Here is a 56,765-nt window from a genome sequence, read left to right as displayed (position 1 = left end):
TTCGTATCAGCGAGGACGGCGACAACCGTCTATTGTTCGTCAACCGGCGTCTCAACGCGTACCGCCAGGGCCGAATGATTCGACGCCTGCTCGAAATCGAGACCTACCGGATGATGGCCTCGTTATCCCTGACCATGGCCAAGACCCTGAGCGCGCAGCTCGATGTGTTCGACAAGACCTTGGTCACGCTCTCGGAGCGCAACGCCGATCCCCATGGCAGTAACGCAAAGGCGCTGCTGGCGGATATTTCCAACCTGTCGGCGCAAGTGGTCAGCAGTACCGCGAAGACCCGTCACCGCTTCAGCGCCACGCAGGCCTATGCGCAACTGGTGTTCGAGCGCCTGGGTGAGTTGCGCGAAACTCACGTCGGCGACTGCCAGCGTCTTGGTGTGTTTATCGATCGCCGCTTCAAACCCACCGTCAGGTACTGCACCGCCACTGAACAGCGCTTGGAGCACTTGGCCGAAAGCGTGGCCAACCTGGGTGATCTGCTTCAGGCACGGGTCCAGGTCGAAATGGAAGAACAGAATTCGGAAATTCTCAAAAGCCTCAACGCCCGAGCCGATGCGCAGATCAAGATCCAGCGCGCCGTGGAAGGCCTGTCGATCATCGCCATTACCTACTACTTGCTGAATCTGCTCAAGTTGGGCTACTCGGGGCTGCACCTGCTCGGTGTCGCCGTGGCGCCGCGCGAGGCCATGCTGGCCATGACACCGCTGGCAATCGGCATCCTTGCGTTGATCGTGCTTCGTATCAGGAAAGTCAAAGGTCATTGAGGCGATCAGGCTCGCTGCATGCTGTTACGGGTGCTCATGCGGGAGAGGGCAGGGCGTTGACTTGGTCGGGGGCTTTGCGTGAAGGTGGGCGACGGTCGGCAGGCATCCCCTCGGGGTGTGCCTGGCGCATAGGGATCAACCGCAAAACGACCGCTCTCAAGTCTGGAGGCGCTGGGCATTCTTGTGCGCTTTCGGCCTGGGGCACAGGAGAAGGGCTTGAGGAAATCATTCACCGTTCGCGAGCTGAAAAGTACGGACACTGAGGCATTGCTGGCATTTGAAATGCGCAACCGTGCCTGGTTCGAATCTCAAATTGATGCGCGTGACCCTTCGTTTTATTCATTGCAAGGCGTCGCCGAGCACATCGAGAGCTATTTGTCCGACTTTGCTATGGGCGCCTGGCACCCGTTTGTGATCGAGGATTCCAGCGAATGCATCGTGGGCCGGGCCAATTTGAAATGCATCGACTTGTCGCAGCGTTCTGCCCAGGTAGGCTACCGGATCGATCAACAGGCCTGCGGAAAGGGGCTGGCGACCCTGGCGCTGAGGCATCTGATCGAGCAAGCAAAGGTGCGTTGGGATCTCAACCAGTTGATTGCTTATGTGTACGAAGAGAACCTGGGCTCCCGAAAAGTCCTGGATCGCTGCGGGTTCTTGCCTGATCAATCAGGGCCTGACGACCAGGCCGGGGACGAATGTCGGTTCGTTCTTTCGATTTAACTGGCTCAATGAAATGACCCAAAGCGGACCGACACATCGGTCATGGCGCCCCTTGACCGGGGCGTTTGCATGTCATGGCGGCCATTTGAATTCAGGCGCAAAGCGATTAATATACGATCCATATGCATTTCATATAGTGAATATCATGGGTATCGTAAAAATTTCAGAAGACATGCACGAGAACTTGCGCGTCGCCAGCAATGCGCTGAGTCGCTCGATCAATGCTCAAGCCGAGCACTGGATGCGCATCGGAATGCTCTCGGAGTTACATCCAAATCTTGACCACAGCGAAATCTCGCGCCTGCTGATTCGTGCCGAACTGGCCGGCGGCCTGAATTTGCAACAACTCTGTGCGCTGGCGGATATCTCGCAAGGCTCGCCATCCCTTGCAGCCTGCGGAGCCAAGCCATGAAGGCGAACGTCAAGATCAACACGCCCGCCGACATCGCCAAGTCACGCGCTGCAGGTGCGCTGGCCGCCGAGGTTCTGGCCATGATTACCCCCCATGTGAAAGCGGGAGTGACCACCGACGAACTCGATCGGATCTGCCACGACTACATCGTCAACGTGCAACAGGCCATACCGGGCAATGTCGGCTATCACGGCTTCCCGAAAACCGTGTGCGCCTCCGTCAACGAAGTGGTTTGCCACGGCATCCCTTCGAACAAGCCGTTGAAGGATGGCGACATCGTCAATATCGACATCGCGGTCATCAAGGACGATTGGTATGGCGACACCAGCCGCATGTACTTCGTCGGCGAGCCCAGCGCGCAGGCTCGACGCTTGGTCAAGACCACCTACGAAGCCATGTGCGCCGGCATTCGAGTCGTGCGCCCCGGGGCAACGCTGGGCGATATCGGGCATGCGATTCAGGCGGTCGCGGAAAAGGATGGCTTCAGTGTTGTTCGTGAATACTGCGGGCACGGTATCGGCAAGGTCTACCACGATGAACCGCAAGTCCTGCATTACGGCTATCCGGGCCAGGGGCTGAAGTTGAAGGCCGGGATGATTTTCACCATCGAGCCAATGCTGAACGCCGGAAAGCGCCATGTGAAAACCCTGGCGGACGGCTGGACGGTGATCACCAAGGATTACTCGCTATCGGCCCAGTGGGAGCACATGGTGGCGGTCACCGACGATGGCTTCCAAGTGTTGTCGGCCTGGCCTGATCGCAGCGATGAATACCCGGCCATCGGTATCTAGCCATCCAGTCAATGGAAGACAGCAGCTGTCTTCCATTGGATCTTGGCTGTGAGCGCAATGCTTACAGACCGGGCAGCCCATCAGGCGGCACGATCGCGCCGCCTTTCATCACCACTCTCCGCCTGACCAAATCGAACGATGTTTTGGCCAAAACGGCACTCATAAAAAATCCAACCCATTGATAATCAATACAAATTTTTACAAATAAGCTCAACTTATATTTGAAATACAACAAATCGATTTTGATTATTTGTTGGAAGTTGTTTTCATTGGCTCATGAATCATTCCCTTACAAAAACAACGCAGGAGAAGATCATGACCAAAGCCGAATTTCCCTCCCAACATCAACCATTGGCCGTTCCGGCTTTGGGTGAACCCTACCTGCTGACACCAGGCCCCCTGACCACTTCAAAGGCCACCAAAGAAGCCATGCTCCGGGACTGGGGCTCATGGGATGGCGCCTTCAATACGCTCACGGCGCAAGTTCGCAAGCAACTGCTGAGCATGGCTGGCGTCGAGGACGACAGTTTCGCCTGCGTGCCTTTACAGGGCAGCGGCAGTTATTCGGTAGAGGCTGCCCTGGCGAGCGCCATTCCCCGTGACGGTAAAGCCCTGGTGTTGATGAATGGTGCTTACGGCCAACGGGCGACCAAGACGCTTGAGTACCTGGGGCGCGACTACATCACCCTGGACAAGGGCGATTATCTGCCGCCGCAGCCAGAAGAAGTGGATGCACTGCTCAATGCCAACCCCGACGTCACCAACGTGTTCATCGTCCATTGCGAAACCAGCTCCGGCATCCTCAATCCCCTGCGCGAAATCGCTGAAGTGGTCGAAGCGCATGGCAAGAGTCTGATCATTGATGCGATGAGTTCGTTTGGCGCAGTCCCCCTGAGCGTCGACGACATACGCTTTGACGTGCTGGTGTCCTCGGCGAACAAGTGCATCGAGGGCATTCCCGGCTTCGGCTTCGTGATCATCCGCCGCGCTGTGCTGGAGGCCGCCAAAGGCCGCGCCAATTCGCTGAGCCTCGATCTCTACGAGCAATGGGTCTACATGGAGCGTACCGGTCAATGGCGTTTCACCCCACCGACCCACAGTGTCGTTGCCTTTCACAAAGCCCTGGAGCAACACCAGGCCGAAGGTGGCGTGCAGGGTCGTCTCGCACGCTACACCCGCAACCGCGACGTGCTGGTCGCCGGGATGCGCAAGCTGGGCTTCAAGACCTTGCTGGAAGATCGCTGGCTGTCGCCGATCATCACCACCTTCTTCAGCCCGGAGCATGTCAACTTTGAATTCAAGCGCTTCTACGAAGAGTTGAAAGCGCGTCAATTCATCATCTACCCAGGCAAGTTGACCGTGGCTGACAGTTTCCGCATCGGCTGCATCGGTCAGGTCGATGAACACATCGTCCACCAGCTCCTGCGCGCCATCGCTGACAGCCTTCTCGCGATGGGCGTGGAACTGGAAGCGGCTTAACCCACTTCCCCCTTTCGGGTCGCCGCCACTCTGGGTGTGTCGGGGCGGGTGTTGGGATCGCACCTTCTTTACGGCGACCTCTTTTTTCCATGGATCTGGTCATTCACAGCCGGCAGTGCCGAGCAGGAGCCAGCGATATCGCCTACCCATAATCTGACGTCTGAAGCCAGAAGCCACCAACCCTGAACCTCGCCTGCTGCCCTTCAAGCAGTTCGCCGGGACGGGTTGCGGCACCCAAAACAAAAACAAAAACAACTTTTTGCGCTGTACGGCAACCCATACGGGATCAGAAGACCATGAACAACATCACAGGCGCTTCAGCGAGCGGCTGGAAATCAATCCAGCGCTGGCGTGTACAGATTTTCCTCATTACCTGGGTGGCCTACGCCGCCTTCTACTTCACGCGTAAAGCCTTTTCCGTCGCCAAGCTCGGCATCGGCGAAGACCCGACTTTCATGCTGGAAAAGGCCACCATGGCCAACCTCGATGCGCTGTACCTGGCGGCTTATGCCGTGGGGCAGTTCCTCTGGGGCAACTTCTCCGACCGCTTCGGTCCACGGGTCGTCGTCTGCGGCGGCCTGGTGATATCGGCCCTGGCGGCCCTGGTCATGGGGACCTACGCCACCATCCCGATCTTCGTCACCTGCACCCTGATCCAGGGTCTTGCCCAGTCCACCGGATGGTCAGGCCTTTGCAAGAATATCGGCAGCTTCTTCACCACCACTGAACGTGGTCGCGTGCTGGGCTACTGGTCGACTTGCTACGCATTCGGTGGCCTGGTCGCAACGCCCTTTGCAGGCTGGTGGGCCTATTCATACTCCCACGACTGGCGTATGGCGTTCATCAGCAGCGCTGCCGTAGTCATGGTCGTGGCCGTGCTGTTCTTCCTGCTGCAACGCAACACGCCACAAGACGTCGGTTTGCCGCCCGTTGAAATCGTGCCTGACAGCGGTGCCGACGTGCCCCGTGAAAGCCTTCTGGCAGGGCTTCGCAGTGCAGTGAAGAACCGTACGGTGCTGGTGCTGGGCGTTGCTTACTTCCTGCTTAAACCCGCGCGCTACGCCATCCTGCTCTGGGGACCGGTGATTATCTACGATCGCATGCCAGCGATCGGCAAAGTGGCCTCCGCCATCGTGCCAACAGCCTTTGAGTTGGCCGGTCTGGTCGGTCCGATCCTCATTGGTTATGCCTCGGACAAACTGTTCGGCGCCCGTCGCATGCCGGCCTGTGTCATCAGTCTCGCGCTGCTCACGGTGTGCCTGGCGCTGTTCGTGCCTTCGATGCAAAGCGGCAGCCTGTACATGGTGGTCGGCCTGCTGTTCATGATGGGCATGACGCTTTATGGGCCCGACTCGATGATCAGCGGCTCGGCGGCGATCGATTTCGGCAGCAAGGACGGTGCGGCTTCCGCGGCCGGCTTCGTCAACGGTTGTGGCTCGGTGGGCGCCATTCTCGGCGGTCTGCTGCCGGGTTATTTCGACACCATCACGGTGTTCCTGGTGTTCACCGGCGCGGCGCTGGTGGCCAGCGTGATGCTGATTCCGTTCTGGAACAGCCGCCCGAAAACCCTGGAAGTCCTGGACAGCTTTCAATCGGTCGGGCAACCGGCGGTCGTCGGCGCCAAGGCTTGATTCCAGCGCCTCATTTTCAATGTTCCACCTACTGGAGACATCGCCATGAACTACAAGAAACCTACCAAGCTGCAAGCCGTCGTACTCGACTGGGCCGGTACCGTCGTTGACTTCGGCTCCTTCGCACCCACCCAGATTTTCGTTGAAGCCTTTGCCGAGTTCGGCGTGAAGGTTTCCCTGGAAGAAGCGCGGGGCCCGATGGGCATGGGCAAGTGGGATCACATCCGCACGCTGTGTAATGAGCCGCAGATTGCCGAGCGTTTCCATACCGCCTTCGGCCGCCTGCCGACCGATGATGACGTGACGGCCCTGTACGAGCGATTCATGCCGCTGCAAATCGAGAAGATCGCCTTGCACTCGGCGCTGATTCCGGGTGCGCTGGAAGCCATCGAGATCTTGCGCCACGAGGGCCTGAAGATCGGTTCCTGCTCGGGTTATCCGGCCGTGGTGATGGAAAAGGTCGTGGAGCTGGCCCGGGAAAATGGCTACGTGACCGATCACGTCGTGGCCACCGATGAAGTGCCCAACGGGCGCCCGCATCCTGCGCAGGCATTGGCCAACGTCATCGCCCTGGGCATTGATGACGTCGCGGCCTGCGTCAAGGTCGATGACACCTGGCCGGGCATCCTCGAAGGCCGCAGCGCAGGGATGTGGACGGTCGCGTTGACCTGCTCCGGCAATGCCCTGGGACTGACCTACGACGAGTTCGTGGCGTTGCCATCGGACAAGCTGGCCACCGAGCGCGCACGCATCATCGCGATGTTCGAAGGCTCACGCCCGCATTACTTCATCGACACCATCACCGACCTTCCCTGGGTGGTTGAAGACATCAACGCGCGCCTGGCGCGTGGCGAGTCGCCACAAACGTTCTGATCGCACCTGACTGTGACCGGTCGCCGCCACGCGGCCGGTTATAGCGGCGCACATGAGCAGCCAACTGATAACAACAAGTGAGACCCATCATGATATACGCCCAACCTGGCACCCCCGGTGCTGTCGTGTCGTTCAAGCCTCGTTACGGTAACTTCATCGGCGGCGAGTTCGTCGCGCCGGTCAATGGTCAGTACTTCACCACGACCTCGCCGGTCAACGGCCAGGTCATCGCCGAATTCCCGCGTTCCTCGGCCGAGGATATCGACAAGGCGCTGGACGCCGCCCATGCCGCTGCAGCCGGGTGGGGCGCCACCTCGGTGCAGGCGCGCTCACTGATCCTGTTGAAAATCGCTGACCGGATCGAACAGAACCTGGAAGCCCTGGCACTCACCGAAACCTGGGACAACGGCAAGGCCATCCGCGAAACCCTCAATGCCGACATCCCCCTGGCCGCCGACCACTTCCGCTACTTCGCCGGTTGCCTGCGCGCCCAGGAGGGCAGCGCTGCCGAAATCGACGGCAACACCGTGGCCTATCACATCCATGAACCGCTGGGCGTGGTCGGTCAGATCATCCCGTGGAACTTCCCGATCCTGATGGCCGCCTGGAAACTCGCCCCGGCCCTGGCCGCCGGCAACTGCGTGGTGCTCAAGCCTGCCGAACAAACCCCGCTGGGCATCACCGTGCTGGTCGAGCTGATTGGCGACCTGCTGCCACCGGGCGTGCTCAACGTGGTGCAAGGTTTTGGCCGCGAAGCCGGCGAAGCCCTGGCCACCAGCAAACGCATCGCCAAGATTGCGTTCACCGGCTCGACCCCGGTCGGCTCGCACATCATGAAATGCGCCGCCGAAAACATCATCCCAAGCACCGTGGAACTGGGCGGCAAGTCGCCGAACATCTTCTTCGAAGACATCATGCAGGCCGAACCAAGCTTCATCGAAAAGGCCGCCGAAGGCCTGGTCCTGGCGTTCTTCAACCAGGGCGAAGTCTGCACCTGTCCGTCCCGCGCGCTGGTACAAGAGTCGATCTACGACGAATTCATGCAGGTGGTGATGAAGAAGGTGGCGCAAATCAAACGCGGCGACCCACTGGACACCGACACCATGGTCGGCGCCCAGGCGTCCGAGCAGCAGTTCGACAAGATACTTTCGTACCTGGAAATCGCCCAGCAGGAAGGTGCGCAAGTCCTTACCGGCGGCGCGGCGGAGAAGCTGGAGGGTGGCCTCGCCAGCGGCTACTACATTCAACCGACCCTGCTCAAAGGCCATAACAAGATGCGGGTGTTCCAGGAAGAAATCTTCGGGCCCGTGGTGGGCGTCACCACCTTCAAGGATGAGGCCGAAGCCCTGGCCATCGCCAACGACACCGAGTTCGGCCTGGGGGCCGGCCTCTGGACCCGCGACATCAACCGCGCCTACCGCATGGGACGCGGCATCCAGGCCGGTCGCGTGTGGACCAACTGCTACCACCTGTACCCGGCCCATGCCGCGTTCGGTGGTTACAAGAAATCCGGCGTCGGCCGCGAAACCCACAAGATGATGCTCGACCATTACCAGCAGACCAAAAACCTGCTGGTGAGCTACGACATCAATCCGCTGGGCTTCTTCTAACCCCTCTTGAAATGAGGTGAGTCCTTCGCTGCGATGCAGCGAAGGCATCCGCCAGGGCTGGATGCTCCGGTACTTGCGCTGTTGGCCTTGATCGATCCTTTGGAGTCTTCGATGAAAATCCGTTACAAGGTGAGCCTTGTGGCTGCCTGTGTGCTGTTGGTGACGACAAGCCTTCTATCGCTGGTTCAAGTCAGGCAGATACGTACGATTTTGCGTCACCAGGTCGAGGCGAGCATTTCGGAATCGAGTAATGCGGTGGCACGTCAGATCGAAAACTGGCTGAACGGCAAACTGCGTCTGATGGATCTGGCGTCCCAGGCGATCGACCGCCAGTACAGTGTGCAAACGACCCAACGAATCATCGATTCGCCCATTCTGAAAGACGAATTCAAGCTGGTGTTCGGTGCCCTGGAGGCGGATGGCAAACCCATCAAGAACACGGCGGCCTGGAATCCAAAACCTGATTATGACGGTCGCATCCGCCCTTGGTACGCGACTGGAAAGTCCAGTAGCCAAGCCGTTTTAACCGAACCCTACAAGGATTCCACCACAGGTGAAATCCTGATCTCGGCTGTCGCGCGGATCAGCGACGCGGGGCAATTGCTCGGGGTGTTTGGCGGTGACATTCGCCTGACTACGGTTGCCGACGCCATCAATACCCTGGATTTCGGCGGGGCCGGTTACGCGTTCCTGCTCAGTAAAAGTGGCAACATCATTTCGCACCCGAACGCGGAACTGAACGGCAAGCCCTATAGCCAGCTTTTCGCAGGCAACGTCCTGCCCCTCGACAGTCAGCTTCAGGAGGTCAGCAGCGATGGAAAGTCGCTGCTGGTGTCCTTCATTCCGCTGTCCGATCTCAAGGGCATGGATTGGTACATCGGTGTGGTACTGGATCAGGACATCGTCATGGCTGCGGCCCATACCCTGAGTTGGCGTGCCGTTATCGGTACAGGCCTGGGCGTGCTGCTTAGCCTGTTGGTGTTGGGCCTGTTGGTAAGGCAGCTGCTGCGGCCTCTGGATCAACTCAAGGATTCGTTGGCAGACATCAATCGCGGCGAGGGTGACCTGACCCGTCAACTGCCCGTGGTTGGCGATGATGAAATTGCGCTGGTCGCCGGGGAGTTCAACCAGTTCCTGCAGAACCTGAAAGCGCTCATCGGCGATGTGAAAAACAGCTCGCGACACGTTCGTGAGAGCACTGCCGCGACGTCCTGCGAAGCCGATCAGGCCGCCAATCGCGTGCAAGTTCAACTGCAAGAACTGGATCAATTGGCCACCGCCATGACCGAGATGGCCTCGACCGCCGAAGATGTCGCGCGTAACGCGCAAACCGCTGCCGAAGCGGCCATCGCGGCTAACGAAGAAACAGCAGGCGGGGTCGCTCTGGTTTCCAGGTCTACGGGGGCCATCAAGCGTCTGGCCGAAGAGATGGACGCCACGGGTCATGCGATCAATGAGTTGTCCACGCTCAGTCAAAGCATTGGGTCCATTGTCGCGGTCATCACCAGCATCGCCGACCAGACCAACCTTCTCGCACTCAATGCGGCCATCGAGGCGGCACGGGCCGGCGAATCGGGACGCGGGTTTGCGGTGGTGGCTGATGAGGTGCGCTCACTGGCCTCGCGAACCCAGCAATCGACCCAGGAAATACGCGAGATGATCGACCAGTTGCAGACGGGCGTAAGGCACGCCCAGGTGCGAATGCAGCAGAGCCGCGACACGGCCAGCAAGACTGCCGGGGATGCCGATGCAGCCAATGACACCCTCGAACGCATACGCGCGGCCATCTATCGCATCAATGACATGAACCTGCAGATTGCCGCGGCGGCTGAAGAGCAAAGCGTCACGACCGAGGAAATCAATCGCAACACCACGAACATCCGCGATATCAGTATTGAAGTCTCCGGCAATGCGGACAAACAGGTTCGCCAATGCTCAGCGATGGTGGACCACGTCGGCCAGCAAGACGAGCTGCTCGGTCGTTTCCGGATTTGAGTTTTGCCATCGCCCGAATGCTTGGGTTGCAACCCTGCGACAGACCACAAAAACAACTATTCCACCGAGGTAAGAAAGATGAGTGCGGCTTCCCTGTATCCCGTTCGTCCCGAGGTTCTGGCCAACACGCTGACCGATGAGGCGACCTACAAGGCCATGTACCAGCAGTCGGTCGTCAACCCCGACGGCTTCTGGCGCGAGCAAGCCAAGCGCCTCGACTGGATCAAGCCGTTCACCACGGTGAAGCAGACGTCCTTCGACGATCACCATGTCGACATCAAATGGTTCGCCGACGGCACCCTCAACGTTTCCTACAACTGCCTCGACCGTCATCTGGCCGAGCGCGGCGATCAAGTCGCGATCATCTGGGAAGGCGATGACCCGGCGGAAAGCCGCCACATCACCTACCGCGAACTGCACGAACAAGTGTGCAAATTCGCCAACGCCCTGCGCGGCCAGGACGTGCACCGCAGCGACGTGGTGACGATCTACATGCCGATGATCCCCGAAGCCGTGGTCGCCATGCTGGCCTGCACCCGGATCGGCGCGATTCACTCGGTGGTGTTTGGCGGTTTCTCGCCCGAAGCCCTGGCCGGGCGCATCATCGACTGCAAGTCGAAAGTGGTGATCACCGCCGACGAAGGCATTCGTGCCGGCAAGAAGATCCCGCTCAAGGCCAACGTCGACGACGCGCTGACCAACCCGGAAACCAGCAGCATCCAGAAAGTCATCGTGTGCCAGCGCACCGGCGGCAACATCAAGTGGAACCAGCACCGCGACATCTGGTACGAAGACCTGATGAAAGTGGCGGGCACCGTGTGCGCGCCGAAGGAAATGGGCGCCGAAGAAGCGCTGTTCATCCTCTACACCTCCGGCTCCACCGGCAAGCCCAAGGGTGTGCAGCACACCACCGGCGGCTACCTGTTGTACGCGGCCATGACCCACGAGCGCGTGTTCGACTACCGCCCGGGCGAGGTCTACTGGTGCACCGCCGACGTCGGCTGGGTCACCGGTCACTCCTATATCGTCTACGGCCCGCTGGCCAACGGCGCGACCACGCTGCTGTTCGAAGGCGTGCCGAACTACCCGGACATCACCCGGGTGGCGAAGATCGTCGACAAGCACAAGGTCAACATCCTCTACACCGCCCCGACCGCCATTCGCGCGATGATGGCCTCGGGCACCGCCGCCGTGGAAGGCGCCGACGGCAGCAGCCTGCGCCTGCTCGGTTCGGTCGGCGAGCCGATCAACCCGGAAGCCTGGGACTGGTACTACAAGAACGTCGGCAAGTCGCGCTGCCCGATCGTCGACACCTGGTGGCAGACCGAAACCGGCGGCAACATGATGAGCCCGCTGCCGGGCGCCCACGCCCTCAAGCCGGGTTCGGCGGCCCGTCCGTTCTTCGGCGTGGTGCCGGCGCTGGTGGACAACCTGGGCAACATCATCGAAGGCGAGGCCGAGGGCAACCTGGTGATCCTCGATTCGTGGCCAGGCCAGGCACGTACGCTGTACGGCGATCACGACCGCTTCGTCGACACCTACTTCAAGACCTTCCGTGGCATGTACTTCACCGGTGACGGTGCCCGTCGCGATGCCGACGGTTACTACTGGATCACCGGTCGCGTGGACGACGTACTCAACGTCTCCGGCCACCGCATGGGCACCGCCGAGATCGAAAGCGCCATGGTCGCCCACCCGAAAGTCGCCGAGGCGGCGGTGGTTGGTGTGCCGCACGACATCAAGGGGCAGGGGATTTATGTCTACGTCACGATCAATCGCGGCGAAGAGGCGGACGACAAACTGCTGGTTGAACTGAAGAACTGGGTGCGTAAAGAGATCGGTCCGATTGCCTCGCCGGACGTCATCCAATGGGCGCCGGGTCTGCCGAAAACCCGTTCGGGCAAGATCATGCGGCGGATCCTGCGCAAGATTGCGGCGGCCGAATACGAGGGATTGGGGGACATCTCCACCCTGGCCGATCCGAGTGTGGTGCAGCACCTGATCGATACCCACAAAACCATGAACGCTTCATAAGCAAAAAAAGGCATGTAGAGCATGAAGCGGCGCCCGGTCAGTGATCGGGCGCCGTTTCCTGGTGCATCGCGCCGTCGGGCGGCGACACACCTGAAATAACCCCGCCCAGACTAGTGGCATGTCCTTTAGCCGACACAGGCTGGCTTGTTAGCGTTAGTCGGTAATCCATCAGCGGGTTAGAGTCGCCGATACCTTCCTGGCAAAACCGGATGATCCTGATGACGCGCCCGCGCTTTTTACCCGACAACTTCACCCTGACCCTGGTCGGCGTGGTCCTGCTCGCCAGCTTGCTGCCTGCCAGTGGCCAGGTGGCGGTGGGCTTTGGCTGGTTGACCAATATCGCCATTGCCCTGCTGTTTTTCCTGCATGGCGCCAAATTGTCCCGCGAATCGATCATCGCCGGTGCCGGTCACTGGCGCTTGCATTTGCTGGTGTTCGGCCTGACCTTCGTGCTGTTTCCGCTGCTCGGCCTGGCGCTCAAGCCTGTCCTGTCGCCGTTGATCGGTGACGACCTGTACATGGGCATGCTCTACCTCTGCGCGCTGCCGGCCACGGTGCAGTCGGCGATTGCCTTTACTTCCCTGGCACGCGGCAACATTCCGGCGGCGATTTGCAGCGCGGCGGCGTCCAGCCTGTTCGGGATATTCCTCACGCCGCTGCTGGTGACGCTGCTGTTGAACGTGCACGGCGACGGTGGCTCGACCGTCGATGCGATCGTGAAGATCAGCGTGCAACTGTTGCTGCCGTTCGTTGCCGGACAGATCGCACGACGCTGGATCGGTGCCTGGGTCGGGCGCAACAAGAGCTGGTTGAAGTTCGTCGATCAGGGCTCGATTCTGCTGGTGGTCTACGGGGCGTTCAGTGAAGCGGTAAACGAAGGCATCTGGCACCAGATTCCTTTGCGGGACCTGGCCGGGTTGGTGGTCGCCTGCTGCGTGGTGCTGGGGCTGGTACTGGCCGCGTCAACCGTGCTGGGCAAGGCCTTTGGCTTCAATCAGGAAGACCGCATCACCATTCTCTTCTGCGGCTCGAAAAAGAGCCTGGCCACCGGGGTGCCAATGGCTCAGGTGCTGTTCGCCGGCAGCACCATTGGTGTGTTGATCCTGCCGCTGATGTTGTTCCATCAGATTCAACTGATGGTGTGTGCGGTCCTGGCGCAGCGCTACGCTAATCGCCAGGAATCGGTGGCTGAACTGATGGGGCAGGTCGATCCTTGAATGACACAGGCCGGGATTTGAATCCCGGCTCAGACATTCGACGTCGATGCACCCGGCGTCCGCGCGGCACCGCTGCGCACTTCCCTGGCGGTGCAGCCGAAGTGCTGGCGGAAGCTTCGGGTGAATTGCGCCTGATCACTGAATCCCCAACGCATGGCCAGTTCACCGATCGACAGGTGGCAATTGGGGTCGTGCAGGCCTCGGTTGACCGCTTCTAGACGGCGCAGACGAATCCATTCCCCGAGGCTGTAGGGCGTGCTGTTGAAGAGTTTGTGCAAGTAGCGCACGGACAGGCCGCAAGCATCCGCGATGACTTGTGGCGCCAGGTCCGGGTTGCCCAGCTGCTTCTCGACGTATTGCTCGATGCGTTGCAAATGCATGGCCGCCAGGTTCGAACTTTCACTGTTGAGCACTCGCTCATCGTCGCGCAAGGCCATTAACAAGGTTGAAAGTGCCTGCTCCAGCAGCATGTGGCGGGCGGGTTCGTCGCATTCGTCGAAGCGGGCGGCGCACATCGCCAGTTGATCGACGAAGATTCGCCCGAGTGCGCGCTTGGCATCGAAGCAGAAGCGGGTGTAGCGCTCGGCCCCGCGCAGTTGCCCATGCAACGCGCGCTCGGGGAGTTTGAACACCCAGAGGTCGTTGTCGCTGGCGTAATGAAAGCGGTAGGGCGCATCGCCCCGTTCGAAGATAAACCCACCGGGCTGGCAATGCAGGGCGCGGCCGTCCTGTTCGAAATGCACTTCGCTGCGACGCGGTACGGTGACCAGGTAGCAGGCTTCGCGATCTTCACTGACCTGGGCTTTGCTGCGTGAATAGCCCAGCTGACTGGAGCGCAAGCGTGACAGGGTCAGCGGGGTGCTGCCGGTTTCCCAGATCTGCAGGCTGCCACTGAAGGTGCTGCTGGGGGCGAACTCCAGCGACAAAGGGAAATAAGCGTTGCCGATGGCCTCGGACCAGAGCGGCTGGCGTTGACTGTCGGGCCAGGAACGGGTGGAAAGTTTGTACGCCATGGCGGCCCTCGTATCTTTTTATTATGAGGACGGTGCCGAGGTAACGAACCCTCGGCACCGCTGGTTTGCCATCATTTGCCAATGCTTACGGGCGGTCAATCACCAGGTGTCAGCCGGTAGGTGGCCGAGGGTGCCAGCGTCGCCTGCCAGCCCGGGGGGACGACGATGTTGGTGGTCGTCTCCTCGATCACACAAGGGCCTTGCACGGTTTGCCCCGATTGCAGGCGATCGCCGTTGTACACCGGGGTTTCCTGCCAGCTCGACTGGGCGCTGAACAGCATCGGGCGGTAGCCGCTTGCCTGGGGCGCGACGTTTTCGCCGGGCGGCGGCAACTCCGGCATCGGTGGGCGTTGCAGGCGCGCAATCACCGAGCATTCGAGGTTGACCAGCTCGGCGGGACTTTCAGGCTCACTGTAGGAAAACAGCGCTTTGTGCCGCGTATGAAACGCTTCCCGTAAGGCCACCAGACTCGACGGATCCAGCTGATCGCAGGTCAGCTCGACGCTGCATTCGTGAATCTGGCCGAGGTAGCGGATCTCCAGGTTATACAGGCACTCCACGTTGTCGTCGGCGCCGAAACCATCGTCTCGCAGGTCGGTCATGCCGCGCTCGCGCAGGTCGCGCAGCGTCTGATTGAGTAACGGCAGGTCAACCAGATCGTCGTCCAGGCGCATCGGCAGGGTGGCCAACTGGTCGTATCGGATGTCGGAGAGAATCTGACCGTAAGCGCACAGCCCCGAAGCCACTTTCGGAATCAGCACCACCTGGCTGCCGATTTCCTCGGCCAGACGCATGACGTGCATGCCCGCCGCACCGCCGGCGCCAATCAGGGCGAAGTCCCGCGGGTCGTAACCGCGCTCTACCGAGACCCGGCGAATGCCGCTGACCATGTTCAGATTGACCAGAGTGATGATGCCGATGGCCGCACGTTCGACGCTGATGCCCAAAGGCTCGGCGATTTTGCTGCGGATCGCGTCGATGGCCGCCTTGCGATTGAGGCGGATACTGCCGCCCAACAGCGCGCCGTCGGCCAGGTAGCCCAGGGCGAGGTTGGCGTCGGTCACGGTGGGCTCGGTGCCGCCCTTGCCGTAGCACACCGGTCCGGGGTTGGCACCCGCACTGCGCGGGCCGACCTGGAGCATGCCGAAGTCATCGAGGTAGGCAATCGAGCCACCACCGGCGCCGAGGGTTTCCACTTGGATCATTGGCACACCGATGCGATAGCGCAGGAAATCGGTGTCCTTGCTGAAGTTGGTGCGCCCGGATTTGCTCAGGGTGATGTCGAACGACGTGCCACCCATGTCCACGGTGATCACGTTATCGATGCCGAATGGCTGCGCGACACACAACCCCGCTTGCGGCGCGGAGGCCGGGCCGGAGTTGATGGCATTCACCGCACGCTCTCGCATCACCACGCCCGGCGCCAGGCCGCCGTTGGACTGGAAGTAGCGCGTTGGTTGTTGCGCGCCAAGCTCTTCGAACAGCGCGTCGATCCGTTCGATGTAGCGGCCCATGACCGGGCTCAGGTAGGCGTTGACCACCGCGGTCGAGGTGCGGGTGTATTCGCGGATCTGCGGGAACACTTCGCTGCCGGTGCAGACGAATACCCCCGGCAATGCCGCGCGCACCATTGCGGCGGCGCGCAATTCATGGTCCGGGTTGCGCACTGACCAGACGAAGGAAATGGCTACCGCTTTCACGTCTTGTTCGCGGAAATACTCGATGGCCTGGCGAATCGCGTCTTCATCGAGCGCGGCGTGTTCGCTGCCATCGCTGAGCATTCGCCCGCCGATGGGCCGGCGCAGGTGGCGCGGCACCAGCATGAACGCTGGCGGGTAGCTGGCGTCGTAGCGATGCCCGTCTTCCTTGTGGCCCAGGCGGATTTCCAGGCTGTCTTCATGGCCGTCGGTGCACAGCAGGCCAACCTTCACTCCGGTCTTTTCGATCAGTGCGTTGAGGGCCACGGTGGTGCCGTTGATGCACAGGTCACAATCGCCAATGATCTCGGCCGGCGTACGGCCGATGGCGTCGGCGATCTGCGCCAGGCCGTTGCGGATGGCGATGGTGCCGTCCTGGGGCGTGGAGGGCGCCTTGAACAGCTGCACGTTGCCGCCGCGGTCGGCGAGGATGAAGTCGGTGAAGGTGCCGCCGGCGTCGATGCCCAGACGATATTGTTGCTTGCTCATGATGAGGGATTCCAGATTGCTCAAAGGGGCCGGGCTCGATTAGTTCGCCGCACGGCAGGCGCTGGTCGCGGCGTCATCGACCTGGCCGTTGCTGTCGATCACCACGCCGTATTCCAGACGGGCGCCGTCGCGGGACACCAGGCCGTTGCGCACATCGTTGACCACGCTGGCCACCGGGCGGCGCAGCGGATTGCCGTAGCCACCGCCGCCGGGGTTGACGTTGATCACCCGTTCGCCCGGCTGCGCGGTGAGTTGCGCGTTGTAGATGAAGGACTGTTCCTCACCGTCGGCCTTGCGGTGGATCAGCCGCCCCAATTTCGGTTCGAGCAGGACGTTGTTCGCGCCCGCAGCACCCGACGTCGGCAGTTGCCGACCCTCGCCAAAGCCCACCACCGTCATCGCATGGTTCAGCGGTTCGATTTCGATGCGCGTGCCCGAGCCACCGCGAAATTCGCCGGCACCGCCGCTGTCGGTCATCAGGCTGTAGCGATGGATGAGGATCGGGTAGGCGTACTCCAGCAACTCGATGTCACCGGACATCAGTGCGCCGAAACAGCACAGCGGACCGCACGCCGGCCAACCGTCCATGGCCTTGTTCGCACCGGCACCGGAGATGATCGAAGCGAGCACCATGGTCACGTACTCGTCGTTGCCATTGCGCGGGTCGTGGCCGGCGATGTTGATCCCGCTGGCGTGGCCCCAGGAGGCGGTCACACGGTCGGGCGCGGCTTGCTCCAGGGCCTGGCGCACCGCATCGGCCAGGGTTTCCATCGGCGTGGTGGTGCTGTTGACGTGGGGCGCCGGTTCCCGGGCGTTGCACAGGGTGCCCGGTGGGCCCAGATCAACGGACACGCAGCGGTACAACCCTTCGTTGTAGGGCGGCGGCACCTGAGCGAACATCATCAGCCCCAGGTAAACCCCGGACACCGAGTTGCCGGCGTACGAGTTGATGAAGTAGGGCACCTGGGGCGGGCTTTCGATGAGGATGTGCGCCTCGTCGCCGCGAATCTCCACCTGCGCGGTGATCGACAATTCACCCAGCCCATGGCCCGAGTCTTCCAGAACTGTGGTGCCGGTGTAAAAGCCGTCCGGCACATCACGCAGCAAGGCACGCATGTGCCGGTCCGCCATGTCTTTCAACTCGGCGATGCACGCGCGCACCTGCTCCACGCCGTAGCGATCGAGCAGTTCGAGCAAGTGCCGTTCGCCGACGTTGCAGGCGCCGTATTGGGCATTGAGATCGCCTTCCTGATAGGCACGGGCGCGCATGTTGGTCAGCAGCAGGTTGATTACGTCCTCGCGGCGCTTGCCCCGCGACCACAGTTTCACCGGCGGGATGCGCAAGCCTTCGGCGTAGATTTCCCTGGCGTCGGGGTTGTAGCCGGCGGGCACCGGGCCGCCGATGTCGGTCAGATGACCTTTGCAGACGGCCCAGAACACCAGCTCGCCCTGGTAGAACACCGGTTTGTACATGCAGCAGTCGAGGATGTGGCTGCCCATGTAGGCGGGATCGTTGTGGTAGATCACATCGCCTTCTTCGACCTCGTCACCGAAGAAACCGGCGACGCATTTCATCGCCGGAATCAGCGAACCGAGGTGAATCGGGATGTCCTGGCCTTGCAGGATCATTTCCGGAAGGTGGTCGAACAGTGCGTTCGAATAGTCGTGAGCCAGGTTGAAAACGCTCGAACGACCGGTTTTCTCAAGGGTGATGGTCATTTCGCGCTGCGCGGTTTCCAGCGCGCCTCGCACGACGGCCAGGGTGATCGGATCTACTGTACTCATGGGTCACCAGAAATCTTGTTGTTATCCAGGTGAAGGTCAGGACGAATGTCTAACCCACGACATCAAACTACGCGCTCGAACCGGTGGTCGGCTTGGCGCAAAGTGCACTGGAAATTGATTGCCTGTGCACTGTTGGTTGGTTTGTGTTCGCCTGAAGATGGTTATCAGTGAACGTAGGGATCAGCCACAACTGGCGCGCACGAACCAGCTGCGCCGGGCGTTGTTGAGCAATAACCAGTAAGTACTGAAGGCACTGATGAAGGTCACGGGGGCCGACCAGGTAGCCAGTGTCGGAGGGCCATAATTGAGCAGCGCAATGCCCAGGGCGGCGGCAAGAAACCACGCCCCGAGACCGCAGGGATTGAAGGCGCTGACCCGGTCCACCTGGTATTCGATCCGCTCCTGGAACAGCTGGCTGTAGCGTGGCGAGAAAATGTGCGCCAGGGCGATCGCCACCCAGGCCACCACGAAGATGCTCTGGTACGACAGGGCCTGCAGGATGTAGTCGAAAACGTTCAGGCGCATCAGTGTGTAAACCAGAGCCCCGACGGCAATCGTCCAGGCGATGTAAGGCACTTTCGCCAGACCGATGCCGCCAAAGAAGGCCTGCATGTTGGTGGCCGCGAGGTAGAAATTTGCCGAGTTGATGCGCGTCTGGCTGACCCAGACGAAGATCAGGCCCCAGATCCCCATCAGCTCGATGATCGCCATCACCACCGACACCTCGCTCAGGCCACCGGGGGTGGGAATGGTCCCGGTGAGGAAGATCCCGACCAGGCCATTGATCAAAAAGGTAAAGGTGTAGAAGGGCAGGCCGAAGTTGAAGCGGCCATGGTAGGTGGCGTCTTCCTTGCGGCCGAAACGTGCGTAGTCCCAGGTGTACATCATCAGGATCCACACGCCCATGAAATAGCAGAAGCAGTCCCACCAGCCGTTCACTACCGGACCGCTCGCCGGGCCCATTTGCAACCAGGCCGCGCTGTAGCCGTATTGCCCGATGGTCACCCCCACCAGCGCGACCAGACCGATCAGATAGAAGGGCAGCAGTACGCCGTTGAGCTTGTCCATCCAGTTTTGCACGCTGCCGACAATCAACGGCACGCTGTACAGCACCACCAACAGGTACGCCTGATTGATCGACAGCGAGGGCACATACTGGTGGATCGCAATGGCAATCACCGAGCCTTCAAACACGCTGTAATAGGTCGCGGTGGCGAAGAAGATCAAGGTGGCGAGGACTGCGCCCTTGCGCCCGAACAGCACCCGCGAAAACAGCGCGACTGACAGTCCGGTCTTGATCGCATAGCGCGAAATCACGCCGTTGATGGCCGCGTAGGTGACGACCGACAACAGCAGGCCGACGATCGCGTTTTGAGTGCCGAAGGTCATTGCCAGCGTGGCAGAAACGACAAGCCAGAACATCGCGCTGCAAATGCCCCACCAGGCCATCGTCAGCGAGCGTTTACTCATGCGGTGTGTGTCGGCAACGGCGGTGACCGAAAAGTCGTTGCTGTTGCCCTGTTTCGGGAGGATGGCGGCCATGGTTCTTCTCTTGTTTTTGGATGAAGAACCCGGATGGTAAGAGGCCTGTGGCGCCGGATGATTGCGGTTGGCGGCCCTGTCTTTTGTCATGGAGTGAAGTGGTGGGGACGATGATCCTGCGTCACCGATCCGACAGTTGCCGGGCCAGTGACGAGGATCGATCCGGATGAAGCCGGTTATCGATTGAAGCGCTCGACCAGTGAGTATTGGGTGGACGCGGTCCGGGTCAGTTCCTTGCTCAGGTCCGTCGATTGATGCGCTTGCCCCGAGGTCTGATCGGCCAATTGGGCGATGGTGCTGATGTTGCGACTGATCTCTTCGGCGACGGCCGATTGTTCTTCCGTGGCGGCGGCAATCTGGCTGGCCATGTCGGTGATATGGGCGACCGCTTCGCTGATTCCGACCAGGGCCTGGTCGGCCTCAAGCACCCTGGCCACGCCTTCCTCGGCCTGCCGGTGACCGGACTCCATGATCTGCACGGCATTGTTGGACGAGGTCTGGAGCTTGGTGATCAGGTCATGGATCTGGGTTGTCGATTGCGAGGTGCGCTGTGCCAGCTGGCGCACCTCATCGGCCACGACCGCGAAGCCCCGGCCCATGTCGCCGGCCCGTGCCGCTTCGATGGCGGCGTTGAGTGCCAGCAGGTTGGTCTGGTCGGCAATGCCTTTGATCACGTCGACCACGGTGCCGATTTCGTTGCTGTCCCTGGCCAGTTGCGCCACGGTCTGCCCGGTTTCGCCGACGACAGCGGAAAGGCGTTCGATGGCTTCGCGGGTGTCCCTGGCGACTTCGCGGCCGCGGCTGGTCAGCAAGTTGGCTTGTTGGGTGGCATCGGCCGTGCGCTGGACGTGGCTGGCGACTTCCTGGGTGGTCGCGGCCATCTGGTTGATCGCGGTCGACACCTGCTCGGTTTCGACACGTTGGCGGTCGAGGCCCCTTGAGCTGTCAGTGGCCAGCAGGTCGGATTGTCCGGCCAGCGCACTGAGTTGCTCGGCTGAATCCTGCAGGCGCGTCAGACAGGTCTTCAGGCGAGCCGTCTGGCTGACGAAAGCGGTTTCCAGGCGCGCCTGGAGCCCACGCTCGCCGCTGTACATCTGGGCGATCAAGGCATCGGAGGTCGACGGCTCAACCATCTGCAACAGACGCTGTGCTCCTTGCTTGTGCCGGTGTGCGGCGAGCAGGCTGATGGGCACGGCCAGGCCTGCGGTCAGCGCAATCGCCACGGGTGCACTGAAGAACAGGCCGCCCAGGGTGCTCGCCAGTCCCATGGCCAGGAACGGCAGGTAATCCACTAGCAGCGGTTGCCAGGTGTCCCGGTGTGCGATGGCCGGTTTGCCCTGGCTGATGCGCTTGTACAAGGCTTCGGCGCGACGGATCTGATCCGCTGTGGGTTTGACCCTGACCGACTCGAAGCCGGTCACTTCGTTGCCCTCGAAAATGGGCGTGACGTACGCGTTAACCCAATAGTGATCGCCATTTCTGGAGCGGTTCTTGACGATCCCCATCCAGGGCTGGCCTTGCTTGATAGTGCCCCACATGTGAGCGAAGACGGCGGGGGGCACATCGGGGTGGCGGACGATGTTCTGCGGCGCGCCGATCAGGTCGGCTCGATCAAAGCCACTGATTTCGACGAAGGCGTCATTGCAGTAGGTGATGACCCCGCGAACATTGGTCGTCGAGATCAGTTTTTGCTGAGGCGCGAGGGGGATCTCGCGTTGCGTGACCGGCTGATTATTTCTCATTCCGATGACTCCTTGGTTCCTGTAGACAGGCCATCGGCAGTCAGTCGCAAAAATTGAGTCAATAAACTGCATAAAACTAATATATAACAATGAGTTGCATTTGACTTTTAATCTGATTTGTCATGAGTTGCGGCCGAACGTGGCGCGACGCCATTCCAGCCAGTGGAAAGCGTAGACGCAGGGCGGGGGAAAAACAAAAAAGCCCGCTGGGGGGCGGGCTCTCTTTTTGGGGTCAAATCCTTTTGTGAACTCAATTTGCGCTCGCTGATGTGAGCGTTTCGTGAAAAGCATGTCAGCGGATTGGAAAGCGCGCGCGCCATGCCAGGGAGGCGACGAGAGGCTTCGTTTGTCCCGCGAACCTTGCCATTGCCCCTGAACCGGCAGCGGACTGGCTTGCTCCTTCAGGGCAGCAAGCAGGCCGCTGCGCGATCAAATGGCCCGCTGATTCACTCGCTGAGTCAGTTCTTGTGCCGACTCCTTGCGCTCCGAGTAGCGATCGACCAGCTCCGGGCGATTGCGCAGCAGCAGGGTGAACTTCATCAGTTCCTCCATGACATCTACCACCCGGTCATACAGCGCCGACGGTTTCATGCGGTTGTCTGCGTCGAACTCCAGAAAGGCCTTGGGCACGGAGGATTGATTGGGAATGGTGAACATCCGCATCCAGCGCCCCAGCACGCGCAACTGGTTGACCACGTTGAAGGATTGCGAGCCGCCAGAGACCTGCATGACGGCCAGGGTTTTGCCCTGAGTCGGACGAATGGCGCCCATTGCCAGCGGCACCCAGTCAATCTGTGCCTTGAACACCGCCGACATCGCGCCATGGCGCTCCGGCGAGCACCACACCTGGCCTTCCGACCACGTCATCAAGTCGCGCAACTCCTGCACCTTGGGATGATCGGAGGGCGCATCGTCGGGCAGCGGCAGGCCGGAGGGATTGAAGATGATGGTCTCTGCGCCCATGAGTGTCAGGATGCGTGCCGCCTCTTGCGTCAGCAAGCGGCTGAAGGAGCGTTCGCGGGTCGATCCGTACAGCAGCAGGATGCGTGGCCTGTGCCCGGGTTGCTCGTGCTGTGCTAGCTTCGCGGCGCTCGGTGTGTCGAACAGCGACAGGTCCAGACTGGGAAAGTCGTCCGGGGTTTGCGGGAGGTATTCGTTCATTGCATTTCTCCGATGCGGTCCAGCGCCGGCTTGAGTTCCGTTGGGGCGAGGGTGTCGAAATCGAGGGCGAAGAAGGCGGCAAAGCGACGGCGGATTTGCGCGACCGTCGCGTCAAATGCGGCCTGGATTTGTTCGTCGCTGCCTTCTACTTCAGAGGGGTCGGCCAGGCCCCAATGGCTCTTGACCGATGGCCCGAAGTACACCGGGCAGGGCTCGCCGGCGGCCTTGTCGCAGACCGTGATCACGATGTCGGGCGGACTGTCGGTGAAGCTGGAAGAGTCTTTGCTGTAGAGCGCCGAGGTGTCCACGCCCAGACCTTGCAAGGTGCTCACCGCGCGTGGGTTAAGGCGCCCGCTCGGGAAGCTTCCGGCGCTCACGGCCGTCATCCCGTCCGGAGCCAGGTGATTGAACAGGCCTTCGCTGAGCACGCTGCGGCAGCTATTGGCGGTACACATGAACAGGACTTTCATTATTTCTCCCAGGCGTGGACGCTCAGTCACGGGGCCTTTGCGGTTAGGTTCAGCAGCAGGCCTGGCGAACCGGCCGGCCTTCCATGGAAGCGAGTCGCTCGGTGTCGCGCCCGGCCCAGGCCGGATTGGCCTTGAGGGTCACTTGGAGAACGTCCTGAACCCACTGAGGCAATTGCGGGTGCAGGCGGTAGTAAACCCACTGGCCCTGGCGGCGATCCTCAAGCAGGCCGCAGGCGCGCAACTGCGCGAGATGGCGGGACACCTTGGGCTGACTGTCATCCAGGGCCCAGATGAGTTCACACACGCACAGCTCACCCTCGGCGCACAGCATCAGCATGATCCGGGCGCGGGTCTCATCGCCCAGGCACTTGAAGACAGCAGGGGGAGACAGGCTCATGGAATGTCACGCCTATATGTAAATATGAATATACGAATATACGTATGTGTCGAGCCTGAGTACAGACGCACGTACGGACAAGATCCAGCGCGTAACGTCGATGATGGCCGAAAAGGCGTATTGCCGAACCGCGCGGGTGCGCGCCAAGACTGGCGTTCCCGGCCCCTGCATTCGGACAGGCCGGGATCGACAGAGGGATCGGTTTTTCAGTCAGCCAGTTCTTCGGGTGAAATCACCCACACGCTGCAAGGCATTTTGTACAGAAGCTCTTCCACCGTGCTGCCGATCAACCGGCCGAGGCCATGGTGACCCACTCGGCCCATGACGATCACGTCGATGTCATAGGCATCGGCGAAGCTGGCAAGCACCTTCGCCGGGTTCCCCATGATCATGTGTTGATTCTCTGGCGGGATGCCGTTGCGTTCGCTCAGCTCGCGGAAGGCTTCGCCTTGCGCGTCGTACAGGGTCTTGGCCTTGCGTGAAGAGAAGAACCCCGAGCCATCGGCAAAACCCAGTTCATCCGCGCTGATGGTGGACAGGTCGTGGGCATAAATCACATCGAGCTGGGCATTGCAGGTGCTCGCCAGTTTTGCTGCCTCGCGCAGAATCCGGTCGTTGAAATCCTTGTATTGGCCATCGCGGTGGAAAGGGTCGACCGCCGCGACAATCTTGCGTGGCAATGCATGAAGCATATGACTGACAAAATGCAAAGGCACCGGGCACTCGCGCAGCAGGTGGACATCTAGGGGCGTGAACAGCAGGCGTGACAGCCGCGATTCGTGATGCAGGGCCTTGATCAAGGCCGCCATGGGTTGCTCCTTGAGGTGAACAAGGATTTCCTGCAAGGGTTTTTCGACCCAGACCACTTCGGTGGTGACGTGCACCCCGATCTTGCGCAGGGGGCGGGCCTGGTCTTCGAGCCATTGGCGATGGCGCTCGACATAGCCGATGCGCATTTGCTCCCGCGCCTGTTCGTTGACCATGCCGGCGGTCGCCAGGCCTTCCAGGTAATCGAAGGCCACGATGTGCAGTGCCGCGTCCGAAGCCTTGGCCAATGCTGCCGCCCGGTCGAAAGCAGGACTGTTTTCCATCAGGGGTGAAACGACCAGCATGAAACGTGATTGTTCAGACATGACAAATCTCCCAAGCGGACGAGCAGAACCCTGTGCCCTCACCGGCGGTGGTGCGCTTGTACGGTGAAGCCTTGTGCTTATCCTGCGCGTGGTCCCGAGGCCCGGGTTGATCTTTGTCAAACGCTTGCGCGGCGCGAAAAGGCTGTCCGACGCCCGGTCGGTCCGCCACGGTTTCCATAGAGCAAAAGTTGACCCTGATCAATCTTTAACCCCTCCCGGCGGCGCAGTCTTGGGAGCAAGCCAAATGCAGCGGGACGGCGTCATGAAGGTGGTAACGGCACCTTGATGGCACGCCGGACGCGCTCAAGATTGACGGAGGAGACCATGATCATTGAAGTGTCCGAAAAGCCGGTAAACCGCGGCTGGGCTGTGCAACTGGACGCCCTGGAAGTGAATTTCAACAGCCTGGAAGAGGCGCAGGCGTTCGTCGCCCAACTGAAGGCCCGCATCGATGCGCCGCATGTCTGGCCCAGTACCACCGGGCACAAGACATTCACTGCATCGACCCAGGGTAGCCGGGCTGTCTGTGCGGTTGAGTGAATCCCGAACATTGAATCGCCCCGTGATGAACTGTTGGCCGGTCCATCACGGGGCGATTTTTTTACAGGTGAAGACGATGAATGACCTGACGGCTGTCATCAGGATCATTTTGCGTCTCGAAACCCAGTGCCTTGGCCAGGTCGCGCATCGGCGTATTGCTGGCACTGTCCACCGAATACATCTGGTGATATCCGTTCCTGCGCGCGGCCTTGATCAGGTGTTCCATCAGTAAGGTCCCCAGGCCCAGGTGCGTCCATTCATCGGCGACGGTTACCGCGCATTCGCATTCATGTTCGCCCGTGGCGCAATAGCGGCTGACGCCGATCTCGATCAATTTACCGTTGTCGTGGACCATGGCGATGTACGCCACGCGATGCTTGTTATCGGTGTCCATCAGTTGATCAAGCATGGCGGCCCCGGGCTCGTTGACCTGCGCAAGAAAACGCATGTGTCGGGACTCGGGCGACAAGCGTTTGATAAATTCGTATTCACGGTCGCGGTCCTTTTCCGCCAGCGGCCGGATCAGCACGTGGCGCCCGTCCTTGAGGGCTTCGATCCAGTATTTTCCAGTGACTGCGGCGTAGGCGGCCGCCGCCCGATCATTGTGGTCTTTGACCGTAAGCATGGTGGGATCCTCCAGCGGGTTGGCGAGATTGGCGCGCCGTGGCGAACCAAGCGGTTGATTCCTTTGTACGCCGCTGATGGTGTGTGGAACTGATCTGGATCAGAGACTTGTGTCGGCAGGCCTTCTTTGATCGGTGTCTGATGTAGATCAAGCACAGGCAGGCGACAACGAGCAGTCTTGGACTGTGCCGGCGTATTGCGACCGGTGTCGAGCCGAGGTGTGTGATGGGTCAATATCAACGTTTGCTGCTGATCGCCGACCAAACCCTGCATTCGTCTCCCGCCTTGTTGCGCGCCGTGGCGTTGGCCAAGGCGAGCGGCGCCGCGCTGGATGTCCGGGCCTTTGTCGAACCGGCGCCGGTGGTCCATTTGTGGGAAGAGAAAGTCGACGATGCCAGCTATCAGCGCTATTTGCGCCGGGTGCGCCGCTGGATAGCCGACGAAGTCGAGCGGCTCAGTGGCCAGGGCCTGGAAGCGACGGTCGAAGTGGTCTTCACCACCCATCCGTTGCCAGACATCTTGAGGGCCGTCGAGGAGCTCAAGCCGGACATGTTAATCAAGGATGTCAGCCTGGAACCGGTACTCAAGCGAGTGTTCATCACACCGCTCGATTGTCACCTGCTGCGCGATTGCCCGGTCCCTGTGCACCTGGTCAATCAGATCCGTTACGGGTTGCCGCACCGGGTGCTGGCAGCAGTGGACCCATTCGATCCTTCCACGCAAATCAATGGCCTGAACGACACGATCATTCAAACCGCCCATGCACTGGCCCTGGCGTGCGACGCGCCACTGCACCTGCTTTACGCCTATGACCTGACGCCGGCCTTCAATGGCGATGCGCCGCTGGTCAGTGGTGGCTGGGGCGTGGATTTCGTCGAGGAGTTGCGCGAATCCCTGCACCTGGCCTTTGTCACCCTGGCGGATCGCTACGGTATCCCGCCCGAACGGCGGCATTTCGTGATGGGCCTGCCGGTGCCGGTGATCAGCGAGTTTGTCGAGGAGTACCTGGTCGATGTGGTCGTCATGGGGACGGTGCATCGAGTGGGAATCGACCGGCTGATCGGCAGCAACACCGAGCGCGCCCTGTATTCGGTGCCGGGCAGCATTCTGGCGGTCAGGCAGTCAGTCAAGGCGTAAGCACGATGGCGCCATTGAATTGACCGGCCCTGAGGAACGCCAGTGCCTGATTGGCATCGTCCAGGGCAAAACAGGTGACATCACTGTGCACCGGCGTGTGCTGCAATTCCTTGAAGAACGCCAGGCCGTCCTCGCGGGTCAGGTTGGCCACCGAGCGAATGCTGCGTTCGCCCCACAACAACCGATAGGGGAACGCCGGAATGTCGCTCATGTGAATGCCGGCGCATATCACGCAGCCACCCTTGGTGGTGACGGACAGTGCCATGGGCACCAGCGCACCGACGGGAGCGAAAATCAGGCTGGCATCGAGCAAATGCGGGGGAGGCTGGTCTGAAGGACCGGCCCACTCGGCGCCCAGCGATCGTGCATAGGCCTGGCCACTGCTGTCGTCCGGGCGAGTGAAGGCATACACCTGCTGCCCGCGCCCGCGCGCCACTTGAATGGCCAGGTGGGCGGCGGCGCCGAAGCCATAAAGGCCCAGGTGCCGGGCGCCCCTGGCCATCTGCAAGGCCCGAAAGCCGATCAGCCCGGCACACAGGAGCGGGGCGGCCTGGGTGTCGGAGAGCGCCTTCGGGATGGGGAAGCAGAAGCGCTGGTCGGCCACGGTGTATTCGGCGTAGCCGCCGTCCAGATGACAACCGGTGAAGCGGGCCTGGTCGCAAAGGTTCTCCTGGCCCGCGCGGCAGAAGTCGCATTCACCGCATGTCCAGCCCAGCCAGGGCACGCCCACTCGCTGGCCGATCCACTCGGGTGCGACGTCCGGGCCCAGCGCCACCACTTCACCGACGATTTCATGGCCCGGGACCCGGGGCAACACCGCTTGCGGCAATTCGCCATCGACCAGGTGCAGATCGGTGCGGCACACGCCGCACGCCAGCACTTTGATTAACAGCTGGCATGCAGCGGGGGTCGGAATCGGGCGCTCTTCCCGTTGCAGCGGCTGGCCGGGCGTATGCAGAACCATGGCGCGCATGATGACTTTCCCGGTGTGCGGTGCTATTGCAGCGGGCGATGACAGCCCACGACCAGTTGTTTGAGTCCATCCAGGTTTTGAATCCTGACCTCGCGCCCGTTGATTTCCGCCAGGCCCTGATCACGCAGATGGGCGATGCCTCGGCAGATGGTTTCCAGCCGCAACCCCAGGTAGGAGCCGATTTCCTCGCGGCGCATTTTCAGGACGAAGTTCCTGGGCGAGAAACCTCGCATACTCAAGCGTTGCGACAGGTTCAGCAGAAAGGCCGCCAGGCGCTCATCCGAGTTCATGTTGCCGAGAACCATCAGCATGTCGTGATCACGCACGATTTCCCGGCTGAGGATTTTGTTCAGGTTGTGCTGCAGCGACGGCAGTTCCCCGGCCAGTTTCTCGAGATGCGCGAAATGGATGGGGCAGACTTCGCTGTCCTCCAGCGCGATCGCGTTGCAGGCATGCAAGTCGGTGCTGATCGCGTCCAGACCAAGCATCTCGCCGGGCATCTGGAATCCGGTGACCTGTTCCCGGCCATCGACCGAGAGCACGCTGGTCTTGAAGGAACCGATGCGCACCGCGTACAGCGAACGCAAGGGGTCACCGGCACGGTAGAGGGCTGCGCCTTTTTTGACCTTGAAACGTTGCGCAATCAGCGTATCGAGACGTTCGACTTCCGAGCCCGTCAAACCAATGGGCAGGCACAACTCGACAACGCTGCAACTGGAGCAGGCCGTTTTCAGTTGATGAGCTTGATAGGGGGGGGCTTCAGGCATTTCATCCGGTCCTCTGTCTGAACATTCAGAGTAGTGCCTGCAAGTTAACGAGTCGGTGACAGGTGCAAGTGACTGCGGGTTAGTCGACGAATGGACTGTTTTGTACAAGTTTTCCTGTCAATTTTACGATGTTGAGATGCAGCTGCTTTAACGCTGCCGACCCGAGTGCTATTTGCTCTTCCAGTATTTCTGCATTTCAAGGAACAGAAATGACGCGGTCCAGGAAATCAACACCAGGCCGGTGAGTGCCTGCAATCCGGTCAAATACTTCAAGTTGCCCACGGGGGAAATATCGCCAAAGCCAATGGTGGTGTACGTGGTGAAGGAAAAATAAACGCAGTCCATGAACGAACCGTCGAAGTTGCCGATCAGGCTTCCCCATTCACCGGCGCGAGCCATCAGGTAATAGACCAGCGCGAAGCACCAGACTTCAACGGCGTGGGCCATCAGGGCGCCGAATACGCCGACGACAATCCTGAACCGGCTCCAGAGCTTGAGGCGTGGCAGCCAGTCGTTCAGGCGCAACAGGCATTCGTAGTGGATCACTACGGCAAGGACGACCACCAGTGTATTGATCAGCGTGACGGCCAGCATGGCGAACCTCTCGCAGCAGGGGTAATCCTCGATTGTTTTTACGCCAGCGCAATACGGCGGCCTTGAGCTATATCAACAACGCCTCTGTGAGCCAGCGCCATTGTGCTCAATAACCAGAGGGCACTTGGTTGACCTATATCAGAATCCTCACAAGCCAGCGCCGGATACTCGAACCATCGTCCGATGCTGTTCCTGCGTTAGAGGCGAGCTGCGCAACGGACTGCCGATGAGATGAATGTCCGCAGCGCCGGGACGGCGGGGAAGGGGACTCCAAGTCACGGGCGGTTGAATGAAGCCCAATGGATCAAGGGCTTGTGACCAGGCAGATAACGCGCTTCCAGGACGAGGTATGTCATGCTGAAACTCAAACGTATCCTGTTGATAGCACCCAACGAAATGAGCCGCACCCCGGCGTTTGATCGGGCGAACGCCTTGGCCAGTGCAACCGGTGCGCTGTTGCACATCGTCGCGTTCAATTATGTTCAGACGCTGGCGGTGGCCGGCTTGTTTGATCATGACGCGATGTACCAGGCCCGGGAGGGCTATCTGCAGGTGCATCGGCAGTGGCTGGAGCAGCAAGCCCGGCTACAGCGCTGCACGGGCTCGCAAGTCACTACGGAAGTGGTGTGGGCCCCGGCCAGCCTGGCGCATGTGCTTGAGTACGTGAATGACTTCCGTCCGGATCTGGTGATCAAGGACGTTCACCATGTGCCTGCGCTTAACCGCGTGTTTCATCGTCCACTGGACTCGCTATTGCTGCGTGACTGCCCCGCGAATCTGCACCTGGTGACCGACGGCAACCATCCAAAGCCGCTGAAAATTCTCGCGACTGTCGACCTGTCCCATCTCGAAGACCTGACCCAAGGCTTGAATGACCGGATCCTCGACTTCGCCTCGACCCTGGCCGCTTCCTGTGGCGCCGCCCTGCATTTGCTCAACGTGAGCCACTGGTCAGTGCTGGGCGATGCCGTGAGAAGCGTGCCGACAATGAGTCTGGAAGACAGTTTGCGAGACGCGCTCAACGATGCTCAGGAAGAAGCTTTTGATGTGCTTGCCGAACGTTATGGCATTGGCGAAAGGCGCCGCCACCTGCTGACGGGCATTCCTCATCAGGTGATTACGCGGTTCGCCCGACAAAACGCCTTCGACATGGTCGTGCTGGGCACGCTCTACGAAGGCGGGATCGACCGTTTCATCGGCAGCACCGCCGAGGGTGTGTTGAACCGCGCACCCTGCAGCCTGACTATCGTCAAGCCTTGGCGATGGCTTGACTGAAGCGCTACCCATCACAGCTGCTGGAACAAACATCAACGGTTGTCGATCCTGAAAAATTGATAACCGCATTAAAAGGCCACGCCAATTTTTATGCCGTACTCATCCCGGGTCTGTTTGTCGAGATCGGTCACCGCAAATCGACCGTCCAGGTCGTAATTGAAGCGGTTGTAGTAAAGGGATGCCATGAGCGGAATCGTTCCTTGTTGATTAAACAGGAGGCTCAGCTCGACATAAGGATTGGTGTTGTCTTTCAAGTCCAGCGTCTCGCTGCTGACGCCATGGAGTTTGAGTTGCGAATCACCGTTTATCAGCCGTCGAACCCCTGCCTCAAGACGCAGGGTTGCGGTGCTGAACTGATGGTTGTAACCCGCCGCGGCTTTAGCGAAGGAAGTGCGGCTGGTGAGATCGATGTCGTACTTTTTGGAGTCCGGATTGAACCGGTTCCACTTGTATCCCGCGCCCAGCAAGACGTCTAAAAAGTTGTGCGCATCCAGTGCCGTGCGCCAGCCAAGATCCAGGTCCACCTGACCATCCTTCACTTTCTGATTCTGCTTTTCAGAGTACTGGCCAGTGATTTCTGCCAGATAAACAAAGCCGGTCTGAGCGGTCATCTTGTTGCCATAGTTGAGAAACAATCCTCCTTCGGGCATGTGTTCGGTGCTCGAGCTTTTCTGCCCGTCGAATTCGAGAACGCTGTAGCTTCCCAGTAAGCCAAAGGAAAATATCGGATCTGTAGGCGGGGCGGCACTGGAGATGTTGGGGGTGGTTGCGGCAATAAGAGAAGTGACAACAGCAGTAAGAATGGTCCTTTTCATAAGAACTCCATCAGTACGCTTCAGGTCTGGGTGACCGACACTTACAACGATAGTCGCTTTTTTTTTTCGCGATCAGTTATTGGAAAGGAAACCATTAAAAGTGACAGTCAACGAAGAGCGGGGCTGCGCTGCCCAATAACGGTTCGTTGTCTGGCGCGTTATGACCGGCGCGACTTGAGGGAGTGTGGTCAGTGCCTGCACTCGGCCAACACCACTTGGCAGGTGTTCGGCGTGCCGCCGGAGTGGCTGGCATAGCGAATGCAATTGTCCATGGATTTCTGGCGAGCCATGTTCAAGGTGTCGCCCCAGGCCAGGCCGCCCTCGCCGGCCGTGGGCAGGGCTTTGGCGTAGCAGTTTGAACCCGTGCTTGAAGTGGCATGGCGAGAGGTGCCTGCTTTGCCCGCACACCCGGTCAACGCAAGGTTGATGGCCAGCAGGGAGAGCAGGGCACATGACGCACATCGGCGTGCGGTTATTCCAGTCATGGGGGTTCACCTGCAAATTGGCCAGAGGCGTGTGTGACCGCGCTCCCTTCAGTTTAGAGGGTGTTGCAGCGACTGGTTGAATTCACGGACCAGTATCACCGACAGCGACCTTGGCGGGGTTGGGCGAGACATCCTTGTCTCTGCTGATACGTTGTTCATTGCCGCGCGCGGCCGTTCGTCATGTCGCCAGGGGCAGGGCGTAACACTCTCGTCAGTCCAGATCCTGCGCCTGATGCCGCTCGGGCACCTGGCTTGCTTCATCCCCCCACGTCCGATTGACTCGCTGGCCACGAATGACCGCTGGCCGTTTGGCGATTTCCTCGGCCCAGCGCTGCACATGGGTGTATTGCTGCGCGTTCAGAAATTCGGCGGCGGAGTACACGTTGTTGCGCACCAACTGGCCGTACCAGGGCCAGACCGCGATGTCGGCGATGGTGTAGTGCTCGCCGGCCAGGTAGGGGCTTTCGCCCAGGCGGCGGTCGAGCACATCCAGCTGACGCTTGGTTTCCATCGTAAAGCGGTTGATCGGGTATTCGAGCTTCTCCGGCGCATAGGCATAGAAATGGCCGAAGCCGCCGCCGAGGTAAGGTGCCGCGCCCATTTGCCAGAACAGCCAGTTCAGGGTTTCGGTGCGCCCGGCGGGATCGGTGGGCAGGAAGGCGGCGAATTTTTCCGCCAGGTACAGCAGGATCGAACCGGATTCAAAGACACGGATCGGCGGCTCCACGCTGCGGTCCAGCAACGCCGGGATCTTCGAATTCGGGTTGATCTCGACAAAACCGCTGGAAAACTGCTCACCCTCGTTGATGCGGATCAGCCAGGCATCGTACTCGGCGCCGGTGTGCCCGAGCGCCAGCAGCTCCTCCAGCAGGATGGTCACCTTCACGCCATTGGGCGTCGCCAGCGAGTAAAGCTGCAACGGATGCTTGCCTGTCGGCAGCGTCTTGTCATGGGTGGGCCCGGCCGTCGGGCGGTTGATGCTGGCGAACTGGCCCCCAGACGGGGCGGTGTGTTTCCAGACCTTGGGGGGAACATAGGACGCTTTGCTCACGAATTGCACTCCATGGAGGGTTGCCTGTGATCACTGGATTTCCGACCGTAAGCCTCCCGACAGGACGGCTGTGCCGGTCGGTCGTAACCGCTTCAGCCGGCAGCATACGGTACTCCCGGTCCTTGATGCGATGCCGGTGCCGTCTGGCCGAAACCCGCCACTGCAAGTTAAAGACAACAGACAGAAGCACAAGACTTCCCGCTGAAAAGCCGGATAATGGCGGCCAAATTGTTTAGCTCGTTATTCTGGTAATCGCACATGGAAATCAAGGTCAATTTTCTCGACAACCTTCGACTTGAAGCCAAGTTCGATGACTTCACGGTGGTGGCCGATCAGCCCATTCGCTACAAGGGCGACGGTTCGGCACCGGGTCCGTTCGATTACTTTCTGGCTTCGTCGGCGTTGTGTGCGGCTTACTTTGTGAAGTTGTACTGCGAAACCCGCAACATTCCCACCGACAACATTCGTCTCTCACAGAACAACATTGTCGATCCGGAAAACCGCTACAACCAGATTTTCAAGATTCAGGTCGAGTTGCCGGCGGACATTTCCGCCAAGGACCGCCTGGGCATTCTGCGTTCCATCGACCGTTGCACGGTGAAGAAAGTGGTGCAAACCGGGCCGGAGTTTGTGATCGAGGAAGTGGAAAACCTCGATGCCGATGCCCAGGCATTGCTGATGCCCGGTTCAGCCGAGCAGGCCGGCACCTATATTGCCGGCAAGGACCTGCCGCTGGAGCAGACCATCGCCAACATGTCGGGCATCCTGGCCGAGTTGGGCATGAAGATCGAAATCGCTTCGTGGCGCAACATCGTTCCCAACGTGTGGTCGCTGCATATCCGTGATGCGCACTCGCCGATGTGCTTTACCAATGGCAAGGGCGCGACCAAGGAAAGTGCGCTGGCGTCGGCGTTGGGCGAATTCATCGAACGCCTCAACTGCAATTTCTTCTACAACGATCAGTTCTGGGGAGAAGACATCGCCAACGCGGCGTTTGTGCACTACCCGGATGAGCGCTGGTTCAAGCCCGGCCCGAAAGATGCGCTGCCGCCGGAGATCCTCGACGAATACTGTCTGGAGATTTACAACCCGGATGGCGAGTTGCTTGGCTCGCATCTGTATGACACCAACTCCGGCAACACGCAGCGTGGCATCTGCTCGCTGCCCTTTGTGCGCCAGTCGGATGGCGAGGTGGTGTATTTCCCGTCCAACCTGATCGAAAACCTGTTCCTGAGTAACGGCATGAGTGCCGGTAACACGCTGGCCGAAGCTCAGGTGCAATGCTTGTCGGAAATCTTCGAGCGCGCAGTAAAACGCGAAATTCTCGAAGGTGAGCTCGCACTGCCTGATGTGCCGCAAGAAGTGCTGGCGAAATACCCTGGCATCCTGGCCGGGATTCAGGGCCTGGAAGCCCAGGGCTTCCCGGTGTTGGTGAAAGATGCGTCGCTGGGCGGGGAGTTCCCGGTGATGTGCGTCACCCTGATGAACCCGCGTACCGGCGGCGTGTTTGCCTCGTTCGGTGCCCACCCAAGCCTGGAGGTGGCGCTGGAGCGCAGTCTGACGGAATTGCTCCAGGGCCGCAGTTTCGAAGGCCTGAACGATCTGCCCCAGCCGACCTTTGAAGGTCAAGCGGTGACCGAGCCGAACAACTTTGTCGAACACTTCATCGATTCCAGCGGTGTGGTGTCGTGGCGCTTCTTCAGTGCCAAGGCGGATTTCGAGTTTGTCGAGTGGGATTTCTCCGGCCAGGGTGAAAACTCCAATGCCGAGGAAGCCGCGACCTTGTTCGGCATTCTCGAAGACATGGGCAAGGAAGTGTACATGGCGGTGTATGAGCACATCGGTGCTACCGCCTGCCGCATCCTGGTACCGGATTATTCGGAAATCTACCCGGTCGACGATCTGATCTGGGACAACACCAACAAAGCGCTGTTGTTCCGCGCCGACATCCTGAACCTGCATAACCTGAGCAAAGTCGGCCTGCGAACGCTGGCCAAGCGCCTGGAAGACAGTGAGCTGGACGACTACACCGACATCACCACGTTGATCGGCGTCGAGTTTGACGACAATACCGCCTGGGGTCAGTTGACGATCCTGGAACTGAAGCTGCTGATTTATCTCGCCCTGAAGAAATTCGACCAGGCCAAGGATCTGGTGGAGGCCTTCCTGCAGTACAACGACAACACCGTCGAGCGAGGGCTGTTTTATCAGGCCATCAACGTGGTGCTGGAGGTGGAACTGGACGACGACCTGGAGCTTGGCGATTACGAGGTCAACTTCCGCCGGATGTTTGGCAACGAACGGATGGACGCGGCGATCGGCTCGGTGGACGGCAGCGTGCGCTTCTACGGCTTGACGCCTACGAGCATGAAACTCGAAGGGCTCGACCGCCACTTGAAGCTGATCGACAGCTACAAAAAACTGCACATGGCGCGGGCCAATGTGACGGCTTTGTCCATGTGATAGCGCCCTGTGGGAGCTGGCTCGTCGGGTCGCCGCATCGCAGCGATGGTCGTCAACGGTAACGCGTGTAACCTGGTTAACCGCGGCGCACTTGAGACCATCGCCAGCAGGCTGGCCCCTACAGGTATTGCGTGGCCTACATGTCCTGCAAGCCATTCAATTCAATCACGCAGGCCTCATCAAAATCCGGGTTTTCATTGATGCCGCCCTTTGCATAGCCACGGGCATTGCAAATGACCCGGGTGTTGCCCACCCGATAATCGAAGCTCCCATGGGTATGGCCATGGAGCCAGAGCGCCGGCTGCCAGACCTTGATCCGCGCTTCTAGATCCGAGACAAAACTCGAGTTGATCGGCGAATTGGCAAACGCCGGGCTGATGCTCGACCGTGTCGGGGCGAAATGCGACACCACCACTGTGGTGAGGTGGCTGTCGCGGCTGAAGCATTCCTCCAGCCAGGCGACCGTCTGCAGGAACACCAGCTGGGAGATGGCGGGCGTGAACAGATCCGGGAAGTCGGGGGATACCTTGATGTGGCTGAAGTCGCGGATGAGCTTCGTCGCCATCTCGATACCCTGTGCCCGATCCTCCGGCTTGTCGAACAACCGATAGTCGGACCACAGGGTACAACCCAGGAACCGCACGCCTTCGTGGACATATTCCGAGCGTTCCAGCACGTGAATCCTTGTGCCGTAGGTCAATCGGTTCAAGTGCTCGTAGGTGGAGACCAGATCGCTGCCATAAAACTCATGGTTGCCTGCCACGTAAACGATCGGAGCAGGGCAGGATCTGGCCCATTCGATCGCCGCTGCCGGACGGGCGATATCCCCGGCGAGGACCACGATATCGGCCTCCACCTGGGGGAACGGTATGGCGTTGACGGAGAGGTGAACGTCGGACAGCAAGGCAATGCGCATTGATCAACTCCCGCCTGATGGGGCATTCAGTCCACTCAACTTACGCGTTGATCACCGATGGCGACAAGCAGGAGGTCCCCTCTCGATGCCGGTATGGCGATAAGAGGGGACGCGAACACTCCCTAGGCGAACGCGCTTTGCATGACCAGGTGTTGTTCCTCGAGGTGCATGTTCATGTTGCCGGGCGCGGTGGAAGCGCCCGGTGGCGGTCCTTCATCCGTGGAACTGGTCAGTAGTGTCTCCAATGCCGGCGGCTTGGGTTCGTTTGGCATGCAATCACTGGAGCCGCACCAGATGATTGAAGTGGTGCGGCAGATCCGTCAGGCCACGAGCAAACCCTTTGCGATCAACCTTTGGATGTCCAATGCGCAGGAGTCAGCGCCAAGTCCCGCTGATGCTCGCCAGGCAGGCGCGTTGCTGCGTCCGTATTTATGCGGGATCGACGACCTTGACCAAAGCTTTCACCGGTCGCCTGGCCAGAAGCCTGACGAACCGGATGACCCGCGAGATCAATCACGGCGACTCGCACATCGCGCCTTATCCTGTCCAGGCCTGGTTCATGGGCAGCCTCGCGAAGCTGGCGGTCGGGCAGGGCCGCGAGGATTTCGGTTCGTTGTCTGCCGGGCAATCCGTCGCGCTGATTCGTCACGACAATGCGCGGGAATTGATGGACGAACTCGTCAGGGAAACGCCGAACGTTTTATGCAGGGTCTGTTTGCGTGAGTGATGAATTGAGGTCGCTGAAGATCAAACTGTGCGAGTCAGCTCGCGATGGCGTCGCCCCTGTCAGCATTGAGGGTGGATGTGCCGACGTCATCGCTGGCAAGCCAGCTCCCACAGGTTGTTTGGCGGACCTGGCCTCTGCGTATACCGCCAATCCCTTAAGGGAGCGAGCCTGCTCGCGATGGCGTCGGCCCTGTCAGCATTGATGGTGGATGTGCCGACGCCTTCGCTGGCAAGCCAGCTCCCCCAAAGACCGTAGCCGGGCTCGGTCTTTGAGGCCGCTGAAGATCAAACTGTGGGGCTGAGTCTGCTCGCGAAGTACCTGGCCTGTTTACTTCAGGTACCAGCCCCAGGGTTGCTCACTGACGTACTCGGTGATCTGTTTGACCTCCAGATAATTGTGCAGCCCCCATTGCCCGAGCTCACGGCCGATCCCGCTGTGTTTCATGCCGCCCCAGGGCGCTTCGACGAAGGTCGGTTGCGAGCAGTTGACCCAGACAATCCCGGCGCGTAACTGGTTGGCGACCCGTGCGCTGCGTTGCAAGTCGGTGCTCATCACTGCGGCGGCGAGGCCGAAGCGGCTGGCGTTGGCCATTTGCACGGCTTGGTCTTCGGTGTTGAAACGCTTGATGCACAGCACCGGGCCGAAGACTTCCTCGCGCCAGAGGATGCTGCTGTGTCCCGGTTCGTCGAAGATCGCCGGCTCGATGAAGTAACCCTCTGGCAAATGCGCCGGCCGCCGGCCTCCGGTGAGCAGGCGCGCGCCACTGGCCAGACCCTGATCGACAAAGCCGAGCACCTTGTCGTACTGGCCCTGGCTGACCAGTGGCCCCAGCAGCACGCCGGGCTCAAGACCGGGGCCGATGGTGATCTTGCGGGTTGCTTCGACCAGGCGTTCGATCAACCTCGGGGCGATGCTGTCCTGCACCAAAAGCCGCGAGGTGGCGCTGCACACCTGGCCCTGGTTCCAGAAGATCCCGAACAGAATCCACTCCACGGCGGCTTCGACATCCGCGTCGTCGAAGACAATGAACGCTGACTTGCCGCCCAGTTCGAGGCTGATGTTCTTGATGTCGCGGGCCGCCGCCGACATGATTTTCGCCCCGGTGGGCACGCTGCCGGTGAAGGCCAGTTTGTCCACGCCGGGGTGCTCGGTCAGCGGACTGCCAGCCTCGGCGCCGAGCCCGGTGACCACGTTCAGGACACCCGCTGGCAGGCCGATGCGGTCGGCGGCGGCGGCCAGTTCCAGCGCCGTCAATGGCGTCAGCTCGGACGGCTTCAACACCAACGTGGCCCCCGCCGCCAGGGCCGGAGCCACTTTCCAGGCGGCCATCAGCAGCGGGTAGTTCCACGGGATGATCTGCCCGGCCACGCCAATCGGTTCATGGCGGATACGGCAGCGAAAACGGGCGTCCGGCAATGCCAGCGGCTGGTCCTGCTGTTCGTCCAGTTCGCGGGCCAGGCCGGCGTAATAGCGAAAACAGCCAATCGCATCGCCGATGTCCCACTGCGCTTCGGGCAACGGCTTACCGTTGTCGCGCACCTCCAGTTCCGCCAGCGCTGACTGGCCACTTTCCAGTTCATCGGCCAGGGCTTCCAGCCACTGCGCTCGCTCGGCACCGCTGGTTTGGCTCCAGCCATTGTCGAAGGCGCGCCTGGCCGCGCGCACGGCGTGGTCGACGTCTTCTTCAGTGCCGGCCGCCACGCGGTGGAATGTTTGCTCGGTGGCCGGATCGACGACCTCCAGATAGCCGCCCAGGTCCGGGCTGACCCACTCGCCGTTGATGTATAGCTGATCACGCATGGTGCGACTCCTGGACGCCGGTCTGGCGGTTTTGCAGAGAGCGGGAAGTGAATAACAGTGCCAGGGACAGACAGATGATCACCGTCGAGATCGCGTTGATCTCCGGGGTCACGCCGCGGCGGATGGAAGAGAAAATGTAGATCGGCAACGTCGTCTCGGAACCGGCGACGAAGAAGGCGATGATGAAGTCGTCGAAGCTGAAGGTGAACGCCAGCAGGAACCCGGCCATGATCGCGGGGCTGATCTGCGGCAGGGTCACCCGCCAGAAGGTTTGCATGGGCGGGGCGTACAGGTCGGCGGAGGCTTCCAGCAGCGCCTTGTCCAGAGAGTCGACACGGCTGCGCACGATCACCATGACCAGTGCCATGGTGAACAGCGAGTGCGCGGCGATCACAGTGAAGAAGCCCATGTTCAACCGTGGCACGCTGGGCATCCAGCTTGCCAGCAGCGGGTTGATCAGGTCGAACAGGCTGATGAAGGCGATCAGTGTGGAGATGCCGATGACGATGCCCGGGACGATGATCGCGCAGTAGGTCAGGGCATCGAACAGCAGGCGAACCTTGCGTCCGGCACGCTGCAGACCGAACACCGCGAGGGTGCCGAACAGCGTCGCCAGCACCGCCGAGCACAGGGCAATGAAGGCGCTGTGACCGAGGGCTTCCATGATGAACGGGTTGTCGAAGGCGCGGCCAAACCATTGCACCGAGCAGCACTCGAAGGCCAGGCCGCTGCGCCCGGCGTTGAAACTGAACAGGATGATCAGGGCAATCGGCGCGTAGAGAAACAGGTACAGCGAAGTCGAATAGCTGCGCAGCCACATGTCACAGGCCTCCGTCGGCAGGGCGGCCGCCGTAGCGCGCCACGAGCTTCAAATACAGGCCGATGATCAGCAACATCATCGCCACCAGGGTCATTGCCAGCGCGCTGCCGAATGGCCAGTTGCGCGACTGCAGGAACAGGTCGACCAGCGCGTTGCCGACGAAGAACACCTTGCCGCCACCGAGAATGGCCGGGATCAGGAACTCGCCCATCAGCAGGATAAACACCAGCATCACCCCGGTGATGATCCCCGGCGCAGAGAGGGGCAGGGTGATCCTGCGAAAGCTTTCGAAGGCACTGGCGCCCAGGTCCGCCGAGGCCTCGAGCAGGCGCTTGTCGAGTTTTTCCAGGCTGACGTAGATCGGGAACACCATCAGCGGCAGGTAGCCGTAGACAATGCCGATCAGCACGGCCCAGGGCGTGTTGATCAGGCGCACATCTTCCAGGCCAAGGCTGGCCAGCAACGCCGGAATGCCCTTGCCGCTGAGGATGAAAATCCACGCGTAGGTGCGGATCAGGAAACTGGTCCAGAACGGTACGATCACCAGCGTCAGCAACAGCGAACGGTTTTTGCTGACCTTGACGGCGAGGAAGTACGCCAGCGGGTAGGCCGCCACCAGGCACACCAGGGTGCCCAGTGGCGCCAACACCAGCGTGTTGCCGAACGCCGCCGCCCGCGAACCGAGGTTCAGGTAGTTGGCCAGTGTGAAGCCCCCGGCATACCCGCCCACGGCGCTGCGCTCGCCGAAACTGAAGACCAGGATGATCACCAGCGGCATCAGTAACAGCAGCAGGAACCACAGGGTCGAAGGCAAGAGCATCAGCAGGGTGATCCGCCGGCCGAGGTTGTGCCGTGGGCGCACCTCGACTGACAGGGTACTGCCTGGCTGCACCGTTTGCGGGTGGGCGGCGGCATTCATGGGCGACTCCTCGTTGGCCATGGCAAGTGATCAGGCGGATTTGAAACGGGCCATCAGTTCGGCGCGGGCCGGGCTGGTGAGCGTTGCTGCCGCCCCGAATTCCAGTGGGCTGAGGGCTTCGGCGGCCGGGTACATGATCGGATCATTGAGCATGGCCGTCGGCAGCAGCGCATCGACCCGCTTGTCACCGCTCGGGTAGCCGTGGCTCAGCACTTCGAGCTTGTTGTGCTGCGGGTCGAGCAGGTAGTTGATGAAGGCGTAGGCGGCGTCCTTGTGCTCCGAGTTTTTCGGAATGGCGAAGAAGTCGCTCCACAGCTCACCGCCTTCCTTGCCCAGCTCGAACTGCATCTGCGCGTTGTCGCGATGCAGCTGCGAGGCGTCACCGGTCCACGACATGGCCAGCCAGGCATCGCCGCTGCGCATCGACGGCTGGATGTCGGAGTTGATGGCGAACAGGTGTGGCTTGACTTCGATCAGCAGTTTTTCGGCATCGGCCAGTTCTTTCGGGTCCAGGGAGTTGAAGCTGTAGCCGAAGCTTTTCAGGGCGTTGCCGATGGCGGTCAATTGATAGTCATGGACCATGGTGCGGCCGCTGGCGGGGCCTTGGGCGGCGGCCCAGAATTCTTTCCAGCTGGTCGGGCCGTTCTTCAGCTTGCCGGTGTCGTAGAGCATGCCGGTGGTGCCCCAGTTCTTCGGCACCGCATAAACCTTGCCGTCGACCGTGCCCTGGGCCATGAACTTCTGCTGGAACGCCGAGGCATCGAAATTGGGAATGCGCGACAGGTCCAGCGGTTCGATCAGACCCAGGCCGACGTAGGTGCTGATGGTGTAGTTGGTCGGCACCAGCACGTCCCAGCCACTGCCGCCGGCCTGCAACTTGGCGAGCATTTCTTCGTTGGAGCCGAACACGCTCATCGACACCCGTGCCCCCGTGGTCTTGGCGAACGCGTCGAGGTTTTCCTGACTGTGGTAGTTCGGCCAGGTCGCCAGCGACAGGCGATCCCCGAGCTTGCCTTGCTCGGCGGCCTCGGCCGTGGAGGTCAGCAGGCCGGGCATGTGGGTGGCGACCACCGCCGCGGCGATTCCGAGGCCGGTGCGGCCAAGAAAGTCGCGGCGACTGATCGAGCCGTTCTGCCAGCTGCGCAGGGTTTTGATAAAGGTCTTCTGGTCCATAGCACGCTCCCCATCCGGTTGATGAAACGAATCGACGACTTACAACGCCATGGCCAGGCCATTGGCGTGATCCCAGCCGACGCGCACTGCCGCGCCGTGTTCGAATGCATTGGCGCCGTGGTCCTGCTGGCGCGGCACGCGCACACAAACCACGCCGAAGGCCTGGGTGCGTACGCGGTATTCGGTGGTGTTGCCCAGATAAATGCGGTCCTCCACACAGCCGTGCAGGGTCACTTCCCGCACCATGTCGGCGCTGGCACCGGCGATGCTGATCAGTTCCGGACGCACGGCGATGCAGCCTTCAGCGTTCGCGCTCAGCGCCTTGCCGGTGGGCGTCAGCGGGCTGGACAGTTCCAGACCCTGCTCGGTGCGCAGAACCACCGAGCTGCCGTTCAGATGGCGGACGGTGCCGTTGAACAGGTTGGACTCGCCGATGAAGTCAGCCACGTAGCGGCTGGCCGGTGCCTCATACAGCTGTTCCGGGGTGGCGGTCTGGATGATCGAGCCGTTGTGCATCACGCTGATGCTGTCGCTCATGGACAGGGCTTCTTCCTGGTCGTGAGTGACCAGCACGAAGGTGATGCCCACTTCGCGTTGCAGGCGCAGCAATTCCGACTGCATCTCCTTGCGCAGCTTGCGGTCAAGCGCCGCCAGTGGCTCGTCGAGCAGCAACACGGTGGGCTTGTTGACCAGCGCCCGGGCCAGGGCCACGCGCTGTTGTTGACCGCCTGAAAGCTCACTCGGCTTGCGCTGGCCGAAGCCGCTGAGGCGCACCATTTCCAGGGCTTCATCGGCCATGCGCAGCTGTTGTTTTTTGTCGGGGCGCGGCGTGCGATAGCGCAGGCCATAGGCAATGTTCTGCGCCACGGTCAGGTGCGGAAACAGCGCGTAATGCTGGAACACCATGTTCACCGGCCGCTCGAAGGCCGGCACGCCGGCCACGCTCTTGCCCGCCAGGCGCACTTCACCGCTGGTGGGCTGTTCGAAACCGGCGATCATGCGCAAGGTGGTGGTTTTGCCGCAGCCCGAGCCGCCGAGAAAGGAATGGAACGAACCGCGCCGCACGGCGAAATTCAAACCATTGACGGCCTGCACCTGGCCATAGCGTTTGACCACATTGCAGAATTCGATATCGCTTGGCGGGTTGTCGTTCACGAGGCGGGCTCCCTTGCAGTGATGAATCATTGCGTCGGGGGCCAAACTGACAATGAGGGTTTTATGGCGTATATATCCCTTGGGGGATAGAGTCGTTTTTCAGGTGTCAGACGTCGACGACCAGTTCCTGGCCAGTGAGGTCGCGGATAAACAGCCCGAGCAATTCCGACTGGCTGCCGATGCCGAGCTTGGCGTAGATATTCTTGCGATGGATTTTCACCGTGCCCGGGCTGATGTTCAGTTGTTCGGCGACCGAGGCACTGGAGTGACCGCGCAACAGCAATTGCACAATCTCCTGCTCACGCCCGGTGAGGATGTGCGCGCCGAACTGGTCGAAGGCTTCGCGGATCTTGAAGTCCAGATCCTGCGCAGGTCGTGGTTGCTGGGCCTGACGCAGGCGCCAGGCTTCATTGATGACCTGCTCGACCACCGCTTGCGCGCACTCGACCAACTGCATTTCGTCACGGCTGAATGCGCAACTGGCCGAGGAACGCATCAACGACAGCACCGCCGTCGCACCGGCCCCGAGGTCGACGAAAAACGCCACTTCCTCTGCCAGACCGGTTTGCTGGTAGTAGGTCAGGTAATACTCGCCGAGGTAAAAGTGGTCGGGCGCAAACTGGCGCAATCGCCACAAACCGGGCGCCTGCCCGCGCGTACAGGCCAGGTAGAACGGATCAAGCAAATACGGCCCGCACTGATAGTCGTCGACATAGACCCCGCGCTTGTCCGCCGAGAAGGTGTCGAACAACGCCAGAGGCCGGTGATTGCCTTCGTAGACGAACAAGACGAAATGATCGACCGGGCATACTTGCCGCAACCAGTGGCTAAGGCCCGACAGCCGCGCATGCCCGGCGGGCAGGTCCAGCAAGTGGGCGACACCGGTGGTCCAGAGTTTCAGTTCCTTGGGGCGCATGGTGACTTCAGGCAGGGGTGGATCGCGACACGATGCACAAAGTACGCCATGGCGGCGTTGGCCTTGTGGAGCAGGGCCGGTCATGGAAAAAGCGCTGAGAAAATGCACCGCGACGGGGCCGGGTGTTACCGAGTGCTACAACTTCGGTTAATGATTCACCCCGTCGCGCAGGGGACAGCAAACATGGGGCTGATGAAAAGTGTCGGTTTTGGCGCCGGCCGATTAAAGATCAAGTGTGGAGACGGCCGCCGCTGTGTCGGGGTTTTGTACCTGTTTGATCCAGGTATCAAGTTCCTTGACCATCTTGTTGACCTCGCTGTCTTGCTGTTCCGAAGGGCGAATAATTGCGTTCCAGGCAATGTCCAGACCGTCATTCAGGGCGGCCCAGGCCAGTTCCCCGCGCTCCAGGCTGGGGGTCACCAAATCCCGTTGCAAGATGCTGATTCCGTACCCTGAGCGAACCAGTTCGACGATGGCTTCGATCAGCTCCACGGTGATCATGCGCCGCGGCAAGATGCTGGCGGGGGCGAAGAAGCGATCATATTCCCAGCCACTGGCGCGATCGGTCGAATAGGTCACCAGGTTGTAGGTCTTGAAGTCTTCGGCATAAATATTCTTTCTTCCTGCCAGAGGATGATCGGTGGCCATGATCGCAATCAAGTCGTCGCGAAACAGCGGCAACCTGGCGACACCGCTGGGCACCATGCCGTCATCAATGATGGAGACATCCAGCCGGCCCTGCATCAAGCTCGCGTAAACGTCGTTGCGCGGCACGGTCACCAGGGTGATTTCGATGTCCGGGCGCAAGTTCGAATAATGCTTGATGAACTTGGGGATCCAGCGGAACGGGCCGTAGGAGGTGACGCCCATGCGCACGAAAGCGGTGACACCGCCGGCCATGGATCGAGCTTCGGACTCGGCTTCGTTGAGAATCGCGATGATGTCTCTGGCGGCGCGCTCCAGGCGCACGCCCGCGGGGCTGAGCCTCAGTTTGCCTCCCGAACGTTCCGTCAGGCTCACGCCGATGCGCCGCTCGGCCTCGCGCATACGGTGACTGACGGCGGAAGGGGTCAGCCATAAGCGTTCGGCAACGGCGGTCACTGAATCGACTTCCGACAGGGTTTGCAACATCACGAGGTGATCAAGGGTAAGTCTCATAGGTGGGCGCGACCTGAAAATAATTCACAAATTTGCGTAAAATAATGAGCGTGACTTGTTTTTTGCTCCGGTGCAATCTGGTTTCAGCAACAACAGCCCACCGGAGAACAACAAACATGACAACGCTTGCCTTCACCCCTGCAGTCACTCTGGGCGATATTGTCGACCTTGAGCGTTATCCCATCACCAATCGAAGCCATCCGGCGTATCAGCAACTGGTCACCCGCAGCCAATCGTTGCTCGGCGAGGAAGGCGTTGCGATTTTCCCGGGGTTTGTCCGCGATGATGTGGTCGGCACCCTGGCGGATCAGACCCTGGCGCTGCACCCGCGCATGTTCCATTTCCGTGAAAACCACACGGTGTATTTCAAGCCTCAGGACGAAAGCGTTGACCCGGCTCATCCACTGCGGCGGTTGATGAACACCGAGAAAGATACGGTCGCCTACGCCGATATCCCGACAGACCATCTGATCCGGCAGATTTACCAGTCGGACGAAGTGCTTTCGTTCATTCGCGATGTACTGAATCTGGACGTGCTCTATCGCCATGCGGATCCGTTGGCCGCACTTAACCTGCAGGGCTTTACGGCGGGGCAACAGCTTGGCTGGCACTTTGATCGTTCCGACTTCAGCGTGACGCTGTCTCTGCAGGCGGCGACTGCCGGTGGCGACTTTGAATATGTACGCATGCTGCGTAACGAGAACGACGATTGCTATGACGCGGTCGGGCAATTCCTCGACAACCCGGCCACACAGAAAATAGAAGTTCTGCCGCAGGTGCCCGGGACCCTGACATTGTTCCGTGGTCGTTACTCGCTGCACCGTGTGACGCCGGTGGTCGGCGACAGGCTCAGGCTCAACGCGGTATTTGCCTACGTGGATCAGCCCAATGTCGAGTTCAGCGACTATGCGCGCAAATTGTTCTACGGACGTACGTCGGTAGAGCCGCTGGTATAGGTTCAGCACCCCTTACAATAAAAACAATCGATTCACTTCTTCGCTTCACGTGTTCGCACAGGCACTTGCACACCTTCGATCGGTGGTCTCGTTTGCCGTTTGTGCCGCACGCAACAGCTCGCTGCCCCCAATAATAATTTCGGAGCGTCTGATCATGAAATACAGGAAGAATTTGCTGGCCTCGTTACTCACCCTTGGCGTGCTCGTTGCCAGTGCTTCAAGCCAGGCGGCAGGGTGGTGTGACTCGGGCAAGCCGGTGAAGTTTGCCGGTTTGAATTGGGAGAGCGGGATGCTGCTCACCGACATCATGAAGATTGTGCTCAAGGAAGGTTACGGCTGTGCAACCGACGAGTTGGTCGGCAATACCATCATTCTTGAGACCGCTCTGGCCAGCAACGACATCCAGGTATTCGGCGAAGAGTGGATGGAGCGCAGTGAGGTCTGGAAAAAGGCGGCGGCGGCCGGCAAGGTCGTTGCGATTGGTTCGCCGATCATCGGTGCGGTCCAGGGCTGGTACGTGCCGCGATATGTGGTCGAAGGCGACGCGAAACGCAACAAGCCGGCGCGGGCGCCAGACCTGAAGACGGTCGCCGACCTGAGCAAATACCCCGAGGTTTTCCGTGACGCGGAAGAACCGTCCAAAGGCCGCTTCTACAACTGCCCGGCGGGTTGGATCTGTGAGCAGGAAAACACGGAGATGTTGAAAGACTACGGTCTTGAAAACACCTTCATCAACTTCCGCCCTGGAACCGGTGCTGCCCTGGATGCCGCGGTACTGTCCAGCTACAAGCGTGGTGAACCGGTGCTGTTCTACTACTGGTCGCCGACGCCACTGATGGGACAGATCGATGCGATACGGCTGGAAGAAAAGCCGGGTGTCGACAAAAACGTGGTGACCAAAGTCGGCATTTCCAAAGCCTTCAATGAGCAGGCCCCCGAGCTGGTTGCGGTGTTGGAGAAGGTCAATATTCCCATCGAACTGTTGAATCAGAACCTGGCGAGGATGACCAAGGAACGCATCGAGTCGCCCAAACTGGCCAGAATCTTCCTCAAGGAACACCCTGAGGTGTGGCACGCCTGGGTGGATGAAGCCGTCGCCAGCAAAATCCAGGCAGCGCTTTAATCGGCAATGAGGGCAAGGATGCCCGGCGCCTAAAACGTTCTTGCCAACACCCATCACTACTGCGTTTTCTCGCTTCTGTTGCCAGAGGCGGTCTCTTTTTGCGTGCGGAATTTTATGAACAAGATCAAATCACGAGCGGCTGTGGCCTTCGCGGCGAACCAGCCCCTGCAAATTGTCGAAGTCGATGTGGCACCCCCACAGACGGGGGAAGTGCGGGTCCGGATCGTGGCAAGCGGTGTCTGCCATACCGATGCCTTTACCCTGTCCGGTGCCGATCCGGAAGGGCTCTTTCCGGTGATTCTCGGTCATGAAGGCGGCGGTATCGTCGAAGCCGTCGGTGAGGGTGTGACCTCCCTGGCGGTGGGCGATCATGTGATCCCGCTGTACACCCCGGAATGCGGCGAGTGCAAATTCTGCAGATCCGGCAAGACCAACCTCTGCCAGAAGATCCGGGCCACGCAAGGCCAAGGCCTGATGCCGGATGGCACCAGCCGCTTTTCCTACCAGGGCCAACCCATTTTTCACTACATGGGCACGTCGACCTTTTCCGAATACACCGTGTTGCCGGAAATCTCCCTGGCGAAAATCCCCAAGGATGCGCCACTGGACAAGGTCTGCCTGCTCGGTTGCGGCGTGACCACCGGCATCGGTGCGGTGCTCAACACTGCCAAGGTGGAAGAGGGCGCCAGCGTGGCGATCTTCGGCCTGGGTGGCATCGGCCTGGCGGCGATCATCGGCGCCACCATGGCCAAGGCCGGCCGCATCATCGCCATCGATATCAACCCGGCCAAATTCGAAATCGCCAGGCAACTGGGCGCCACCGACTTCATCAACCCCAAGGATCACGCCAGGCCCATCCAGGAAGTGATCGTCGAGATGACCGAGGGTGGCGTCGATTACTCCTTCGAATGCATCGGCAACGTCGATCTGATGCGTGCCGCGCTTGAGTGCTGCCATAAGGGCTGGGGCGAGTCGGTGATTATCGGCGTCGCCGGTGCCGGTCAGGAAATCAGTACCCGTCCGTTCCAGTTGGTGACCGGTCGCGTCTGGCGCGGTTCGGCGTTTGGCGGCGTGAAAGGACGCAGCGAACTGCCCAGCTATGTCGAGAAGTCCCGGACGGGCGAAATCCCGCTGGAGACCTTCATCACCCACACCATGGGCCTGGAAGACATCAACCGGGCCTTCGACCTGATGCATGAAGGCCGCAGCATCCGCACCGTCATTCATTTCGATCGCTGATTCAACCGGCCTGGCGAGGGTCCTGGACAGACGGCGCCCGGTCGACAAACGCACTACCCACCCACCATGTTTTGAACAGAGAGAGCATCACAATGAGCATCTTTACCCATGTCACCGTCGGCACCAACGATCTGCAAAAAGCCCGCGACTTTTACGACAAAGTACTCGGCGCCCTGGGCCAGAAGCGCCTCGCCGACCTGGACGACAATGGTTCGATCTGGGGCCAGGACGCACCGTCCTTTTTCGTGCTGAAACCGGCCAACGGCGCCCCGGCCAGCGTGGGCAACGGTGTCACGGTCAGCTTTGAAGCGCCGGATCGCGCCGCGATCGATGCGTTCCACGCCGCCGCACTGGCCAATGGCGGCACCGACGAAGGCGCACCGGGTCCTCGTGGCTGGGCGCCGAATGCCTATGCGGCTTATGCCCGCGACCTCGACGGCAACAAGCTGGCGGCGTATTGCTTCAAACCTGCCTGGTAAGCTTCAGGGCGAGGCTTGATTCAAGCCTCGCCTTTCACGACTCGACGAAATCGACCCTTGGTCGCCTCTCGACTGCTCAGGCCTTTTAAGGTGTCTACTGCTCATTAGGGCCTGCAGATACAGAGAGGAGCGCATGATGAGCAACGAACAGATGGCACCTGAAACTAAGGGGGTTGCGGTGCAGTTACTCGCAACGATCGACCTGGGACCCGAGATCGAGGGCATGGCCGGGCGCCTGCTAAGAATGCGGATGGTGACCATCGAGCCTGGAGGCGTGTTCGGGCCGGTGCACAACCATATCGATCGGCCGGGCATCGTCTATATATTGCAAGGAACGATCACTGACCATCGCAATGGAATGGCCACGGACTATGGTCCGGGAGTGGGTTGGCCCGAAGACCGGAACACCACTCACTGGCTTGAGAACAGGGGAACAGTCGCGGCGTGTGAGATCTCGGTCGAAATTGTCAGGCAAACGTAAGCTCAAGCCGGACATCCTCACGGGCAAGCCGACGGGCGTTTGCGGCGGCCCCGCTTAAGTCGGCTTCATCACTCTTCTTCTCTCAACACATTGATCCGCCCCGATTTCTCTGCGGCCAGCAGCTTGGCGTGGTCTTTGGCATTCTGATCGGCATAAGCGAGGGCAAATTTGCCGATGGCCTGGTCGAAGGAATCCGTCTTGCCCAGGTAGCCGCTGATGAGCGCGGCATCCCCTGATTTGGCGTGGGCACGGGCCAGGATCAGGCCGCACAATTCGGCGTACAACTTCATTCGCGCAGTGGATATGTTCTCGATGGGCGCTGACATTTTCATGTCACGCAACTGACGGACAAAGAAGTAGCGACCGTTCTGGCCGCGTGTCCAGCCCAGGAAGATATCGCTGGACGACTGCATCAGGCGCTGTCCGGTGACGACGCGCTGGCCCTGATTCTCGTACTCGCTCTTGCCCGCATGGGGCGCCAGCACCGAGGGACAGGCTTCCTTGAATTGCAGGAGCAACGGGTGATTTTCCGCGGAAAAGAACAGACCGACGAAACAATAGGTCCCGACGCTCCCGATCCCGACGGCCTTGACGGCAACATCTTCGAGGCGATAGCGATCGAAAAGCACGCGCCGTTCATGGGGCAGCGACAATCGATAATCCTGCAGGGCCATGCGCACGTTTTGCATGAAGCCTTTTTCGTGCACATGAAAAAGTACCGGGGGTTGATCGATCAGGCGCCGCCGTCCACCGACTTCGCTGCTGATCTTGGGATAGAGGTAATCGCCGACACGCAGCCTGGCCTTAGAAACTATTTGCTCGCGAAATTTCCTGGTTTCTGAATTGGGCGCCATATCGACGATCGATTGGGCATCCAGTCGGTCATACCAGACATCCAATGGACTCATCCTGGAGAGTTTGCGCAGCCGTTCGCGGTAGGCACGAACACTCTCGACGGCGATGGCCCGCGCGTCTTTATCGCTGAGGCGGTTATCCCGAGCGGCCACGGCAAAACTGATCGCCAGGCGTTTGACATCCCACTCCCAGGGGGCGGGCAGGGTTTCGTCGAAATCGTTGATGTCGAATATCAGGTTGCGCTCAGGTGTGGCGAACAACCCGAAGTTCATCAGGTGACAATCGCCGCAGGCCTGCACCTGAATGCCGGTGGTCGGGGTCGTGGCCAGGTCATGCGCCATCAAGCCCGCAGAGCCACGCAGAAATGTGAAGGGACTGCGCACCATGCGGCCGTAACGCACCGGCACCAGATTGGGCAGTCGATGGCGATTGGAGATTTCGAGGAGTTCGATGGGGTCTCGGTTTTTGCGCGGCGGTTTCCATACGGCGTGATCGGCATGGGGCACGCGCTCGCGTATTTGTTCACCTGCGTACAGACGCTCCTTGCGCGAGTGGAAGACCAACTCGTCCCAGTGGTCTTCCGAGTGTCCTTTCCTGCTGTGGGCATAGCTGTTTTTGCGGGGAGGCATGTCCACTCCTTTGCTCAACGAAGTCAGACTCGCTTGGGCACCGGATCTGGTAATGCGACTGCTCCATCAGCCCACAGAAAGTGCGTGTGCCGGTTTCCTGAAAAGTGCCTAAGAATATTGTTTCAGCGTAGCAGTTCCCGAGCTTGATCAAGGCGTGGCCGGTAGAGGAGCGGGATTATTTCTTCCACTGACGGGGTCGCCTGATTTTTGCGGCTCGCTTCTAAGGAATCGCGTAGAGCTTGAACAGTTTTTTCGCCATGTCACTGATGCCTCCCAGGTAGGTGTTGCAGGCCTGTTCGATCTCGCCCGACTTGTACATTTCGCTGAGAGCGGTATCGACCAGCAAACGGAAGTTTTCATCGTCTCGATCCACTGCCATCGCAGTCGGCGAATACTCGAAAACCCGATCCAGCAGGACCAGTTTTGCAGTGGATGGGTGCGTGACCAGGAGGTTGCTCAGCAGCATGCGTTCGGCGAAGAAGGCATCGGCCTTGCCTTCGGCGACCAGGTTGACGCCTGCCTCAATGTTCTTGGCGGTGATCAGGGTGGCCACCACGCCGAGCAAGCGCATTTGCTGGCGAATCCATGCCTCGGTGATTCCGCCGGCGATGGTGGCATAGGTTTGATCGGATAACCCATGGTTGACCGTCGCACGCCAGGTCGGCCCGGTACGGGCAACATTGCCGTTGAGGACATTGAGCAGGGTCTCGGGTGCATCCTTGCGCACCACCACCGAAAGGCCGGCGGTGTAGACCGGTATCGAGTAACTCACATGCTTGCGTCGCGCCAGCGTGGGCGGGGTGGGCGTACAGAGGATGTCGACCTTGCCCGTGCTGACGGCCGTCATCTCGTCGTCGACGGAGACCGGTTGGTAACGCACCTGCATGTCGGGCAAGCCTAACTCGGCTTTGACGTGGTCAGCGATTTTCAGACAAAGCTCGATCGCATAACCGCTGGCCTTGTCGCCGGCCTGGGCACTGAACGGGGCCAGGTCCGGCAGGTAGCCGAGGGTGAAGGTGTTGCTCGTGCGCACCCGTTCAAGGGTACTGGCATCGGCCACTACCGGCCCCACGGCGAGCAGGCTTGCAAGCAGCAAGTGGGTGGCTTTGATCCGTTGTACATTCATATCCTGGCGCCCCGCATTCGAATGTCTGTGTTGCCTGGTAGTTACAGCTGAGGATTGCCGGTACTGGTCTGAGCGGCGGGAGTCGGAGCGACAAAACGCTTGGAGAGGAAGCCGTAGAGCAGGTAGCCGAAGGTAAGGACAATGAGGCCACCGAATACCGCATCCTTGCCGCAGGCATAAAGGGCGTACAACGAATAGGCCACGGCGATCAGTAAGAGCGCGGTATTGCGCGTATAGATCCCGGCACTGACCCTGGCCTTGTACATCATGACCAGCAGGCCCGTGGCGGCTGTGACGTAGGGGATGAGGTTGGTCACGGCCGCCAGGCTGACGAGCTTGCCGAACTGGGCGCTGGCATTGGGTGAAATGGTCGACAGCGCCATCAGGGTCTGCAAGACGCCGCAGACCAGCATGCCGATGATCGGCGCATCCCTGGTGGTGACCTTGCTGAAAAATTTCGGGAACATGCCTTGGTCCGCGGTCATCTTGGCCGTCTGCGCCAGGGTGAATTGCCAGCCCAGCAGCGATCCGACACAGGCCATCACGGCCAGCGCCATGACGATGTTGCCGACCGTGGGGTTGAACATGTGGGCATAGACGAGGGCGAAGGGCGCGGACGAGTTGGCCAGTTCGGCGTTGGGTATCATCCCCTGGATCACCGTTGTCGACAGGATGTAGACCACTGCTGCACCCAGGGTGCCGAACAGGCACGCTAGCGGTACGTTGCGCTTGGGATCTTCCACCGCATCGGAAGCCTGGGCCGCCGACTCCATGCCCAGGAAAGCCCACAGGGTCAGGGGAATGGCTTTACTGATGGCCTCGGAGATCGGCAGGTTGTTCGGGTTCCAGGCGGCGACCAGCACGTCGGTCTTGAACCAGTACCAGCCGATGATGCTCAAGCCGGCCACCGGGATGATGACACCCCACACGGTAATCGTACCGATCCTGCCGGTGATGCCGGGGCCGCCGAAGTTGGCGATGGTGGTGATCCAGAGCAGGGCGACCGTGCCGATGAACAGGGGAATCGCGCCACTGCCAAGCCAGGGCACGAACGATGTCATGTAACCCACCGCCGAGATCGCGACGGCCACGTTGGCGATGCCCAGGGAGAGAAAGTACAGATACGAACAGAGGAAGAAGCCCGATTTGGCATGCGCCTCTTCGGTGTAGGCCGACAGCCCGCCTGAGCGCAGGCAGTAGATGCCGCACTGGGAAAAGCAATAGGCGATGGACATGGAGCCAACGGCGGTGACCAGCCATGACAGCAACGAAACGGCACCGAGTTGGGCCATGCTCGTCGGCAGCAGGATGATGCCCGAGCCCATCATGTTCACTGTCACCAGCGTGGTAAGCCCCACGAGGCTCATTTTTTTGCTTGAGTCGGCCATCGAAAACTCCTTGATCTGCCCTACGCGTAGACCCTGGTGCCGATAGTCGTACTCAAGGTCCGGAAAGTGCCCATCGAACAGTTCTGTCGCCAACTACATTGAAGATGGCTTTTGGCGTTCTGAACAGAAAAATGAAGGCGCCAACATGACATGGCTCCAAAACCGGAAGCTGGAGACAACACATTGGTTTTTTTTGCCGGTCAATCGTCTGATTTAGATCAATCAGCGAACACTCAGCGAGGACACGCATTGGCGGGCGACGCACTCGAAGATTTCAATCGACAGATCACGCGCATTGCCCAGTTGTGCGATCATGGCGCCGGCCAAAATCTCGACCCGGTATCTGCACAGCCTGACGGGCTGGTTCCTCTTGGGTATCTGCTTGATAGGTCGACCTATTGCTACTGGAGGCGACGGTTCAATGAGGGAACATGCATCAACTAAAAACTAACCACAGAATGTGGCAGTTCGAACCGATGTTGCTGATGTGCACACTCTACCTGCTGGCTACGAGTGTGGTCGCTGCACCGCAGGTGCACGAGACGATGACGATCATGGTCGAGGATGCGGCCGCCCCCTGGTCGAAGCGTGACGGCACAGGTTACGCCAACGACGTGGTGGTCGCCGCCTTCAAGGAGATGGCGGTCGATGTGCAGCTCAAAGTCGTGCCCTATGCCCGTTGCAAATACATGGTGCTCAATGGCACGAGCGTGGCCTGTTTCAACATGAGTTGGCTGCCCGAATTCGAGGGCAGGATCAAAATGGCCTCGCAGCCCATCTACACGGTCAACAATGACATGTTCGAAGCGATCAACGCCCCCTTGCCGAAGTCGCCCAAAAGCCCCTGCACCTTGCCGCCCGGCACGGTAGTGGGCACCGTCAGAGGCTACGAATATTCGCCACAGGCCACCGCGCTGCAATCCGCCGGCGTGGTGTTCGAGAATGCTGACTCCGATGTGCAGAACCTTCGCAAACTCGCCGCCCGGCGCTTGTCGGCTGCCCTGATCGTGACCAATGACCTGGAAGCCAAGGAACAGAAGGCCAGACAGGCAGGTACCGAAGATGTCGTCCGGTTCGCCTTCAATTGTGGGCTGTCCGCTGCAACCATAGGCTTTAGCCTGACCCACCCGGACGGATTGCGGGCGCTGAAGATGTATGACGAAGGCTACCGGCGCATCGAGGCCAATGGCGTGCTCAAGCAAATCCATATGCACTGGTTTCCATCGCAGCCTGTCGTCCGTCCCTGAAGACTCAAGCGCAATCGCCGGGATTTTTCGGTCATCGGCGATTTCGCGGCGGATCACCCGGCCCTAGCGAATACCGGCACCCGCCATGGACTCGGGTACCCACTGCGCCGTCGATAGCGGCTCGATGTAGCGAATCCCGCCGTGAGGACCTACAACGCCATTGATGTTGTAGGTGCCGAGCGACAGATCGTAGGTCATGAACGGGGTGGCATCCGGGACTTGCTCGTCGTAGCTCTGGCTGAGGAAGGCGAAGGAGCCACGGTAAAGCTGGCCACTGGTGTCGTACTGATCGGAGGCCACGGCGGCCCAGGTGTCTTCATCCAGGTAAAAGCGCCGCTTCTGGTAGATGTGCTTTGCACCGGGCTTGAGGTTGCCCTCGACGACGTAGACGCGGTGCTTTTCCCAGCGCACGAAAGCCGGGGCAATGAAGTTGGGGGTGGTCAACGACTTGGCGTCATGGGCATAGGTCAGTTTGTAGGTGTTATAGGGCACGATCATTTCTTGCTTGCCCACCAGTGTCCAGTCGTACAGTTCCAGTGCACGGGCGGTACCGGGATTCGGCGTGTCATAAGCCAGGATCGAAATCTGTTTGACCCGGCGTTGGGCCGGCATGTACTGCCAGGCGCGGCCAGGGCGTTGCAGCGGGTTGGTGGCGTTCTTGAGCATGATCGACTCGCCGGCACGCCGCGCAGGTCCGGTATAGGACAGTTTCATCTGGTAGTAGATGTCGGAGTTGTTGATGGGCTTGGACATGTTCTCGTAAATCGGGAAGGAGACAAATGCCTCGCCGCTGACCGCCAGGCTTGCTACTCCCGCCGAGTCGACGCTCCAGGAGTCGTATTTGGAGTGGATGTTGACGCCCTGGAAGCGCAGCAGGAAATTCCACATCGCTTCGGCGCCCGACTGCGGGATCGGGAACGGTACACCGGGCAATACATTCTCAAAAGCGATCCCGCCGTTGAGGGAACGGGCGCCGGTGGCGTTCTTGCGGCTATTGTCCAGCACCGCCTGGGGCAGGGCTGCGGTGCGGTGGGTCGGGTAGACGTCGATACGGTAGTCGGGGTAGCGCCGGGCCAGCGCGACGGTGGTGGCAGTCAGCATGCCCTTGTACTGGTCGACGTTTTTGCCATTGATCACCAGCAGCGGTTTCTCGTCGGCGTAGGGGTCCGGACGCATGCTGTCACCGGTCTTGAAGCCGGAAGGGGCATGGGTCAGGCCACCGCTATAGGGCGGAATCGAACCATCGGCATTACCGGCTTTCTCAGCACCCACCGGGGTGAGGCGGGTGCCCAGTTCGGCGGCTTGCTGACTTGAGACATAGGCCTTTGCATCAATGGTCAGCGCCATGAACAAAGAGGCAGCCAGAAGCTTTTTCACGAATTTCATATTGTTATTCTCCGGCCTGGCGTACCAGGCAACTCGTGACTCAGGCGCAGCGGTCGCATCCGTCGGTTCAAGGCAGTACGTTGGGCACTCAGCCAGCGGGCTGGCAGTGCACTCAAACGGACGCGCTGAACCATTGCGTTGCGCCGGCTTTCAATTTTTCCCGTCTGGTCGTTTTGCCTTGTGGGCACCCGACGGGCTCAATCGCCAACTCCTTTTATGGCTGACATTAAAGAACCCCCGGAAAGGGGACGCTTTTCATTTGACGACAGCCCCTTGGCTATTGATGACAGACCGACCAATTCCGCGGGCAGGGCGGCCGGGGTGGGGCTTCGGTCAGGGCTGCCGTATTTTTCGACGTGGCCGGACGAGAGCTGTCGGCTTATGCGGTCGTTGCTGGTGGATGCGTCTCAAGCGTTGGTCGGGTTCGGCTGTGACATCAAAGGTGTCAGTCAGGCCGTCATCGCTGGCAAGCCAGCTCCCACAAGTCCGAAGGCATTACTTGATTGTGTGAACGATCCAAAAAACTGTGGGCTTGCCCGCGATAGCGGTCTGCGAGTCACATCAAAGGTGTCTGTCAGGCC

Annotated in this window: 51 protein-coding genes and 3 pseudogenes (1 of these 54 running past the window's edge); 25 read left to right on the top strand and 29 right to left on the bottom strand. The window is 60.3% G+C overall.

Annotated elements, in window-relative coordinates:
- From ACVWYU_RS24590 to ACVWYU_RS24535, 12 genes and pseudogenes are all read left to right on the top strand, one after another.
- Positions 1-776, top strand: partial view of a DUF3422 domain-containing protein gene (locus ACVWYU_RS24590; protein ID WP_457373885.1) — the 3' portion only. 442 nt of this gene lie to the left of the window's left edge; only the last 776 of its 1,218 coding nucleotides appear in the window; its start codon lies beyond the left edge, outside the window; its stop codon occupies positions 774-776.
- Between the two features lie 216 nt (positions 777-992).
- On the top strand, positions 993-1,496 hold the full coding sequence (locus ACVWYU_RS24585; protein WP_457373884.1) for a GNAT family N-acetyltransferase: 504 nt from the start codon (positions 993-995) through the stop codon (positions 1,494-1,496).
- Positions 1,497-1,641: 145 nt separating this feature from the next.
- Complete coding sequence (locus tag ACVWYU_RS24580) at positions 1,642-1,908, top strand: ParD-like family protein (protein ID WP_457373883.1); 267 nt, start codon at positions 1,642-1,644, stop codon at positions 1,906-1,908.
- Positions 1,905-2,699 (top strand): type I methionyl aminopeptidase, encoded by a 795-nt coding sequence (gene map, locus ACVWYU_RS24575; protein WP_457373882.1) that lies wholly within the window; start codon positions 1,905-1,907, stop codon positions 2,697-2,699. The genes ACVWYU_RS24580 and map overlap by 4 nt, the downstream gene beginning before the upstream one ends.
- A 315-nt stretch (positions 2,700-3,014) precedes the next feature.
- Positions 3,015-4,178 (top strand): 2-aminoethylphosphonate--pyruvate transaminase, encoded by a 1,164-nt coding sequence (locus ACVWYU_RS24570; protein ID WP_457373881.1) that lies wholly within the window; start codon positions 3,015-3,017, stop codon positions 4,176-4,178.
- A 296-nt stretch (positions 4,179-4,474) separates the two neighbouring features.
- On the top strand, positions 4,475-5,809 hold the full coding sequence (locus ACVWYU_RS24565) for an MFS transporter (RefSeq protein WP_090323019.1): 1,335 nt from the start codon (positions 4,475-4,477) through the stop codon (positions 5,807-5,809).
- 45 nt (positions 5,810-5,854) lie between these two features.
- Positions 5,855-6,682 (top strand): phosphonoacetaldehyde hydrolase, encoded by an 828-nt coding sequence (gene phnX, locus ACVWYU_RS24560; RefSeq protein ID WP_390955708.1) that lies wholly within the window; start codon positions 5,855-5,857, stop codon positions 6,680-6,682.
- A gap of 89 nt (positions 6,683-6,771) precedes the next feature.
- Positions 6,772-8,292 (top strand): acetaldehyde dehydrogenase ExaC, encoded by a 1,521-nt coding sequence (gene exaC / locus ACVWYU_RS24555; protein WP_090323016.1) that lies wholly within the window; start codon positions 6,772-6,774, stop codon positions 8,290-8,292.
- Between the two features lie 33 nt (positions 8,293-8,325).
- Positions 8,326-9,429 (top strand): annotated as a pseudogene (locus ACVWYU_RS24550) (HAMP domain-containing protein); the annotation flags it as partial.
- Positions 9,430-9,741: 312 nt separating this feature from the next.
- A pseudogene (locus ACVWYU_RS24545) lies at positions 9,742-10,287 on the top strand (methyl-accepting chemotaxis protein); the annotation flags it as partial.
- Between the two features lie 78 nt (positions 10,288-10,365).
- Complete coding sequence (acs, locus tag ACVWYU_RS24540; protein WP_457373880.1) at positions 10,366-12,321, top strand: acetate--CoA ligase; 1,956 nt, start codon at positions 10,366-10,368, stop codon at positions 12,319-12,321.
- A gap of 218 nt (positions 12,322-12,539) precedes the next feature.
- Complete coding sequence (locus ACVWYU_RS24535; protein ID WP_090327373.1) at positions 12,540-13,538, top strand: bile acid:sodium symporter family protein; 999 nt, start codon at positions 12,540-12,542, stop codon at positions 13,536-13,538.
- A gap of 29 nt (positions 13,539-13,567) precedes the next feature.
- Here ACVWYU_RS24535 and ACVWYU_RS24530 read toward each other — a convergent pair whose 3' ends face one another.
- The 9 genes from ACVWYU_RS24530 to ACVWYU_RS24490 all read right to left on the bottom strand — a co-directional run bounded on the left by ACVWYU_RS24530 (position 13,568) and on the right by ACVWYU_RS24490 (position 24,967).
- On the bottom strand, positions 13,568-14,551 hold the full coding sequence (locus tag ACVWYU_RS24530) for an AraC-like ligand-binding domain-containing protein (protein ID WP_457373879.1): 984 nt from the start codon (positions 14,549-14,551) through the stop codon (positions 13,568-13,570).
- 95 nt (positions 14,552-14,646) lie between these two features.
- A complete protein-coding gene (capA, locus tag ACVWYU_RS24525) occupies positions 14,647-16,737 on the bottom strand; it encodes a caprolactamase subunit alpha (RefSeq protein WP_457373878.1) in 2,091 nt (696 codons plus the stop codon).
- Between the two features lie 39 nt (positions 16,738-16,776).
- Positions 16,777-18,522 carry a caprolactamase subunit beta gene (gene capB, locus ACVWYU_RS24520; RefSeq protein WP_457373877.1) on the bottom strand — a complete coding sequence of 582 codons (1,746 nt, stop codon included), beginning with the start codon at positions 18,520-18,522 and terminating at the stop codon, positions 16,777-16,779.
- A gap of 180 nt (positions 18,523-18,702) precedes the next feature.
- Positions 18,703-20,064 carry a purine-cytosine permease family protein gene (locus tag ACVWYU_RS24515; RefSeq protein WP_457373876.1) on the bottom strand — a complete coding sequence of 454 codons (1,362 nt, stop codon included), beginning with the start codon at positions 20,062-20,064 and terminating at the stop codon, positions 18,703-18,705.
- A gap of 176 nt (positions 20,065-20,240) precedes the next feature.
- Positions 20,241-21,806 (bottom strand): methyl-accepting chemotaxis protein, encoded by a 1,566-nt coding sequence (locus tag ACVWYU_RS24510; RefSeq protein ID WP_247257007.1) that lies wholly within the window; start codon positions 21,804-21,806, stop codon positions 20,241-20,243.
- 429 nt (positions 21,807-22,235) lie between these two features.
- Positions 22,236-22,967 (bottom strand): arsenical resistance protein ArsH, encoded by a 732-nt coding sequence (gene arsH, locus ACVWYU_RS24505; RefSeq protein WP_457373875.1) that lies wholly within the window; start codon positions 22,965-22,967, stop codon positions 22,236-22,238.
- A complete protein-coding gene (locus ACVWYU_RS24500) occupies positions 22,964-23,437 on the bottom strand; it encodes an arsenate reductase ArsC (RefSeq protein WP_090322999.1) in 474 nt (157 codons plus the stop codon). The genes arsH and ACVWYU_RS24500 overlap by 4 nt, the downstream gene beginning before the upstream one ends.
- Before the next feature lie 49 nt (positions 23,438-23,486).
- Positions 23,487-23,834, bottom strand: a complete 348-nt coding sequence (locus ACVWYU_RS24495) for a metalloregulator ArsR/SmtB family transcription factor (protein WP_090322997.1) — start codon at positions 23,832-23,834, stop codon at positions 23,487-23,489.
- Positions 23,835-24,040: 206 nt separating this feature from the next.
- Positions 24,041-24,967, bottom strand: a complete 927-nt coding sequence (locus tag ACVWYU_RS24490; RefSeq protein WP_090322995.1) for a universal stress protein — start codon at positions 24,965-24,967, stop codon at positions 24,041-24,043.
- A gap of 324 nt (positions 24,968-25,291) precedes the next feature.
- On the opposite strand from ACVWYU_RS24490, the gene ACVWYU_RS24485 reads away from it, so the two are divergent.
- Positions 25,292-25,507: a hypothetical protein gene (locus ACVWYU_RS24485; protein ID WP_247257004.1), complete on the top strand. Its 216-nt coding sequence runs from the start codon at positions 25,292-25,294 to the stop codon at positions 25,505-25,507.
- Positions 25,508-25,568: 61 nt separating this feature from the next.
- Here ACVWYU_RS24485 and ACVWYU_RS24480 read toward each other — a convergent pair whose 3' ends face one another.
- Complete coding sequence (locus ACVWYU_RS24480; RefSeq protein ID WP_247257003.1) at positions 25,569-26,132, bottom strand: GNAT family N-acetyltransferase; 564 nt, start codon at positions 26,130-26,132, stop codon at positions 25,569-25,571.
- A gap of 224 nt (positions 26,133-26,356) precedes the next feature.
- Between ACVWYU_RS24480 and ACVWYU_RS24475 the strand changes: the two genes are divergently transcribed.
- Complete coding sequence (locus tag ACVWYU_RS24475) at positions 26,357-27,268, top strand: universal stress protein (protein ID WP_390955717.1); 912 nt, start codon at positions 26,357-26,359, stop codon at positions 27,266-27,268.
- Here the strand turns inward: ACVWYU_RS24475 and ACVWYU_RS24470 are convergent.
- The 3 genes from ACVWYU_RS24470 to ACVWYU_RS24460 form a co-directional block, all read right to left on the bottom strand.
- Complete coding sequence (locus tag ACVWYU_RS24470) at positions 27,258-28,241, bottom strand: zinc-dependent alcohol dehydrogenase family protein (RefSeq protein WP_457373874.1); 984 nt, start codon at positions 28,239-28,241, stop codon at positions 27,258-27,260. The two genes, ACVWYU_RS24475 and ACVWYU_RS24470, sit on opposite strands and share 11 nt — an antisense overlap.
- 23 nt (positions 28,242-28,264) lie before the next feature.
- Positions 28,265-29,008 (bottom strand): fumarate/nitrate reduction transcriptional regulator Fnr, encoded by a 744-nt coding sequence (gene fnr / locus ACVWYU_RS24465; protein ID WP_248915943.1) that lies wholly within the window; start codon positions 29,006-29,008, stop codon positions 28,265-28,267.
- 168 nt (positions 29,009-29,176) lie between these two features.
- Positions 29,177-29,602 (bottom strand): potassium channel family protein, encoded by a 426-nt coding sequence (locus ACVWYU_RS24460; protein ID WP_090322986.1) that lies wholly within the window; start codon positions 29,600-29,602, stop codon positions 29,177-29,179.
- Positions 29,603-29,956: 354 nt separating this feature from the next.
- Here ACVWYU_RS24460 and ACVWYU_RS24455 point away from each other — a divergent pair, with 354 nt between their 5' ends.
- Positions 29,957-30,877: a universal stress protein gene (locus ACVWYU_RS24455; RefSeq protein ID WP_457373873.1), complete on the top strand. Its 921-nt coding sequence runs from the start codon at positions 29,957-29,959 to the stop codon at positions 30,875-30,877.
- Positions 30,878-30,945: 68 nt separating this feature from the next.
- Here the strand turns inward: ACVWYU_RS24455 and ACVWYU_RS24450 are convergent, their stop codons facing one another.
- The 3 genes from ACVWYU_RS24450 to yghU form a co-directional block, all read right to left on the bottom strand.
- Entirely contained in the window at positions 30,946-31,692 is a 747-nt protein-coding gene (locus tag ACVWYU_RS24450) for a hypothetical protein (RefSeq protein ID WP_247256998.1), read from the bottom strand.
- A gap of 188 nt (positions 31,693-31,880) precedes the next feature.
- Positions 31,881-32,177: a DUF4189 domain-containing protein gene (locus ACVWYU_RS24445; RefSeq protein ID WP_247256997.1), complete on the bottom strand. Its 297-nt coding sequence runs from the start codon at positions 32,175-32,177 to the stop codon at positions 31,881-31,883.
- Between the two features lie 211 nt (positions 32,178-32,388).
- A complete protein-coding gene (gene yghU / locus ACVWYU_RS24440) occupies positions 32,389-33,228 on the bottom strand; it encodes a glutathione-dependent disulfide-bond oxidoreductase (RefSeq protein WP_457373872.1) in 840 nt (279 codons plus the stop codon).
- 258 nt (positions 33,229-33,486) lie between these two features.
- Between yghU and ACVWYU_RS24435 the strand changes: the two genes are divergently transcribed.
- Positions 33,487-35,691 carry an OsmC domain/YcaO domain-containing protein gene (locus ACVWYU_RS24435; protein ID WP_457373871.1) on the top strand — a complete coding sequence of 735 codons (2,205 nt, stop codon included), beginning with the start codon at positions 33,487-33,489 and terminating at the stop codon, positions 35,689-35,691.
- A 136-nt stretch (positions 35,692-35,827) separates the two neighbouring features.
- On the opposite strand, the gene ACVWYU_RS24430 is transcribed toward ACVWYU_RS24435, so the two are convergent.
- Entirely contained in the window at positions 35,828-36,607 is a 780-nt protein-coding gene (locus ACVWYU_RS24430; RefSeq protein WP_457373870.1) for a metallophosphoesterase, read from the bottom strand.
- A gap of 122 nt (positions 36,608-36,729) precedes the next feature.
- The gene (locus ACVWYU_RS24425; protein ID WP_457373869.1) at positions 36,730-36,879 is read right to left on the bottom strand and encodes a hypothetical protein; all 150 of its coding nucleotides are present in this window, start codon (positions 36,877-36,879) and stop codon (positions 36,730-36,732) included.
- On the opposite strand from ACVWYU_RS24425, the pseudogene ACVWYU_RS24420 reads away from it, so the two are divergent.
- Positions 36,833-36,931, top strand: a pseudogene (locus ACVWYU_RS24420) (hypothetical protein); the annotation flags it as partial. The gene ACVWYU_RS24425 and the pseudogene ACVWYU_RS24420 overlap by 47 nt on opposite strands.
- A 124-nt stretch (positions 36,932-37,055) precedes the next feature.
- Positions 37,056-37,334: a nitronate monooxygenase gene (locus ACVWYU_RS24415; RefSeq protein WP_457373868.1), complete on the top strand. Its 279-nt coding sequence runs from the start codon at positions 37,056-37,058 to the stop codon at positions 37,332-37,334.
- Between the two features lie 327 nt (positions 37,335-37,661).
- On the opposite strand, the gene ACVWYU_RS24410 is transcribed toward ACVWYU_RS24415, so the two are convergent.
- The 7 genes from ACVWYU_RS24410 to ACVWYU_RS24380 form a co-directional block, all read right to left on the bottom strand.
- Complete coding sequence (locus ACVWYU_RS24410) at positions 37,662-39,134, bottom strand: aldehyde dehydrogenase family protein (RefSeq protein WP_457373867.1); 1,473 nt, start codon at positions 39,132-39,134, stop codon at positions 37,662-37,664.
- A complete protein-coding gene (locus ACVWYU_RS24405; RefSeq protein ID WP_247256990.1) occupies positions 39,127-39,954 on the bottom strand; it encodes an ABC transporter permease in 828 nt (275 codons plus the stop codon). Before ACVWYU_RS24405 ends, ACVWYU_RS24410 begins: the two co-directional genes overlap by 8 nt.
- A gap of 1 nt (position 39,955) precedes the next feature.
- Positions 39,956-40,873, bottom strand: a complete 918-nt coding sequence (locus tag ACVWYU_RS24400; RefSeq protein WP_247256989.1) for an ABC transporter permease — start codon at positions 40,871-40,873, stop codon at positions 39,956-39,958.
- Between the two features lie 30 nt (positions 40,874-40,903).
- Positions 40,904-42,046 carry an ABC transporter substrate-binding protein gene (locus ACVWYU_RS24395; RefSeq protein ID WP_247256988.1) on the bottom strand — a complete coding sequence of 381 codons (1,143 nt, stop codon included), beginning with the start codon at positions 42,044-42,046 and terminating at the stop codon, positions 40,904-40,906.
- A 39-nt stretch (positions 42,047-42,085) separates the two neighbouring features.
- A complete protein-coding gene (locus ACVWYU_RS24390) occupies positions 42,086-43,231 on the bottom strand; it encodes an ABC transporter ATP-binding protein (protein WP_457373866.1) in 1,146 nt (381 codons plus the stop codon).
- A gap of 76 nt (positions 43,232-43,307) precedes the next feature.
- Positions 43,308-44,117 carry a response regulator transcription factor gene (locus tag ACVWYU_RS24385; RefSeq protein WP_457373865.1) on the bottom strand — a complete coding sequence of 270 codons (810 nt, stop codon included), beginning with the start codon at positions 44,115-44,117 and terminating at the stop codon, positions 43,308-43,310.
- 222 nt (positions 44,118-44,339) lie between these two features.
- The gene (locus ACVWYU_RS24380; RefSeq protein WP_247256986.1) at positions 44,340-45,275 is read right to left on the bottom strand and encodes a LysR family transcriptional regulator; all 936 of its coding nucleotides are present in this window, start codon (positions 45,273-45,275) and stop codon (positions 44,340-44,342) included.
- Positions 45,276-45,391: 116 nt separating this feature from the next.
- On the opposite strand from ACVWYU_RS24380, the gene ACVWYU_RS24375 reads away from it, so the two are divergent.
- The 5 genes from ACVWYU_RS24375 to ACVWYU_RS24355 all read left to right on the top strand — a co-directional run bounded on the left by ACVWYU_RS24375 (position 45,392) and on the right by ACVWYU_RS24355 (position 49,553).
- A complete protein-coding gene (locus ACVWYU_RS24375) occupies positions 45,392-46,231 on the top strand; it encodes a HalD/BesD family halogenase (RefSeq protein WP_457373864.1) in 840 nt (279 codons plus the stop codon).
- A 154-nt stretch (positions 46,232-46,385) separates the two neighbouring features.
- A complete protein-coding gene (locus ACVWYU_RS24370; protein ID WP_247256984.1) occupies positions 46,386-47,354 on the top strand; it encodes a glycine betaine ABC transporter substrate-binding protein in 969 nt (322 codons plus the stop codon).
- A 114-nt stretch (positions 47,355-47,468) separates the two neighbouring features.
- Positions 47,469-48,593, top strand: coding sequence for an S-(hydroxymethyl)glutathione dehydrogenase/class III alcohol dehydrogenase (locus ACVWYU_RS24365; protein ID WP_390955728.1), 1,125 nt, complete (start codon positions 47,469-47,471; stop codon positions 48,591-48,593).
- A 92-nt stretch (positions 48,594-48,685) separates the two neighbouring features.
- Positions 48,686-49,072, top strand: coding sequence for a VOC family protein (locus ACVWYU_RS24360; RefSeq protein ID WP_103405483.1), 387 nt, complete (start codon positions 48,686-48,688; stop codon positions 49,070-49,072).
- 136 nt (positions 49,073-49,208) lie between these two features.
- A complete protein-coding gene (locus tag ACVWYU_RS24355; protein WP_457373863.1) occupies positions 49,209-49,553 on the top strand; it encodes a cupin domain-containing protein in 345 nt (114 codons plus the stop codon).
- A 68-nt stretch (positions 49,554-49,621) separates the two neighbouring features.
- On the opposite strand, the gene ACVWYU_RS24350 is transcribed toward ACVWYU_RS24355, so the two are convergent.
- From ACVWYU_RS24350 to potE, 3 genes are all read right to left on the bottom strand, one after another.
- Positions 49,622-51,037, bottom strand: a complete 1,416-nt coding sequence (locus ACVWYU_RS24350; RefSeq protein WP_457373862.1) for a DUF2252 domain-containing protein — start codon at positions 51,035-51,037, stop codon at positions 49,622-49,624.
- A gap of 220 nt (positions 51,038-51,257) precedes the next feature.
- Entirely contained in the window at positions 51,258-52,163 is a 906-nt protein-coding gene (locus ACVWYU_RS24345) for an amino acid ABC transporter substrate-binding protein (RefSeq protein WP_090322955.1), read from the bottom strand.
- Between the two features lie 41 nt (positions 52,164-52,204).
- Positions 52,205-53,551 carry a putrescine-ornithine antiporter gene (gene potE / locus ACVWYU_RS24340; RefSeq protein ID WP_457373861.1) on the bottom strand — a complete coding sequence of 449 codons (1,347 nt, stop codon included), beginning with the start codon at positions 53,549-53,551 and terminating at the stop codon, positions 52,205-52,207.
- 431 nt (positions 53,552-53,982) lie between these two features.
- Between potE and ACVWYU_RS24335 the strand changes: the two genes are divergently transcribed.
- Positions 53,983-54,798: a substrate-binding periplasmic protein gene (locus ACVWYU_RS24335; RefSeq protein ID WP_457373860.1), complete on the top strand. Its 816-nt coding sequence runs from the start codon at positions 53,983-53,985 to the stop codon at positions 54,796-54,798.
- A 63-nt stretch (positions 54,799-54,861) separates the two neighbouring features.
- Here ACVWYU_RS24335 and ACVWYU_RS24330 read toward each other — a convergent pair whose 3' ends face one another.
- On the bottom strand, positions 54,862-56,184 hold the full coding sequence (locus ACVWYU_RS24330) for a DUF1329 domain-containing protein (RefSeq protein WP_247256977.1): 1,323 nt from the start codon (positions 56,182-56,184) through the stop codon (positions 54,862-54,864).
- 381 nt (positions 56,185-56,565) lie between these two features.
- Between ACVWYU_RS24330 and ACVWYU_RS24325 the strand changes: the two genes are divergently transcribed.
- Positions 56,566-56,765: hypothetical protein (locus tag ACVWYU_RS24325; protein ID WP_457373859.1), on the top strand; the 200-nt coding region annotated here is incomplete at its 3' end.

This window comes from Pseudomonas sp. TE12234, assembly GCF_054061835.1.
This window is presented reverse-complemented; position numbering and strand designations above follow the sequence as displayed.

What these genes read in the sequence shown, in the direction of transcription:
- exaC (WP_090323016.1), top strand. Translation starts at nt 6,772, where the DNA reads ATGATATACGCCCAACCTGGCACCCCCGGTGCTGTCGTGTCGTTCAAG.
- ACVWYU_RS24350 (WP_457373862.1), bottom strand. Translation starts at nt 51,037, where the DNA reads ATGCCTCCCCGCAAAAACAGCTATGCCCACAGCAGGAAAGGACACTCG.
- ACVWYU_RS24390 (WP_457373866.1), bottom strand. Translation starts at nt 43,231, where the DNA reads ATGATTCATCACTGCAAGGGAGCCCGCCTCGTGAACGACAACCCGCCA.
- ACVWYU_RS24515 (WP_457373876.1), bottom strand. Translation starts at nt 20,064, where the DNA reads ATGGCCGCCATCCTCCCGAAACAGGGCAACAGCAACGACTTTTCGGTC.
- ACVWYU_RS24380 (WP_247256986.1), bottom strand. Translation starts at nt 45,275, where the DNA reads ATGAGACTTACCCTTGATCACCTCGTGATGTTGCAAACCCTGTCGGAA.
- ACVWYU_RS24365 (WP_390955728.1), top strand. Translation starts at nt 47,469, where the DNA reads ATGAACAAGATCAAATCACGAGCGGCTGTGGCCTTCGCGGCGAACCAG.
- ACVWYU_RS24570 (WP_457373881.1), top strand. Translation starts at nt 3,015, where the DNA reads ATGACCAAAGCCGAATTTCCCTCCCAACATCAACCATTGGCCGTTCCG.
- ACVWYU_RS24445 (WP_247256997.1), bottom strand. Translation starts at nt 32,177, where the DNA reads ATGACTGGAATAACCGCACGCCGATGTGCGTCATGTGCCCTGCTCTCC.
- ACVWYU_RS24535 (WP_090327373.1), top strand. Translation starts at nt 12,540, where the DNA reads ATGACGCGCCCGCGCTTTTTACCCGACAACTTCACCCTGACCCTGGTC.
- ACVWYU_RS24360 (WP_103405483.1), top strand. Translation starts at nt 48,686, where the DNA reads ATGAGCATCTTTACCCATGTCACCGTCGGCACCAACGATCTGCAAAAA.
- ACVWYU_RS24485 (WP_247257004.1), top strand. Translation starts at nt 25,292, where the DNA reads ATGATCATTGAAGTGTCCGAAAAGCCGGTAAACCGCGGCTGGGCTGTG.
- capA (WP_457373878.1), bottom strand. Translation starts at nt 16,737, where the DNA reads ATGAGCAAGCAACAATATCGTCTGGGCATCGACGCCGGCGGCACCTTC.
- ACVWYU_RS24405 (WP_247256990.1), bottom strand. Translation starts at nt 39,954, where the DNA reads ATGTGGCTGCGCAGCTATTCGACTTCGCTGTACCTGTTTCTCTACGCG.
- ACVWYU_RS24530 (WP_457373879.1), bottom strand. Translation starts at nt 14,551, where the DNA reads ATGGCGTACAAACTTTCCACCCGTTCCTGGCCCGACAGTCAACGCCAG.
- ACVWYU_RS24400 (WP_247256989.1), bottom strand. Translation starts at nt 40,873, where the DNA reads ATGAATGCCGCCGCCCACCCGCAAACGGTGCAGCCAGGCAGTACCCTG.
- ACVWYU_RS24495 (WP_090322997.1), bottom strand. Translation starts at nt 23,834, where the DNA reads ATGAGCCTGTCTCCCCCTGCTGTCTTCAAGTGCCTGGGCGATGAGACC.
- ACVWYU_RS24375 (WP_457373864.1), top strand. Translation starts at nt 45,392, where the DNA reads ATGACAACGCTTGCCTTCACCCCTGCAGTCACTCTGGGCGATATTGTC.
- ACVWYU_RS24480 (WP_247257003.1), bottom strand. Translation starts at nt 26,132, where the DNA reads ATGCTTACGGTCAAAGACCACAATGATCGGGCGGCGGCCGCCTACGCC.
- ACVWYU_RS24510 (WP_247257007.1), bottom strand. Translation starts at nt 21,806, where the DNA reads ATGAGAAATAATCAGCCGGTCACGCAACGCGAGATCCCCCTCGCGCCT.
- ACVWYU_RS24385 (WP_457373865.1), bottom strand. Translation starts at nt 44,117, where the DNA reads ATGCGCCCCAAGGAACTGAAACTCTGGACCACCGGTGTCGCCCACTTG.
- ACVWYU_RS24450 (WP_247256998.1), bottom strand. Translation starts at nt 31,692, where the DNA reads ATGAAAAGGACCATTCTTACTGCTGTTGTCACTTCTCTTATTGCCGCA.
- arsH (WP_457373875.1), bottom strand. Translation starts at nt 22,967, where the DNA reads ATGAACGAATACCTCCCGCAAACCCCGGACGACTTTCCCAGTCTGGAC.
- fnr (WP_248915943.1), bottom strand. Translation starts at nt 29,008, where the DNA reads ATGCCTGAAGCCCCCCCCTATCAAGCTCATCAACTGAAAACGGCCTGC.
- ACVWYU_RS24335 (WP_457373860.1), top strand. Translation starts at nt 53,983, where the DNA reads ATGCATCAACTAAAAACTAACCACAGAATGTGGCAGTTCGAACCGATG.
- ACVWYU_RS24455 (WP_457373873.1), top strand. Translation starts at nt 29,957, where the DNA reads ATGCTGAAACTCAAACGTATCCTGTTGATAGCACCCAACGAAATGAGC.
- map (WP_457373882.1), top strand. Translation starts at nt 1,905, where the DNA reads ATGAAGGCGAACGTCAAGATCAACACGCCCGCCGACATCGCCAAGTCA.
- capB (WP_457373877.1), bottom strand. Translation starts at nt 18,522, where the DNA reads ATGAGTACAGTAGATCCGATCACCCTGGCCGTCGTGCGAGGCGCGCTG.
- ACVWYU_RS24410 (WP_457373867.1), bottom strand. Translation starts at nt 39,134, where the DNA reads ATGCGTGATCAGCTATACATCAACGGCGAGTGGGTCAGCCCGGACCTG.
- ACVWYU_RS24345 (WP_090322955.1), bottom strand. Translation starts at nt 52,163, where the DNA reads ATGAATGTACAACGGATCAAAGCCACCCACTTGCTGCTTGCAAGCCTG.
- phnX (WP_390955708.1), top strand. Translation starts at nt 5,855, where the DNA reads ATGAACTACAAGAAACCTACCAAGCTGCAAGCCGTCGTACTCGACTGG.
- ACVWYU_RS24330 (WP_247256977.1), bottom strand. Translation starts at nt 56,184, where the DNA reads ATGAAATTCGTGAAAAAGCTTCTGGCTGCCTCTTTGTTCATGGCGCTG.
- ACVWYU_RS24565 (WP_090323019.1), top strand. Translation starts at nt 4,475, where the DNA reads ATGAACAACATCACAGGCGCTTCAGCGAGCGGCTGGAAATCAATCCAG.
- ACVWYU_RS24470 (WP_457373874.1), bottom strand. Translation starts at nt 28,241, where the DNA reads ATGCGCGCCATGGTTCTGCATACGCCCGGCCAGCCGCTGCAACGGGAA.
- ACVWYU_RS24435 (WP_457373871.1), top strand. Translation starts at nt 33,487, where the DNA reads ATGGAAATCAAGGTCAATTTTCTCGACAACCTTCGACTTGAAGCCAAG.
- potE (WP_457373861.1), bottom strand. Translation starts at nt 53,551, where the DNA reads ATGGCCGACTCAAGCAAAAAAATGAGCCTCGTGGGGCTTACCACGCTG.
- ACVWYU_RS24395 (WP_247256988.1), bottom strand. Translation starts at nt 42,046, where the DNA reads ATGGACCAGAAGACCTTTATCAAAACCCTGCGCAGCTGGCAGAACGGC.
- ACVWYU_RS24490 (WP_090322995.1), bottom strand. Translation starts at nt 24,967, where the DNA reads ATGTCTGAACAATCACGTTTCATGCTGGTCGTTTCACCCCTGATGGAA.
- ACVWYU_RS24475 (WP_390955717.1), top strand. Translation starts at nt 26,357, where the DNA reads ATGGGTCAATATCAACGTTTGCTGCTGATCGCCGACCAAACCCTGCAT.
- ACVWYU_RS24430 (WP_457373870.1), bottom strand. Translation starts at nt 36,607, where the DNA reads ATGCGCATTGCCTTGCTGTCCGACGTTCACCTCTCCGTCAACGCCATA.
- ACVWYU_RS24370 (WP_247256984.1), top strand. Translation starts at nt 46,386, where the DNA reads ATGAAATACAGGAAGAATTTGCTGGCCTCGTTACTCACCCTTGGCGTG.
- ACVWYU_RS24425 (WP_457373869.1), bottom strand. Translation starts at nt 36,879, where the DNA reads ATGCCAAACGAACCCAAGCCGCCGGCATTGGAGACACTACTGACCAGT.
- ACVWYU_RS24500 (WP_090322999.1), bottom strand. Translation starts at nt 23,437, where the DNA reads ATGAAAGTCCTGTTCATGTGTACCGCCAATAGCTGCCGCAGCGTGCTC.
- acs (WP_457373880.1), top strand. Translation starts at nt 10,366, where the DNA reads ATGAGTGCGGCTTCCCTGTATCCCGTTCGTCCCGAGGTTCTGGCCAAC.
- ACVWYU_RS24580 (WP_457373883.1), top strand. Translation starts at nt 1,642, where the DNA reads ATGGGTATCGTAAAAATTTCAGAAGACATGCACGAGAACTTGCGCGTC.
- ACVWYU_RS24460 (WP_090322986.1), bottom strand. Translation starts at nt 29,602, where the DNA reads ATGCTGGCCGTCACGCTGATCAATACACTGGTGGTCGTCCTTGCCGTA.
- ACVWYU_RS24355 (WP_457373863.1), top strand. Translation starts at nt 49,209, where the DNA reads ATGAGCAACGAACAGATGGCACCTGAAACTAAGGGGGTTGCGGTGCAG.